Below are 56521 nucleotides of genomic sequence, written 5' to 3' on the forward strand. Positions count from 1 at the left end.
ACCACGTCAGGGCGCAGTTCCAGGCACGTGGCCACGGCCTCCGCGCCGTCCGAGGCCTCCCCCGCGACCTCGAAACCCGGTTCCGCGCGGAACAGGTTCGCGAGGGCGTCACGCATGAGCGGATGATCGTCCACCAAGAGAAGCCTGCACAAATCCATGGCCTGATCATAAACTGAGCGCATGACTGAGCACTCGTCCCCCGTGACCACCACCACTTCGACCCGCACACGCTGGGTGCGCACCGCCACCGCGGCCCTGCTAAGCGGAGCCCTCATCCTCAGCGCGGCGCCGGCGCACGCCGCGTCCCCCACGGTCCCGCGCGGCCCCACGAACGTGATCTGCCACTACTGGCCCGTTCTCTGCCCCAACCGGTGATCCCGGGGGGTACTGCTATCGGGGTGGACCCCGCCCCTCGATCCGGCGGTATGCCGAGCTGGCTGCGCGTCGTCGTGGTGCTCTTCGCCGCGGTGGCACTGCTCGACGACCTGCGGTCCATGCCGTGGTCGTTCATGCCCCCGGCACCCGCCGTGCTCTCGAGCAGTTTCCTGGTCCTGAGCTACGGGGCCGTGGCGCTGCTCGCATGGTCGCCCCTCGCGAGCGCCGTGGCCATCACGCTGTCGTACGTGTTGGCCACGGTCTTGCACGACTACGCCCTGGCCCTGTTGTGCGGGTGCGTCGTGATGGTCGCGGTGCTCGCGATGCTCTCCCGCGGGACCGCGCTGGCCCACCTCGCGGTCACCGCCACGTGGATAGTCGTGTCTGCGGGGGTGCTGCGCAATTCCGATTTCGTGTGGACCGTGGGCATCCCCCTGGGTGTGTCCGCGCTGATCGGTGCGGCCGTGCGGTTCTTCGTGACCCAGTACCGGCTCAACACCCGCCGCCTCGCGGTTCTGGAGGTCACCCACCAGCGGCTGCGGGAGCAGGAACGGCTCGCCCTGGCCCGGGACCTGCACGACGTGGTCGCGCACGAACTGACCCTCGTGACCATGCAGGCTGCGGGGTCCCACCGGCAGCAGGACCCCGGGGAACTGCACCGCACGATCGACATGATGGACTCCGCCGCCCGCTCCGGGCTGCATGAGCTGCGCACGCTGCTGCACATCCTGCGGGACTCCCCCGGCGCCCCGGACGAGCGGGACAGCAGTTCCGGGCTCACCACGGGGTCCCTGTACGGCGTGGCCCGGGCACTCGCGGCGAGCCTCGAACGCGCCGCACTCGTGCCGGAGCTCGAACTGGGTGACGGCCTGGACGAGATCCCCACGTCCATCCGCGGCACCGCGGCCCGGGTGCTGCAGGAGGCCTCGACCAACATGATCAAGTACGCGCCCACGGGTTCCCGGTGCGCCCTGCGGGTGTTCGTCCGGGACGGCGCCGTGCACGTCCACGCCGAGAACCAGATCCGCCGGGGTGCCGGCACCGACTCCGGGCGCAGGGAACTGACCTCCGCGTTCGGGCTGCGCGGCATCCAGGAACGGGTCGCCCTGCTCAACGGTCAGGTGGAGTACGGTCCGCGCAATGCCGTGTGGCACCTGGACGTGCGGATCCCGGTCGCGTGAGTGACACCCCGGACGCCCCGAGGACCGGGACGGACGCGGTCGAGGCCGTGCGCGGCGTCGTCGTCACGATCCCACCGGGCGCGGTGCTCAGCTACGGGGACGTGGCGGAACTCGCGTGGTTGAGCACCCCGCGGCTCGCGGCGCGGATCATGGCCATGGGCCTGGCCGGGACGGACGTCCCGTGGTGGCGTGTGGTGCGCGCGGACGGCACGCTGCCCGACCACCTGCAGATCACTGCGCGGGAACACTACGAACGCGAGGGCACGCCCCTGCGCGAGACCGACGCCCATTGGGTCCGCGTGGATATGCGCACCGGGCGCTGGGACGGCCGGTGAGCACCGGCGCGTGAGCGCGCCGAGGCATCAGTCTCGACGAAGTAGGACCCGCGCTGCCGCCGACCTAGCGCCGGGCAGGATCCGTACTCGGCCGGATCAGTACTCGGGCGGGCCGGCGACCTCGAAGAACGGGCCGCGGGCGTCAAACACCCGACCGGTGAGCCGCTCGTACGCCTCCACGTAGCGCTCGCGTGTCTTGGCCACGACCTCCTCGGGCAGCTCGGGCACGGGGCCCTGGCCGTCCCATCCGGAGGCGTCCGAGCGCAACCAGTCCCGCACGTACTGTTTGTCGAAGGACGGTTGCGGGCGGCCCGGCTTGTAGGTCTCCAGGTCCCAGAACCGTGAGGAGTCCGGGGTGAGCACCTCGTCCCCCAGGGTGATGGCCCCGCGGTAGGAGTCCAGGCCGAACTCCACCTTGGTGTCCGCCACGATGATCCCCCGCTCCCGGGCGATCCGCTCGGCGCTCGAGTAGATCTTCAGGGACAGCTCCCGCAACCGGTCCGCCACGGAATTGCCCACCACGTTCGCCATTTCCTGATATGTGATGGGCTCGTCGTGCTCCCCCAGTTCGGCCTTGCCCGTGGGGGTGAAGATGGGCTGCTCCAGCCGGTCGCCGTCCTCGAGGCCCTCCGGCAGCTCGATCCCGCACACCGACCCGGTGGCGCGGTAGTCCTTGAGCCCGGAGCCGGTGAGATACCCGCGCACGATGTTCTCCACGGGAAACATGGACAGGTTCTTGCACACGACCGCGCGACCGCGCACGGACTCGTGAACGTCCGTGGTCAGGATGTGGTTCGCGATTCCGTCCAACTGCTGGAACCACCACAGGGACAACTGGGTGAGGATGACGCCCTTGTCCGGGATGGTGGTGGGCAGCACCTGGTCGAACGCGGAGATCCGGTCGCTCGCGACCACGAGCACGGCACCGGCCCGGTACTCGGCGTCGTCGTGGATCGCCACACCCGTGGCGCTGAGGCGGGACTCGTCCGGGACGTAGAGTTCCCGAACCTTGCCGGAGTAGACGTGCTTCCAGCCCGGGATCTCGAGGGGTGTGCCGTGCTCGCTCATGCCTGCTCCTCTGCTGTGGTCGCGGTGGGCGCCCCGGTGCGACCCGGCGTCCCGCCCGGGGCGTCCGTGGTGCCGGGACCCGGTTGGCCCCCGGGGGCCGTGATCCGTCCCTCGGACGCGGCCAGTGCGATGTCGGTGCGGTAGTGCGATCCGGGAAGGGTGATGCGCTCCATCCCACGATAGCCACGCTCGCGCGCTTCCCGCAGGTCCGCCCCGCGGGAGACGACGGCGAGCACACGCCCGCCCGCCGAGACGATCTCCCCGGCGGCGTTGCGATCTGTGCCGGCATGGATGACCCACGTGTCCGGGTCCTGGGCAGCCTCGGCCAGCCCCGTGATCACGTCCCCCTTGCGCGGGGCGCCCGGGTAGTTGTGGGCCGCGAGCACGATGGTCACGGACGCGCCGGAGGCCCACTGGAGCTCCTCGCGCTCGGACAACCGGCCCTGCGCGGCGTCGCGCAGCAGTTCGCCCAGCGGGGTTTCGAGCACCGCCAGGACGGACTGGGTCTCGGGATCGCCGAAGCGCGCGTTGAACTCGATGACCTGGATGCCGCGCTCGGTCACGGCGAGACCGCAGTAGAGCACCCCCACGAAGGGGGTGCCGCGGCGTCGCAGTTCGTCGATCACGGGGCGGGCCACGCGGCGCACAACCTCGTCCGTGAACCCCTCGGGCAGCCACTCGAGCGGCGTGTAGGCGCCCATGCCACCCGTGTTGGGGCCCTGGTCACCGTCGCGGACGCGCTTGAAGTCCTGGGCGGGTTGCAGTGGGACCACGTTCTCGCCGTCGCTGAGCACGAACAGGGACACTTCCGGGCCGTCCAGGAACTCCTCGACGACCACGGCACCGCCCGCGTCCAGGCATTCGCGCGCGTGGGCCTCGGCACGGTCCCGGTCCGGCGTGACCACCACACCCTTGCCCGCGGCCAACCCGTCGTCCTTAACCACGTAGGGCGCACCGAAACGTTCGAAGGCCGCCCGCACGTCCGCGAGATCCGTCGTGGCCACCGATCGCGCGGTGGGGACACCCGCCGCCGCCATGATCTCCTTGGCGAACGCCTTGGAGCCCTCGATCCGCGCGGCCTGTGCGGACGGACCGAACACGGGGATGCCCGCACGGGTGAGGGCGTCCGCGACACCGGCGACGAGCGGTGCCTCCGGTCCCACGACCACGAGGTCCGCGTCCAACTCCCGAGCCAGCGCGACCACGGCCTCCGGGTCCTGCGCGTTGAGGGGATGTACCGGGACGTCCTGGGCGATCCCCTGGTTACCGGGTGCGCTGTGCACCTCGCTGACGTGCGGGTCCCGTAGCAGGGACGTGATCATCGCGTGTTCGCGGCCCCCTGGGCCCACCACCAAAACCTTCACGCGCTCAGCGTATCGGCCACAGCCCCCGCCCGGGCAACGATTGCGCGGGCCACGCTGCCATACTGGAAGGTATGCAGACCTTCAGCTCGGACCAGGCCGTGGAACTCGCCGTGGTGCAACGCAGCGGCTTCGTGGAGTCCCGGCACAGCGGATCCGCCGTGGTGCTGGCACCTGACGGATCCGTGGCGTTCTCCGTGGGCGCTCCGGACGAGGCGATCTTCCCGCGCTCGACCCTCAAGCCGTTCCAGGCGATCGCCGCGATGAAGGCCGGGGCCCCGCTGCGCGGCGAGCAGGTGGCGATCGCGGCGGCGTCGCACACCGCCACGTTCGACCACCTGGACGCGGTCAACTCGATCCTCAAGGCGGCCGAGCTGGGCCCCGAGGCGCTGCAGTGCCCGCCGGACTGGCCCCAGGACGAGGACACGCGCGCGTGGTTGATCCGCACCGAACGCGGCCGCAACCGCATGTGCATGAACTGTTCAGGCAAGCACGCGGCGTTCCTGCTCGCGTGCGTGACCAACGGGTGGCCCATCGACTCCTACCTGAATCCCGAGCACCCGCTGCAGCAGCTCGTGATCGAGACCATCGAGGAGTTCTCCGGCGAGCGCGCCCAGCACGTGGGCGTGGACGGCTGCGGTGCACCGCTCACGGCGATCACCCTCACCGGCCTCGCCCGCATGTACTCCACGCTGGGGCGCGCCGCACGCAACGTCCAGGCTGACGCCCGCGCCGCGACCGTGGCCACGTCCATGCTCGACTACCCCGAGTACGTCCAGGGCCCGGGGCGTTCGAACACCGTGATCATGGAGGAGCTGGACGTGATCACCAAGCTCGGCGCGGAGGGCGTGCTGGGGCTGGGCACCCGTTCCGGGTGGTCCGTGGCCATCAAGATGCTGGACGGTTCCTCGCGCGCCAACTCACTCGTGGGCCTCACGCTGCTCGCGCACGCGGGTGCTGTTTCCCGGGCCGACGCCGATCGCGTCCTCGAACGCGTCACGCACCCGATCACCGGGGCCGGGCGGCCCGTGGGTGCCATCGAGCTCGCCGAGCCGCTGCGGGAACTCCTGGGCTGACCGCCCCCCCGATCCTCAATCCGAGATCCACGATCCCAGAGGTGGGCCATGACAATCCGACGCAAGGTCGATCCGGCGGACGGCAGCCTCGCGCTCGCGCGCTGGCGCCAATCCCCTGACGAGGCCGACCGCCGCACCACGGCCACCGCGGTGCGCTACTGCCTCGAGGAACTCGCGAGTCGCGCGGAGGGCAATTCCGTGGAGGTGCGCGTGCCGCCCTTCGGCGTGACCCAGTGCGTCCCCGGTCCGCGCCACACGCGCGGCACCCCACCCAACGTGGTGGAGACCGACGCCACCACGTGGCTCGCGCTCGCGACCGGACGCGCACGGTGGACCGACAGCGTCCGCGAGGGCAGCGTCGCGGCGTCCGGGACGCGCACCGACCTCAGCGCGTGGCTCCCGCTGTTCAGCTGAGGCAGCACCCACGCCCCACCGACGACATCGCGTGGCCCGCGCACGCCCGGATGCGCGATAACCTGGAAACCATGAGTGCCGCCGATCCCGAGACGCCCGCGCCCGCCCCGCAGCCCGGTTCCGCCACCGAACGGATGACGGTGCGCCGCGCCCCCAACATGGTCGCGTTCCTCATCACGGGCGCGGCCGTCGGGGCCATCGCGGGACTGCTCGTGGGGGCGCTGGGCCCCGGATCGCTCGCCTACACCCGCGGGGCCATCATCGGGTTCTTCCTCATAACGTTCCTGATCGTGGGTGCGACCGTGGGTGCCGTGGTGGCACTCGTCCTGGACCGGATCTCCCTCAAACGCTCCCGGCACGTGAGCGCGGAGGTCCAGGATCTTCACGGGGCGGACGAGCGCCCCGGCACATGAGACACTGTCTGCGTGGTTCGAGCTGACGGAAAACTCTCTCATGACCTCTTGCCCGGAGAAAAAGGCCCCCAGGACGCGTGCGGCGTGTTCGGCGTGTGGGCCCCGGGCGAGGACGTCGCCAAATTGACGTACTACGGCCTGTACGCGCTGCAACACCGCGGGCAGGAGTCCGCGGGCATCGCGACGTCCGACGGGGAACGGATCTCGGTCTACAAGGACATGGGGCTCGTGTCCCAGGTCTTCGACGAGACCACGCTCAACACCCTCAAGGGGTACCTGGCCGTGGGACATGCGCGCTACTCCACCACGGGTGCGTCCCACTGGGCCAATGCCCAGCCCACCCTGGGTGCCACCCCGCACGGCACGCTCGCGCTCGCGCACAACGGCAACCTGACCAACTCCGCCGAGCTCTACGACCTGCTGCTCGACAAGTCCGGGTTCCCGTCCCGCGGTGAGATCGCCCGGGGCAACACCACGGACACCGCGTTGATCACCGCGCTGCTCGCGGAGCACCCCCTAAACTCGCTCGAAGAGGCGGCCATGATGCTGCTGCCCCGGCTCGTGGGGTCCTTCTGTCTCACGTTCATGGACGAGGCCACACTCTACGCCGCGCGCGATCCCCTGGGCGTGCGTCCCCTCGTGCTGGGCCGACTGGAACGCGGCTGGGTCGTGGCCTCCGAGACCGCTGCGCTGGACATCGTGGGCGCCTCCCTCGTGCGCGAGGTGGAACCCGGTGAGTTCATCGCAATCGACGAGAACGGCCTGCGTTCGCGCCGTTTCGCGGAGGCGAAGCCCGCGGGGTGCGTGTTCGAGTACGTGTACCTGGCCCGCCCCGACACCACGATCGCCGGGCGCTCCGTGTACGAGTCCCGCGTGGAGATGGGCCGACAACTCGCGCGCGAGCACGCCGTGAACGCGGACCTCGTGATGCCCACCCCCGAGTCCGGGACCCCCGCCGCGATCGGATACGCGGAGGCCTCGGGCATCCCGTTCGGACACGGACTCGTGAAGAACTCCTACGTGGGCCGCACGTTCATCGAGCCCTCGGACACCATCCGTCAGCTCGGGATCCGGCTCAAGCTCAACCCCCTGCGTTCGATCGTGGCGGGCAAGCGCCTGGTGGTCGTGGACGACTCGATCGTGCGCGGCAACACCCAGCGGGCCCTCGTGCGCATGCTGCGTGAAGCGGGGGCGGCGGAGATCCACGTGCGGATCTCCTCCCCGCCCATCAAGTGGCCGTGCTTCTACGGCATCGACTTCGCGTCCCCCGCGGAGCTGATCGCCAACGGGCTCGCCGTGGAGGACGTCCGCGCCTCCCTGGGCGCCGATTCCCTGGGGTACATCTCCGAGGAGGGGATGATCGAGGCCACCGCCCGCCCCCGTCCCACCCTGTGCACCGCGTGCTTCTCGGGTGATTACCCCACGGCCCTGCCCAAGGCGGACCGGCTCGGCAAGTCCGTGCTGGAATCCCCCGGGGCCCACGCGGAACCCTCCGAGGACCTCGTGGACCCAGCACCGCGCACCGACACCGCCCACGAGGAGACCACCGCATGAGCCAGTCCCGAGCCCACGGCACGGAAGCCGTCACCTACGCGAGCGCGGGGGTGGACGTCGAGGCCGGGGACCGCGCCGTCGAACTCATGAAGTCCGCCGTGAAGGCGACCCACACGTCCGGCGTGGTGGGCGGCGTGGGCGGCTTCGCCGGGCTCTTCGACGTCTCCGAGCTCACCGGCTACCGCAAGCCCTACCTGGCCACGTCCACGGACGGCGTGGGCACCAAGGTCGCGATCGCCCAGTCCCTGGACGTCCACGACACCATCGGGTGGGACCTCGTGGGCATGGTCGTGGACGACATCGTGGTCGTGGGCGCCAAGCCGCTGTTCATGACCGACTACATCGCGACCGGCAAGGTGGTCCCGGAACGCATCGCGGACATCGTGCGGGGCATCGCCGCGGCGTGCGAGGCCGCGGGCACCGCCCTCGTGGGCGGAGAGACCGCCGAGCACCCCGGGCTGCTAGGCGTGGACGAGTACGACGTCGCCGGTGCGGCCACCGGCGTGATCGAGGCGGACGAACTGCTCGGCCCGCAGCGCGTGCGTGACGGGGACGTCGTGATCGGCATGGCGTCCTCCGGGCTGCACTCCAACGGGTACTCCTTGGTGCGCCGGGTCATCAACGTGGCCGGTTGGCAGCTGGACCGCCAGGTCAGCGAACTGGGCCGGACCCTGGGCGAGGAACTGCTCGAACCCACGCGCGTCTACGCGGCGGACGTCCTGGACCTCGCGCGGGCGTTCCCCGTGAACGGTCCGGACGGCACCACGGGCCACGGCGTGCGCGGCTTCTCCCACGTGACCGGCGGTGGTCTCGCGGCCAACCTGGCGCGTGTTCTGCCCGCGGACCTGCAGGCCACGGTGGAGCGCTCCACGTGGTCCCTGCCGCCCGTGTTCCAGCTCGTGGCGCAGCTCGGTCAGGTGCCCCTGGCGGACCTCGAGCGCACGCTCAACCTGGGCGTGGGCATGGTCGCGATCGTGGACCCCGCCGTGGCCGACGCCGCCGTGGCCCACCTCACCGAATGCGGGCTGCCGTCCTGGATCATGGGCCGCGTGGGTCCCGTGGACCCGGATGCCTCCCGCCACGGCAGTGACTGGGTGCAAGGCGCCAAGGGCGTGGCCGGCGGCGGCGTGCTCATGACAGGTGACTACGCCCTCTGAGCGCGCACCGAGCGCCCGCGACGCGACGGGCACGCAACGAACCGCCCACACGCTCGTGTGGGCGGTTCCTTGCTCTGCTGGTCACGATGACGACGCCGCCGCGGTGGCGCGGCGAGCGGATCAGTCGTAGTCCGAGTACTTCTCCGCGTAGGTCGAGTAGTCGTCCTCATCCTCGGGACGTTCCTCGTGATCCATGGCTCGGGAGGACGGTTTGCTGCTGCGCAACTCCCGCTGCAACGCCGAATAGTCGGTCTGCGGGCTGAAGTACTTCATCTCCCGCGCCTGTCGTGTCGCCTTCGCCTTTTGACGGCCGCGCCCCATGGCGTGACCCCCTCTGCGTCTCGTGTCCGATCGGCGGTACCGTGTTGAGCACACAGTACGGCCCCGGAGTGTCTTGTCAGTTTTTCGTGTGTCCAGGGTACATGTTTTGTACGCTTCTCGCGCACCCGCACCCCGTGCGTCCACCCCGGGCGAATCCCGGGCCCTCACGGCGTCGTTCGAGGAAACTCGCGCGGCGAATTCGGCCGGTACAGTGAAACGGCCCCGGCGGCACAGTCCGCACATTCCCCGCACCAGAGCAGGTTCGCCATGAGCTCATCCCCGCGGAGGGTCCCGCCCTCCGAGAGTCCGTATCCCCATGACACCCACCCGGGCCTGGTCCCCGGGGTCTCGGTGGAGGAGCAGCGGGTGCGCTACCGCACGGACAAGATCACGTTCGGGGTCGCCGGAGCACTGATCGTGGGGTTCGTGGTGTGGGGTGCGGGCTCCACCGAATCGCTCACCACGGTGTCCAAGGGCGCACTGGACGCGGTGGTGACCTACGGCGGATGGGTCTTCACCCTGCTGGCCGCCGTGATGCTGTTGTTCCTGCTCTTCGTGGGGTTCTCACGCTACGGCCGGATCCCTCTGGGCAAGGACGGCGAGGAACCGGCCTACTCCATGGGGTCGTGGATCGCCATGCTCTTCGCGGCGGGGATGGGCGTGGGGCTCATCTTCTTCGGTGTCTACGAACCCGTCACGTACTACATGACCCCTCCCCCGGGACGCGCCGCGGCGGAGAGCTACCACGCGATGCATTCCGCACTCGCACAGACCATCTTCCACTGGGGACTGCAGGCGTGGGCCATCTACGCGCTCGTGGGGGCGGCCGTGGGCTACGCGGGCTATCGCCGTGGGCGGCCCCTGCTGATGTCCGCGATCTTCGGCCAGCGCGCGCACCTGAGCGTAGGCGGGCGGCTCATCGACATGTTCGCGATCGTGGGCATCCTCTTCGCGACCTCCGCCTCCCTGGGATTGGGCACGCTGCAGATCGGCCGCGGTCTGCAGATCATCACCGGTCTCGGTGAGGTGGGCAACGCGGTGCTGATCGCGATCATCGCGGTGCTCACGTGCGTGTTCCTGATCTCCGCGGTCTCCGGCGTGGCCAAGGGGATCCGCAGGCTCTCGAACTTCAACATGGTGCTCGCGGCCGTGGTCGCGTTCTTCCTGTTCGTGGCGGGCCCCACCGTGTTCCTGCTGAACTTCATCCCCTCGGTCGTGGGCACATACTTCGGTGAGATGTTCCAGATGCTGTCCCTCTCCGCGTCCTGGGGCACGGAGGCCGAGGAATTCATGCGCTCGTGGACCCTGTTCTACTGGGCATGGTGGGTTTCGTGGGCGCCGTTCGTGGGCGTGTTCGTGGCCCGCATCTCCCGCGGGCGCACCCTGCGCCAGTATGTGAGCGTGGTACTGCTGGCACCCACCGTGATCTGTGTGCTCGCGTTCTCGGTCTTCGGCGGCACTGCCATCTGGTTGCAGCGCGACGGCGTGGACATCGCGGGTGCCGCGTCCCCCGAGGACATGCTCTTCCGCGTCCTGGATGCCCTGCCGTTCGCGCAGATCACGCCCATTGCGATCATCGTGCTGCTGGCCGTCTTCTTCATTACGTCCGCGGACTCCGCGACGCTCGTGATGGCGTCCATGTCCCAGCAGGGCAAGCCCGAACCGGACCGGAAGATCATCATCTTCTGGGGTGTGGCCCTGGCCGGGGTGTCCTCCGTGATGCTCGCGGTGGGCGGGGCGAACGCCCTGCAGGGTCTGCAGGACCTCGTGACCGTGGCGGCCCTGCCGTTCGCGGTGATCCTGCTGGCCCTGATCCCGGCGTTCCTGCGGGACCTCTCCACCGATCCCATGAGTCTGCGCCACCACTACGCGCGCACGGCGCTCGACAACGCGGTACGCCAGGGCATGGACGAGCACGGGGACGATTTCGCCCTGGAGGTCCGCCACCAGGAGGGCCCCGCCGCGGCCGGTCACGACGTGGACTCCACGGGGGAGCGCATGAGTTCGTGGTACCAGCGCACCGACGAGAACGGTCAGCCCGTGGAGTACGACTACCGTCAGGACACCTACGTGGACGATCAGCCGGCCGCGGGCGAGAGGCCCACCGTGGATGAGCGGTCGCCCCGGAACGGACGACCGCCCGAGCAGCACTAGGCTCCTCGGGCGGTCGCGGTCACCGCGGACGCATCCGCGGTGGCCGGGGTGTCACTCGTCGATGATCTCCGCGTCCACGACGTCGTCGCCGCTGTCCCGCGCCGCGGCGTCGTGGGCGTGCGCGGCGTCGTCGTCCTGCGGGTCGTCGCCGTGCGAAGCGGTGACAGTCAGGCCGTCCTGGGCGACGTCCGGGTTGACGTCCACGAGCACGGTGTCCCCGTCCGTGATGGCGCCGGAGAGCAGACCGCGCGCCAAGCGGTCACCGATCTCGCGCTGCACGAGCCGACGCAGCGGGCGGGCACCGTAGGCGGGGTCGTAGCCCGTGATACCCAGCCACTCGCTAGCCCCGGGCGTGACCTCCAAGGACAGGCGCCGCTGCTCGAGACGGTGCGCGAGCTGGGCCACCTGGATGTCCACGATCTTGGCCAGGTCCTCGGTGCTCAGCGGGTCGAACATGATGATGTCGTCCAACCGGTTGAGGAACTCCGGCTTGAACGAGGCGTTGACCACGCCCATCACGGCGTTCTTCTTGGCCTCCTCGTCCATGGTGGGATCCACCAGGAACTGGCTGCCCATGTTCGAGGTCAGGATCAGGATCACGTTGCGGAAGTCCACCGTGCGGCCCTGCCCGTCGGTCAGGCGACCGTCGTCCAGGACCTGCAGCAGGATGTCGAAGACCTCGGGATGGGCCTTTTCGACCTCGTCGAGCAGCACCACCGAGTACGGACGACGCCGCACGGCCTCGGTCAGCTGCCCGCCCTCGTCGTAGCCCACGTACCCCGGAGGGGCACCGACCAGGCGTGAGACGGAGTGCTTCTCCGAGTACTCGGACATGTCGATGCGGATCAGGGCGCGCTCGTCGTCGAACTGGAAGTCCGCGAGGGACTTGGCCAGCTCGGTCTTGCCCACGCCCGTGGGACCCAGGAACAGGAACGAGCCGATGGGGCGGTCCGGGTCCGAGATCCCCGCGCGGGAACGCCGTACGGCGTCCGCGACCGCACTCACGGCCGGCTTCTGCCCGATCAGGCGCTTGCCCAGCAGCTGCTCCATGTGCAGCAGCTTGTCGGACTCGCCCTGCAGCATCTTGCCCGCGGGGATACCGGTCCACGCGGAGATCACCTCGGCGATGTCGTCCGCGGTAACCTCCTCCGAGACCATGGTGTCATGCCGCGCCCCGGCCTCCTCCTGCGCCTGTGCGGCGTCCAGGTCCTTCTGCAGAGCCGGGATCTCGCCGTACAGCAAGCGGGAGGCCTCCCCCAGGTCACCGTTGCGCTGGGCGCGTTCGGCCTGCGAGCGCAGGTCGTCGATCTGCGCCTTGAGGTCACCCACGCGGTTGAGTCCGGCCTTCTCGGCCTCCCACCGCGCGTTGAGGGCATCCAGCTCGGCCTCCTTGTCCGCCTTGTCCTGGCGCAGAGCGGCCAGACGTTCGACGGACGCGGGGTCTGTCTCCCCGTCCAGGGCCAGTTCCTCCATGGTCAAGCGGTCCACGGAGCGGCGCAGCTCGTCGATCTCCTCCGGGGCGGAATCGATCTCCATGCGCAACCGGGACGCGGCCTCGTCAATCAGGTCGATGGCCTTGTCCGGGAGCTGACGGCTGGGGATGTAACGCTGGGACAGTTGGGCGGCGGCAACGAGGGCCGAATCCGCGATCTGCACCTTGTGGTGCGCCTCGTAACGCTCCTTCAACCCGCGCAGGATCGCCACGGTGTCCTCGACCGAGGGCTCCCCCACGTAGACCTGCTGGAACCGACGCTCCAGGGCGGCGTCCTTCTCGATGTTCTCGCGGTACTCGTCCAGCGTGGTGGCACCAATCAGGCGCAGCTCACCGCGGGCCAGCATGGGCTTGAGCATGTTGCCCGCGTCCATGGACCCCTCGGACGCACCCGCGCCCACGACCGTGTGGATCTCGTCGATGAAGGTGACGATCTGACCCTCGGACTTCTTGATCTCGTCCAGGACGGCCTTGAGGCGTTCCTCGAACTCCCCGCGGTACTTGGCGCCGGCCACCATGGACCCCAGGTCCAGGGAGATCAGCGTCTTGCCGCGCAGCGACTCGGGTACGTCCCCTGCGACCATGCGCTGGGCGAGACCCTCGACCACGGCGGTCTTACCCACACCGGGCTCACCGATCAGCACGGGGTTGTTCTTGGTCCGGCGCGAGAGCACCTGGACCACGCGGCGGATCTCCGAGTCACGCCCGATCACGGGATCGAGCTTCCCCTCGCGGGCGATCGCCGTGAGGTCCGTGCCGAACTTCTCGAGGGATTGGAAGGTCCCCTCCGGGTCCGGGCTGGTGACCCGGCGGTCACCGCGCACCTGCGGGATGGCCTGTGCGAGCGCCTCCGTGGTCACGCCCGCAGCCTGCAGCGCCTCGGCGGTCTTGTCGCGTCCCGCGGCCAGACCGTAGAGCAGGTGCTCGGTGGAGACGTACTCGTCCTTGAGTTCACGCGCGTAGTTCTCCGCAGCCTGCAGTGCCTGCAGCGCGGTGCGGCTCAGCTGGGGCTGGGCCGTAGAGCTCCCGGATGCGCTGGGCATCTCGTGGATGATGTTGCTCGCCTTGATGGACACGGCGTCCGCGTTGGCACCGGTGGCCTGTAGGACGGCGACGGCCACGCCGTCGCGCTGGTCCATGAGCGCCTTGAGGACGTGGGCGGGCTCGATGTTGGGGTTGCCCGCGGTCGCGGCGTTCGACGCTGCAGCGCTCAGGGCTTCTTGGGACTTGGTCGTGAACTTGGTGTCCACGGCGGCTCCTTCCGACAGTAGTGATGACGTTGACTTCAGTTAACTTGAGTCTACTACGCTCAACCTGATATGGGAAGCCCGATATTCCGCTCAGCGCGAAATAATTTGTCAATTCATTTTCCACTCCGCATTTTCGGCCCACTCGGGTGGAAATAGATTATCGAATGCTCTATACTAATCCCCCGATAATATGTAGCCTTATTAAATCCACCACATGCTGTAGGAAAGGTGCCACTATGAGCAATAACAACGATCAGCGTCGAGCTGGCCAACAGACCCACTCCCAGGGTTCCACCGAGGTCCCGTCCAAGAAGGACGTCGCCGCGGAATCCGGTAAGGTCGAAGCGCAGCAGCTCAAGAACGAGGCGGCTGGATCCGGCCGCCGCGTGAAAGAGACCGCCAAGGAGCAGGCCGTCGCCGCTAAGGACGAGGCCATGGGCCAGGCTCACGACCTGTGGGGCCGCCTCAAGGAGGACCTACAGGGCTACGTGGGCCCGCAGCAGGAGCGCCTCGCATCGACCGTCCGCTTTGTGAGCGATGAGGTGGACGCCATCTCCCAGGGCAAGAAGCCGGAGACCGAGTACGTCAGTGGCCTGCTCGGCAACGCCTCGGGCACCGTGAACTCCCTCGCGTCCTCGCTGGAGAACAAGGACCCGCAGCAGCTGCTCGGTGACGTACGCCGTTTCGCCGCCCGCCGTCCCGGGACCTTCCTGGCCATCGCGGCCGGCATCGGTCTGCTCGCCGGGCGCGCCACGCGCAGCGCCAAGGACAGCGACGAGATCGGCAACGACCACCACGACACCGTCGCCCGCACCCAGGCACCCGCGTACGGCACCCCCAGCACGGGTGACACGTACGCGTACCGCAACGACACCCGTGGCGAGGGCACCCGCACCTACACCGACCGGGTTCCCGGCACGGTCTACCCGGATCAGCGCGACGCGCAGGTTCCCGGCACCACCTACCCCGGACAAGGCAGTGAGCGTCGATGAGTCACCCCATTCCCCCGTCGGAACCCGAAGAGCGGGCGGAGCACGAGTCGCTCGGTGAGATGTTCAAGTCTCTGAGCACCAACCTGACCACCCTGATCCAGCAGGAGATCGCGCTGGCCAAGGCCGAGGCGAACATGGCGATCCAGAAGGCCACGGACTCCGTAAAGGTCACAGGTAAGGGCGCGGGACTGTTGGGAGGCGCCGGTGTGGCCGGCCACTTCGTGCTCCTGTTCCTATCCCTGGCCCTCATGTGGGCCCTGGGCAACCTGGTGGGTCTTGGCTGGTCGGCCGTGATCGTGGCGGTCATCTGGGCGATCATCGCCGCGATCCTCGCCGCGGTGGGCAAGAAGAACCTGGACCGCGGCAAGCGCAAGATGGCCCAGGCCACCAAGGACCCGCTGCCCCGAACCCGCGAAACCGTCAGCGAAATTCCGGATACCGTGAAGCCTTCCAAGGAGACCCGATGAGCCAGCAGAACCCTGATCAGATCCGCGCCGATATCGAAGCCACCCGTGCACGCCTGAATGCGGACGTGGACGCCGTGGCGGAGAAGGTGACCCCGGAAAAGGTGGTCGACCGTCAGAAGAGCAAGGCCCGCCACAAGATCCAGGACGTCCGTGAGTCCATCATGGGCTCCGCAGAGGACGCCCGGGACACAGGCCGCGACCTTCGTGACGAGGCCTCCCACCGCATGGACCAGGCCGGCGATGCCATCAGCAACGCCCCGGCGGCCGCCCGGGCCAAGACCCGTGGCAACCCCATGGCCGCGGGCCTGATCGCCCTCGGTGCCGGTTGGTTGATCGGTTCCCTGCTGCCCTCGAGCCAGAAGGAGCAGGAGCTCGTGGCCGAGGCTGCCGACCGCGTCCAGCCGCACCTGCAGAGCGCCATGGATTCCACCAAGGAAGCCGCGCAGGAGATCGCGGACGACCTGAAAAAACCGGCCAAGGAGGCTGCGGAGTCGGTCAAGCAGACCGCGCAGTCCGGCGCCCAGGAGGTCAAGGAGCAGGGTCAGCAGGAAGCCGGCCAGCTCAAGGGCTCCGCGCAGGAGCACGCCAAAAACGTCAAGGACGACACGCAGCGGGCCTGATCCGCTCGTAATCGCACCCGAGGGCCCCTGACCGGGAACGGTCAGGGGCCCTCGGGCCTTTCTCACCCCTGCGTCGGGCATAATGGAGGTGGGACGCGCGTGCGCTCCCCAGAGTTCTCTCCCCACCCGCAGTCTCCAAAGGAACCCGCCGTGGACACCGATTCACCGTCCGATGAGACCACCCCGCGCAAGCCGAGTCGGCTGCAGCGTTTCAACAAGGTGGTGATGCGCTTCGTGGGACCGGCCAACCGCAGCTCCATGAACCTGCGGGGCAACACCGAGATGACCCCCGAGGCCCAGGACTGGTACCGCAACCTCCAGGACGACTACGAGATGGTCAGGGATTCCGACGGCCGCAGCTATCTGCGCCGTCGTGATCGCTAGCGCCCGCGGCACCCGGTCTCACGTCCAGACCCCGGAGGTCCCGCGGCGGTGACTGCCCACCAAATGGGTGTCCACCATCCCGATCGCTTCCATGAGCGCGTACATGGTCGTGGGACCCACGAACACGAACCCGCGCCGTTTCAGTTCGCGGGACAGGGCCCTGCTCTCATCCGAGGTGGTCGGGACGTCCGCGAAGCGATCGGGATGCGGGGTACTGCTCGGCATGAAGGACCACACGAGGTCCGCCAGACCGCCGTCCTCGCGCAGAGCCACGGTGGCTCGCGCGTTCGTCACGGTCGCCTCGATCTTGCGCCGGTTGCGGATGATCCGCGCGTCCCCCAGGAGCCGCTCGACGTCCCGTTCGTCCATGGCCGCCACGGCCTCCGGGTCGAAGCCGTGAAAGACCTCCCGGAACGCCGGCCGTTTCGCGAGCACCGTGCGCCATGACAGCCCGGATTGGAACGCCTCGAGCGTCACGCGCTCGAACAGCCCGGTCTCGTCCCGCACCGGCACGCCCCACTCGTGGTCGTAGTACTCCCTGAGCAGTGGGTCCGAGGCCGCCCATCTGGGCCGGGCGAGACCGTCCGCACCGATCACGAGATCGGGATCACTCATGCTGCCTCCCCTTCGTGCGCGGTGGGTGCCCGGAGCTCGAAGAGTGCGCACTCGGCGTCGTAGTACGCTCGGCTGAGACCGCGGTGGGTCATGCCCAGGCGACGACACACGGCCTGCGACGCCCGGTTGGCCGGGTGCGTCACGGCGACCACCCGGTCCTGACCGTGCTCGAAGGCGTGGGCCAGCACGGCACGGGCCGCCTCCGTGGCGTATCCGCGTCCCCACGCGCGCGGGTGCAGGTGCCACCCGACCTCCACGTCGGTCGCGGTGTTCGTGCCGGAATCGGGGATGGGCTTGAGCAGCAGGGTCCCCGCGAGGGCGTCGACCGGGTCGACGATGGCCCACACACCGAGCACCGGCTCGTGCGCGTAGCCCTGGTCCCAGCCCCGGATCTTCTCCCGGGCCTGCCCGTCCGAGCTCACGCGCTGCGTGCCGTCCCCGATGTAGCGCTGCACCTCGGCGCGCGCATACAGGTCACGCACGAACGCGGCGTCGTCCGCGCGGTAGGCACGCAGCATGAGTCGCGGCGTGCGCAGCGGCACCGTCACAGTCGTTCCCGGGACGACGACGTCGCGCTCGCCGGCGCGGGCCCGGCACCGGCGGCGTCAGAGGCAGCGTCGAGACCGCGAGGGTGCGCCTCAAGGCGGTCCAGGCGCTCGTCCTCCGTGAGGGGCTCACCGCGCAGCCGGCGCGCCGTGACGCGCAGATCCGTGAGCGCGAGCAGCACCAGGGCGACCGCGAGCGCCACGGACAGCACGCCAAAGATGTTGACAAACCCGTAACCCAACTCCACGTACTCAGCGCCGACCGCATGGGTGAACAGGGACTGCATACCGTGGGCGGTGGAATCCGGGAGGAAGAACCCGAAGCACAGCGTGATCACCCATGAGGCCACCGCGGTGAGCATGCCCCGCCGGCTCATGGCGTGGGACGGGTAGCTGAGTGCGTCCCGACGGAACAGCGCCGCCGCGATGACGTGTAACAGCAGGATGGGCAGCCCGATCGCCGCCGCGTAGACCGGGGTGAGGGAGCCGAGCAGACCCGCGACGCCCCGGCCGAAGCCGACCCACAGGGCCAACGCCGCGGCCACCGCGATCATAATTACCGGGAAGGCGCCGGACAGCGCGGATCCCGGTCTGTGATGGGCGGACGCGGGATCGGAAGCACTCATACGTCCATCGTAGGGCGCGGTCCGTGTCGGGGCGGGCACGTACCGTGGGGTCATGAGCACCCACGACTTCCCGCAGGCCGTCCTCTTCGACCATGACGGCACCCTGGTGGACACCGAACCGCTGTGGGAACTGGGCAAGCAGCGGATCGTGGCCGCGCACGGGGGTGAATGGACCGAGCGGGACACCCAGGACACCCTGGGCAGGCCGCTCGCGACCACCGTGGAGCGGTTGAGCGCGCTGGGCGTACCGGGGTCGCTGGACGAGGTCTACCGCGAGTTCTACGGGGTGCTGCAGGCGGTGTTGGAGGAGAACCCGCCCACGTTCATTCCCGGGGTCGTACCTCTCCTGGAGGACCTGGACCGTGCCGGGATCCCCGCGGCGATCGTCACGAACGCGACCTCCGAGGTGGCCCGCTACACCGCGTCCCTGGCCCCGGACAACCTGTTCCGGGTGATCATCGGGGACCAGGAGGTGGCCCAGGGTGTCAGGCCCAAACCGGATCCGGACGCGTACCTCGAGGCCGCCAGGCGTCTGGGCGTGGCGCCCGGGGCGTGCGTGGTCGTGGAGGATTCGCCCTCCGGCGCGGCGTCCGGCGTGGCCGCGGGGATCACCACGGTCGTGGTCCCGGGGGTGCAGCAGGTCCTGCCCGGACCCGGCATCGTGCACGTGGCCGATCACGCGGCGCTCACCCTGGACTTCCTGCGCGGTCTGGCCCCTGCATAGCGCGGCGGCATCCCGACGACGCCGCCTCCGGCCCCGGGGTTCGCCGGTAAACTGGGGTCCCATATCCCACCCCCGATGCTTCCGAAAGGTGGCCATGACCTACCCCCTGGCTGTGCTCTTCGATCACGACGGCACCCTCGTGGACACGGAGCCCCAATGGGCGGCCGCCAAGCGCAAGGTCGCGCAGCGGTACGACCAGAGCTGGACCGTGGAGGACGATCACGCGACCCTCGGGGGGACCGTGCCGGATGCGGCCCGCAAGTTCGTGGAACGCGGGGCCACCGATTCCGTCGAGGACATCACGCAGCAACTCGCCGAGCACGTGATCGACAGCATGGACGACCGTGTACCCTTCCTGCCCGGCATGCGCTCGCTGTTGAGCGAACTGAGCGAGGCCGGTATCCCGGCGGCGATCGTCACGAACGCGCTGAGCTCGGTCGCGGGGACCACCGCCGCTGGCGCCCCGGACGTGCTCACCCGGATCGTCTCCCAGGACGATGTGACCCGTCCCAAGCCGGATCCCGAACCGTACCTCACGGGTGCCAAACTGCTCGGAGTCGCCCCGCGGAATTGCGTGGCCATCGAGGACTCGGAACCGGGGGTGCGCAGTGCGGTTGCCGCGGGCATGACCGTGGTGGTCGTCCCGGGTGACAAGCCCGTCCCCGACGGCCCGCACCGGGTGTTCGTCAACGCGCACGAGGACGTCACCCTGGACTTCCTGCGCTCGCTCACTCCTCCGGAGTAGGCCCGCGGGCATGATGCCGGAACCGCCCCGACCCGAACCAGCAATAGAGAACTCCCGGTCCGATGACTCATCAGACCGGGAGTTCTCCACTGGGAAGCGCAGTTCCGCGAGCACCGTTCCACCCCGGGGTCGAGGTGGGACAGCGCTCGCGGCGACCCTCGCCGAGCGATCAGCGAGTGGGCTGACCCGCCCGGTTGTTCTCACGACGCCGCTGCGCCGCCGCCGTGGCGCGGTCCGGAACCCGGTCCGCCCCGTGGCCGCGCTGGGCGGAACCGCCGCGGGCGGAGCGGGACGCGCCGGGGCGTGCGCTACCGGAGGCCGCGCCATCGACGCTGCCACCGCGGCGTCGTTCACTGGAGCGAGCCTGCGAACGCCCGTTCGAGGGACCGCGCCCGGCACCGGCGTCGCCGGAACGAGCACCGTTGCCGCGTCCGGCGGCCTGAGCGGAACCGCGACCGCGGCCCCGGCCCGAACCGCCACGGCCACCGCGGCGGGACCCGGAGGCACCCCCGCCGGAACGGGAAGCGGAAGGCGAGCCACCGGTCGCGCCGGCCGGGGTGGCACCCGGCGCAACGCGCTCGGCGCGCTCGCCCACGAGGTCCTTCACGACCTCGGAACCGGGTGCGACCTGGTCCACCCGGGGCGTGACACCGGCCTTCTTCATGAGCTTGTTGACGTCCGAGCGCTCCTCGGTGGTCGCGATCGTGATCACGGACCCGGAGGCGCCGGCCCGCGCCGTGCGGCCGGAACGGTGCAGGTAGGACTTGTGCTCGGCGGGCGGGTCGATGTGTACGACGAGTTCGACGTCGTCCACGTGGACACCGCGCGCGGCCACGTCCGTGGCCACGAGGACTCGCACGTCACCCGCAGAGAACGCAGCGAGATTGCGGTCCCGCGCGCCCTGGGACAGGTTACCCTGCAGGTCCACCGCGGGGATCCCGGCCTGACTGAGCTTCTTGGCCATCTTCTTGGCGCGATACTTGGTGCGGGTGAACATCATCCGCCGACCGGTGCCCGACGCGAGGGTCTCGATCAGCGCTTGCTTGTGATCGCTGTCGGTGACCAGGACGTGGTGGTCCATGGTGGTCACCGCGGCCTGGGCGTTGTCCGCCGAGTGCAGCACCGGGTCCTTGAGGAACTTCTTGACCAGGATGTCCACGCCGTTGTCCAGGGTTGCGGAGAACAGCAACCGCTGGGAGCCCTTGGGGGTGCGGGACAGGATCCGGGTGACCACGGGCAGGAAGCCCATGTCGGCCATGTGGTCGGCCTCGTCCAGGACGGTCACGCGGACGTCGTCGAGCGTGAGCAGACCTTGCTTGATGAGGTCCTCGAGCCGGCCCGGGCAGGCCACGACGATGTCCACACCGCCCGCGAGCGCCTTCTCCTGGTGCTTCTGGGAGACACCGCCGAAGATCACGGTGGTGTTCAGCCCCGCGGCCTTGGCCAGGGGCGCCACCGTGCGATCGATCTGGGTCGCGAGCTCACGCGTGGGAGCCAGCACCAGGCCGGTGGGGCGGTTCGCCCGGCGGGCCACGCGGGACGAACCGGGGGCGAGTCCCGCGAGCCGGGACACGAGCGGCAGCGCGAACGCGACCGTCTTGCCCGAGCCGGTGCGGCCGCGGCCGAGCACGTCACGCCCGGACAGTGAATCGGGGAGAGTTTTCTCTTGGATGGGGAAAGCTTCCGTGATGCCCACGCGGGCGAGGTCAGCGGAAAGCGCCTCGGATACACCGAGGTCTTCAAAGGAATGAGACAAAGAACGTCTTTCAGGTTGGTCCGCGCGAAACGATTCCGCGCGCACGCGCCATGTTGGGGCGCGAACTGCGCGCCTCGGACCGGCGCGCCTCTACCCCGCAATGTGTACGGGGGAACCTGACCATTCTACACGCGTGCCGGAACACCCGTGACCCGCGGGTGTCGCCGCTACTCAGACCGCCGTGTACCCGCCATCCACCAGGAAGTAGCCCCCGGTGATGAAGGACGCGCCGTCCGAGAGCAGGAACGTGGTCAGCTGAGCCACTTCCTGCGAGGTGCCCAGCCGCCCCATGGGGTGCTTGTCGATCAGTTCCGACAGCGTCTGCGGGGGCAGGTTCTTGAGCAGCGGGGTGTCGATGTAGGCGGGACCCACCGCGTTCACGCGTACGCCGCGTCGGGCGTAGTCCACGCCCGTCTGCTTGGTGAGACCCACCAGACCGTGCTTGGCCGCGGTGTACGCGCTGTTGCCCACGGCAGTGGCCACGGTGGAATGGATGGAGCCGATGTTCACGATGGCCCCTCCCCCGTGCTGTTCGATCACGGGCAGCTGGGCGTGCATCCCGTAGGCCACGCCGGTGAGATCGATCGCGAGCGTGCGCTCCCACGCCTCGATATCGGTCTCCCCGAGGGCCTCCATCTGCCCGCCCACGCCGGCATTGTTCACGGCGTAGTGCAGTCCGCCGTAGGTCTGCACCGCGAAGTTGACGGCGGCCACGGCGTCCTCGCGCTTGGAGACGTCCTGACGGATCCCGGCGGCGTCCCCACCGTCCGCCATGATGGCCTGGACCACGTCGTCGATCCCGGTGGAATCGATGTCCGTGACCACCACCTTGGCGCCCTGCCGGGCCAGGTGTTTGGCAATGGCCTCACCGATACCGGAGGCGGCGCCGGTGACCAGCGCGACACGGGACGTGAACTCTGGCATGACAACTCCTGGCGTCGAATCCATGGGGACCGCTTCCAGTCTCACCCGTGTCGCCGCCGACCACCAGGGCGTGCGGCAATGAGTCAGGACGCCGTCACTCGTCGTCCTCCGCGGCCTTCTCCGCGTCCCGCTCCGCACGCAGCTTCTGGGCGGCCTCTTCCTCCTCCGCCTTCTGTTCGCGCACGACCTCGGTGAGCAGCTTGGTCATCTCCTTGGCCACACCCGCGGCGGACTGGGGGTTCTGCCCCGTGACGAGGCGCTCGTCCACCTGGACGTTCTCCTCCCAGTTGTCGGCGAGCTTGACCGTGGCGCCCTGTTCCTCGAGCTTGTCCTGGAGCAGGTACGGCACCACGTCCTGCTTGCCCACGGCTTTCTCCTCCGCATTGGTGAATGCGGCCACCTTGCGCCCGGACAGCAACGCCACGCCCGTGCCGAGCTCCACGTCCACGAGGCCGGCGGGGCCGTGGCACACCGCGCCCACCACGCCACCGGAGTCGTAGACGGACGCGATGAGCTTCTGCAGGTCCGCGTCCCCGGTGAAGTCCCACATGGTGCCGTGCCCGCCCACGAGGTAGACGGCGTCGTACTGGGAGGGGTCCACCACGGAGACCCGCGGCGTGTTGTAGAGGGACGCCTTGACGGTCTCATCCTGCGTGAACTCCACTTGGACGGGGTCGTCCTCCTGGACCTCGTCACGCGGGGGCTGACCCCCGGCGATCGAGGCGAAGTCCACGAAATAGCCGGCGTCCCGGAAGACCTTCCACGGGTGGGACGCCTCGGCCACGTTGTAACCGGTGGCCTCCCCCGTGTCTCCCAGGGTGTCCTGGCTGGTCAGCACCAGGAGGATCTTCTTCATGGTCTCGATGTCCATGGTTCTCCTTTCCGAGGGCGCGCTGTGCGCGCGACGTGGCACCACAGTAGACATCGCACCGTGGGCGGCGTCCGTGCGTTCACTGTCGGCATGTTGCACCCACCCCGCCGTCGCGAAAAGGCCCGCTGTTAGGATGAACAGCGATCCCCGGTGGGTACCCAGGGCCCTGCTCCGCCCCCACCGCACTTCCCGACGAAAGGCTCAGTCATGCGCATTTCCAACGCCATCCTGCGCGGTGTCCCCGGCGCGTTCCTGCTCCAGTCCGGCTACGGCAAGCTCGGCATGGACTCCGAGTCCGCCGAGGGCCTCAAGCAGTTCGCCTCCACCGGTGTCCCCCAGTTCGCGGACTGGGACTCCCAGACCTTCACCAAGTTCATCGCCGGCACCGAACTGGCCCTGGGCACCGCCCTGCTGACCCCGTTCGTGTCCAAGCGCCTGGCCGGCGCGGGCCTGCTCGCCTTCAGCGCCGGGCTGCTGAGCATGTACTTCCGCAACTCGGACATGACCCAGGAGGACGGCATCCGCCCGTCCGAGCAGGGCCTGACGCTCTCTAAGGACGCGTTCCTGGCCGCCATCGGAGCGGCCCTCGTGCTGCAGAAGTAACGCAAGCACCACGCTTTCCCGACGACGCCGCAGTGGTCCGCCACTGCGGCGTCGTCGTCTTCCCTGCCGGGACCGCGCCCCCGGGACGCGCGCCGAGCTGCTACGTTAGTCAGCAATTCGCACCGTTGCTCACGGAAAGCTCCGTACCCCCATGGAAACCCTCCAACGCAATCTGGACTTCGTTCGTGACCTGATCTGGGGACCGTGGCTCCTGATCCCCCTGCTGCTGGGAACGGGGATCTTCCTGACGTTCCGCTTGCGCGGCATCCAGTTCCGACTCTTCACCAAGGCCATGAGCCTGGGATTCGGGCGCCGTTCCCGGGCCACCGGGGAGAAGGGCGACATCTCCTCCTTCGCAGCGATGTCCACGGCGCTGGCCGCCACGGTGGGGACGGGCAACATCGTGGGTGTGGCAGCGGCCATGTCCATCGGCGGCCCCGGCGCCCTGTTCTGGATGTGGATCACCGCGCTGTTCGGCATGGCGTCCAAGTACGCGGAGTGCTTCCTGGGCGTGCGCTTCCGCACCCGGGACACCGCCGGTCAGCTCACCGGCGGACCGCAGGTGTACCTGGCCCGCGGCATCCCCAATAAGTTCGGCCGCTTCCTGTCCGTGATGTTCGCGGTGTGCTGCGTGGTGGCCACGTTCGGGATCGGCAACATGACCCAGGGCAACGCGATCGCGTCCAACCTGGAACACACCTTCAACGTCTCCCCCGTGATCACGGCCGTGGTCCTGGCCGTGGGCACCGGGCTCGCCCTGCTGGGCGGGATCCAGTCGATCGCCAAGGTCACTACATACATGGTCCCGCTCATGATCGTGCTCTACATCGGTTCGGGGCTGTACATCATCGGCGTGAACTTCCAGGGGATCCCCGAGGCGCTGCGCCTCATCTTCACCGGCGCGTTCACCCCCATGGGTGCCGCCGGCGGTTTCGTGGGCTCCACGGTGCTCATGGCCATCCAGATGGGTGCCGCCCGCTCCCTGTTCTCCAACGAGTCCGGCATGGGCACCGCCTCGATCGCCGCGTCCGTGGCGCAGACGAGCCACCCCGTGCGTCAGGGTCTCGTGTCCATGACCCAGACCTTCGTGGACACCCTGGTGGTCATCTCCATCACCGGTTTCGTGATCCTCACGACCGGGGTGTGGAACGGCGCGGACACCGCGACCATGACCTCCGTGGCGTTCTCCACGGGCCTGCCCGGTTCGTGGGGCGGGATCGTGGTCACCATCTGCCTGGTGCTGCTGGGTTACTCCACCGTCCTGGGGTGGGCGTATTACGGCGAGCGCAACGTGGAACGCCTCGCGGGGGCCCGAGCGGCCATCGTGTACCGCGTGATCTTCTCCCTCGCGGCCGGTCTGGGCGCCCTCGCCCCGCTCACGCTCGTGTGGTCCTTCTCGGACATCATGAACGGGCTCATGGCCATCCCCAACTTGATCGGGCTGATCATCCTCTCCGGCCTGGTGGTCCGGGAGACCAACCTGTATCTGAAGAACGATCCCAAGTTCAACGCCACGACCGATCAGATCGACGCGTTCATGGGCACCCACCCCGGTGCCCTGGACGCCCAGATCCACCACACGGTGGACCTCTCCTCGGCCAACCCGGCGCTGTCGGAGACGGGTACGCTGCCCGTGGTCCCGCCCGCCGAGTCCCCGCGCGCCGGGGCCGCTACCGGTGCGGCACCGGGGGACGACGCCGCGGCGTCGTCCGCCGAGCGCGACTGACGGTCCCGCACCCCGGGGCTTTCGCCCCGGGGCATTCCCACACCGGGGCGTTCCCCGCGGGGTGCGGGCCGGGCCGAGCGGCGGTCTCCCCGGCTCTCTCGCCGGGCGCCAGCGACGTCGCGTGGCGAGAGCGCGCTCAGGTGTCGTGGGCGACGGGCGCCTGCTCAGGCGTCGTGGGCGGCGGGATCCTGCGCCGTGAGCTCCTGCACCTCGATGCTCTGCACGAGGGTGTGTGACTCGCCGGCGGCGAGCCGGACCGGGGAGCCCATCACGTTGCCCGCTTCCACGCACAGCATCTGCTGCCACTCGTCGTCCGCGAAGTCCGCCATGGCCACGGACTTGTCCGCCCAGGGGTTCCACACCACGGTGCTGTCCGAGCCCTCCTTGGTGATCACGAGGGTGCGACCGAGCTCGGGGTCGGAAACCCGCACCTCGCCGCGATGGGCGAACACGGCGTCGGTCTCGCCCGTGATCGTGAGTTCCCCGCTCTGGCGCCGCTGCTCCTTGGCCACCTTGTCGTAGTAGGAGACACCGTCGAGGCCGGTCACACTCACGCGCCGGGGATCGCCCACGTGGAGGTAGCTGTGCAGCGCCTCCTCGAAGTCGAAGGTCCCGGTGCCGGTATTCGTCACGGTGAGCGCCATACGCAAGCGGGCGCCCACGGTGACCCGGAACCGGGCCTCGAACTCGTGGGGGAACGTCTCGCGCAGGTGCTCGGCCACGTCCGCGGGCGTGAGGGTGAACTCGGCGTAGGCGTGACCCTCGGTGTCCTCCCCCTGCTCGGCGAGCTGCCACTCGGTGATCCGCGCGAACCCGTGCGCGGGGTCCATGTCCCCCGTGCGCCCGGGGCCAAACCACGGGAAGCAGATGGGGACACCGCCGCGGACCGCTCTGCCCGTCTCGTTGTAGGAGCGGGAGGAGACCCACAGCACGGGCTCGTGATCCTCCGGTGCCCACGACACCACGTGCGCGCCGTAGCTCAGGACGGATCCCGAGCCGTCGGCGCAGGACAGGGACAGGGGTTCCGGCAGTCGAGTCATGTCCCCAGCTTAAGCATGGGGTGCGTGCTGAACAGGGGCCAGGCGTGTTCTATCGGGACGGGTGTTCGTGCTCCACGGGGCGGGCCATCTCCTGCTTGAACCACTCGAAGGTCTGCCGGTGGGACTCCGTGCGGCGTACGAAGGCCCACGAGATTCCCAGCACCACGAGCCACGCGGCCACCGCTACCAGCCCCGTGGCGGTCTGGGGATCCGTGCTCAGCGCCCACGCCACGAACACGAAGAACGCGAGCACCACAGCGCACATCACCACGCCGCCGGGCATCTTGTACTCGGAGGTGGCGTGGCGCTCGGGGAACTTCATGCGGTAGCGGATGTAGGAGATCAGGATCATGGACCACACGAACACGAACAAGAGGGATGTCACGGACGTGATCAGCGTGAACGCCTCGATGATCGAGTCCCCCGCGTAGAGCACGGGGATGGTCAGCAGCAGGATGCCCGCCGTGAGGTACAGGGCCCGCACGGGTACGCCCACGCGGTTGAGCCCCTTGAAGATCCCGGGTGCGCTGCCCTCCGCGGAGAGACCGAACATCATCCGGGACGTGGAGAACACCCCGGAGTTGGACGAGGACATCGCGGAGGTCAGCACCACGAAGTTCACCACGGACGCGGCGCCCGCGAGCCCGGCCAGCGCGAACATGGCCACGAACGGGGACTGCTCGGGGTTGATCGAGCGCCACGGGGTGACCACCAGGATGGCCAGGAGGGATCCCACGTAGAAGATGAGGATGCGCACCGGGACGGAGTTGATCGCCCGGGGAAGGGTCGTGCGGGGATCACGGGCCTCGGCCGCGGTGGTGCCCACGAGCTCGATGCCCACGAACGCGAAGACCGCGATCTGGAACCCCGCGACCACGCCCATGGCGCCGTTCGGGAACCACCCGCCGTCGTTCCACAGGTTCGCGAGCTGGGCGGTGTACCCGTCCGGGGATGCGAAGTGGGTCAGCGCCATGATCGCACCCACCACGATCAGGGCCAGGATGGCCACGATCTTGATGAGCGCAAACCAGAACTCCATCTCCCCGAAGTTCTTCACGCTCACGGCGTTGAGCAGGAACACGATGAGGACCACGAGGACGGTGGGCAGCCACAGCGGGACGGCCGCCCACCAGAACTGGACGTAGCCCGTGATGGCCACGAGCTCGGCGATCGCCGTGACGATCCAGCAGAACCAGTAGGACCAACCCACGAAGAACCCCGCCCACGGGCCGATCAGATCGGCGGCGAAGTCCGCGAAGGTCTTATAGCGCAGATTGGACAACAACAGCTCGCCCATGGCGCGCATCATGAAGAAGAGGAAGAAACCGATCACCACGTAGATGAACACCACGGCCGGGCCCGCCAGGGAGATGGTGCGCCCCGATCCCATGAACAACCCGGTGCCGATCGCACCGCCGATCGCGATCAGTTGGATGTGTCGATTGCTCAGGCCCCTGCTGGGCTCGGAGTGCGTGCGCGGCGGCGACACCGCGGTGGAGCTGTTCGTCATGGAGTCAGAGGGTACTCCCGGTCGGGCGCCCAACTGTAGCGGGGCCTACGCCCGGGTGTCGGGAACAGCTGAGGCCCGAAACGGCAGGTGATCCGCGGATCACCTGCCGTTTCGGGCCCTCGCTGTTCAGCGCCGTCGGGACCGAGGGCCCCGACAAGCTCGGCGAGCGGGCGGAGCGGCGGTCAGCGCACGCGCTGCGCCCGGTCCGGGCCTCCGGAGTCGGTGGAGACGTAGCTGTCGATGGCCCCGGGGCGGCCCTCCATGAACCCGTCGATCTGCAGCTTGTCCGCGCGCAACTGCGGGTCGTTGCGCAGGTAGTGCTTGGTCTCGCGGGCGATCAGCCCGGAGAGGATGAGCAGACCCAGCAGGTTGGGCAGCGCCATGAGCCCGTTCATGAGGTCCGCGAAGGACCACACGATGGCCAACGGCACGCTGCAGCCCACGAACACGATCAGCGAGAAGAATACGCGGTACGGCATCACGGACCTGCGGCCGAACAGGCGCTCCATGCAGCGCTCGCCGTAGTAGGCCCAGCCCAGGATCGTGGAGTACGCGAAGAGGATCAGGCCCAGGGTCACGATCAGGTGGCCCCACCCGCCGGGCAGCCCATGGCTGAAGGCGTCCCCGGTCATGGTGGCCGCGAAGTCCTTGCCCTGGTCCCACACGCCGGTGGTCACGATCACGAGGCCCGTGCAGGTCACCACGATGATGGTGTCGATGAACGTCTGGGTCATGGACACCAGGCCCTGACGGACGGGGTGAGTGGTCTGCGCGGCCGCTGCGGCGATGGCCGCGGACCCCATGCCGGACTCGTTGGAGAAGATGCCGCGGGCCACACCCATCTGCACCACCAGGATGATCGCGGATCCGGCGAAGCCGCCCACCGCGGAGTGCCCCGTGAAGGCCGTGCTGAAGATGCTCCCGAACGCCGCGGGAACGGACTCGATGTTGACTGCCAGGATGTAGAGCGCGCCCAGGACGTAGAAGACAATCATGATAGGCACGAGCGCGGCGGTGACCTTGCCGATGGACTTGATCCCGCCCACGAGCACAAGCAGCGTCAGCGCCGCGAGCACGAGGCCCGTGACCCACACGGGCACACCGAAGGAGGACTCCACGTTCGCGGAGATGGAGTTGCCCTGGGTCATGTTGCCGATCCCGAAGGACGCGAGCACCGCGGCGATCGCGAAGAACAGGGAGAGGAACTTGCCGAAACCGTTGGGGATCCCGCGGAACAGGTAGTACTGCGGACCGCCGGAGATCTCGCCCTTGGCGTCTCGGGTGCGGAACCGCACGCCCAGGAATGCCTCCGAGTACTTGGACGCCATGCCCAGCACGCCCGTGACCCACATCCAGAACAGGGCGCCGGGGCCGCCGATCGAGATGGCCGTGGCCACGCCCACGATGTTGCCGGTACCCACGGTCGCGGCGAGCGCCGTGGTCAATGCCTGGAACTGGGAGACGTCACCGCCGGGGGCGTCCTTGTCCTTGCGTTCGAACAACGCGAGGCGCAGTGCGGGGATCAACTTGGTGATCTGCAGTCCGGACAGCCGGATGGTCAGGTAGATGCCCGTTCCGAGCAGCAGCGGGATCAGGAGGAACGGCCCCCACACGAACCCGCCGATCGTGTCGAGAATGGATTGGAGCGAATCGAGCATGAAGGTGTCCCTCGTTCAACTGGGGCAGGATGCCACGGACGGTGTGTGAACAATGTCACTGTCCCGAACAGTGAACCACATCCCGCGCGGTTCCGGGCCCGTCGGTGTGCGGAGCGGGGGCCATGTCGCACAGCTCGCGGGACGACGCCGCCGGGTCCGGGCATTCACCCGACGGGCGACACCGCCGGGTCGGGACATTCACCCGCCGGACGACGCGGCCGGGACGTCCGCCCGACGAACGACGTCGAAGCGCCTGGTGGTTCACCCGACGGGCGTCCCCTGCCGGCGCGCCGTGAGGACCAACCCCACGGAGATCATGGCGCACGCCGCCATGCTCAGCGCCATGGGCACCGCGGTGTACTCCCCGCCGAGGCCCGTGAGGGGCGTGACGAGCCCGGCCAGGATGAACTGGGCCATGCCCACCACGGCAGAACCTGTGCCGGAGAGGTGCAGCCGTTGGGCCTGGCGCTGGGCCATGGCCACGGCGTTGCCCAGGACGAGTCCCATGCAGGACTGGGCCAGGAACAACAGCACCAGGGTGATCGTTCCGATCACGCCCAGCACCACCAGGACCATGTTGAGCACGGAGAAGGTTGCGAGTCCCGTGACCCCCACGAGCAACAGGGAGGAGGGGTCCCGACTGCCCACGAGCTTGGTGTTGACCACTCCCATGGTGATCGAACCGCACGCGTTGATCGCGAAGATCACGGAGTAGACCAGGGCGCTGAAGCCCAGCACGTTCTGGATCACGAACGAGGACGCGGAGATGTAGGAGAACAGCGCACCGAACGCGAAGGCGAAGCTCAGGGCGTAGAGCGTGAAGTGCCGATCACTGATCATCTGCCGGGCGTTGCGCAGGATGCGCCCCAGCCCGCCCCGCGAGCGTTGCCCCGGCGGGAGGGTCTCCGGCACGATGAACACCGAGCACGCGAGCATCACGGCCCCGAAGATCGCGAGCACCCAGAACACCACGCGCCAGTCGGCCACGGTCGCGATCACACCACCCGCGAGCGGTGCGACCACGGGTGCCAGGGACGTGATGAGTGCGAGCACCGAGTACAGCTGGGCCGCGGGGTGGCCGTGGGCGATGTCCGAGACCACGGCCCGGGCGATCACCACGCCCGCCGCCCCGGCGAGACCCTGCACGAACCGCAGGGCGAGCACCCAGTGGATGTCCGGGGCCACGATGATCCCCACGGACGCGAGCAGGAAGATCAGGTTCCCCGTGACCATGAGTCTGTGCCGCCCCAGCACGTCCGAGAGCGGGCCCAGCAGGAATTGCCCCAGCGCCATGCCCACCATGTACGCGGTGAGGGTCAGCTGGATCATGCTGGCCGGGGAGCCGAACCACTCGCCCATCTCCGGCATGGACGCGAGGTACATGTCCGTGGCCAGCGGGCTCACGGCGGAGAGGATGCCCAGGGCGCCCACGAGCACGATCCAGTCCAGGCGCGGGCTCAATCCCAGCCTGCTGCGACCGGGCTCGGGGAACGCGGGGTTCTGGGTCATGCGGGCTCTCCTGGCACGCGCCTGGGCGCTGAGGGGTGGGCGGGTTGTTCAAATAGTAGGTGCCGCGGGTCACCCGATCCCCTCCTGTAACGCCCCCCGCGCCTAGGATGATCCACGATGGAATCCAGCGATCGCACCCCTGACACGTCCGCGCACGACGCGGCCCTCCCGGACTCCCCGGGCAGCGCCCCGGAGGCGTCCCCGGCCCCCGAACACCGCACCGAACAGCCCGCCGAGGCCCGTGCGGCCGGTGCCGCGCCGTCGTCATCCGAGCACACCGATGCCGATGCCACCCCGACGAACGACGGCGCACCGACTGACGCCGGCGCTCCGACGGGTCCCGCCGCGGCGACCGGCGGTGCCCCCGCGGGCGTGGCGTTCCCGCGGCAGCCGTACTCGTTTGTGCGCCGCGGTGACCGGTTGTCCCCCAAGCGCCAAAAGGCGTGGGACGAGCATGCGGACGAGTGGGTCCTGGACATCCCCCGCGTCATGACCGACACCTCCGTGGATCCGGCCTACCGACTGGACAGGGAGGCCGTGTTCGGCCGTGTGGCACCGGTCGTCGTGGAGGTGGGCTCGGGCCTGGGCGAGGCCATCGTGGCCCATGCGGCGGCCCACCCGGAGCTGGACCACCTGGCCGTGGAGGTCTACAAGCCCGGTGTGGCGGATCTACTCATGAAGGCCGCCCAGGCCGGCGTGACCAATGTGCGCGTGGCGCAGGCCAACGCCCCCGAGGTGCTCGAGCACATGCTGGAACCCGGTTCCGTGCACGAACTGTGGGTCTTCTTCCCGGACCCGTGGCACAAGACCCGCCACCACAAGCGGCGCCTGGTCTCCCCCGGTTTCGCCGAACTGGCCGCCCGCGTCCTGGAACCGGGTGGACTGTGGCGGTTAGCCACGGACTGGCAGGAGTACGCGGTGGTGATGCGCGAGGTCCTGGACGGCGCGGACGCGGACTTCGAGAACGTGCATCCGGGTCCGCTCGCGGACGACGAGCACCCGGACGCCGGGTGGGCCCCGCGCTGGGAGGGCCGGATCCTCACGAGTTTCGAACGCAAAGCCACGGGAGCCGGGCGGATCCCGCGGGACCTGACCTACCGCCGTCGTTAGCCGGACCCGGGGCGAACCGGTCCGGGGGCCTACTGTGGGAAGGTCCCTGACCGACCGACCCGCAGGAGTCCCGGTGTCCTCCAGTACACGACCATCCCACCCGTCGGACGCGGAGCCCGAGCCCTCGCCACGCGGGGGCGCCCGCAAACCGGCGAACCGCAAGGACGCCACGCGCTCGTTCCTCGACGAGATCAACTACCCCCACAACATCCACCCGGCCGTGGTGCCGGGCGTGTCCGTGGAGGACCAGAAGGTGCGCTACGGAATCGACAAGATCGTGGTGGGCGTGGCCGGCGGGTTGATCGTCGCGTTCATCGGGTGGGGTGTCGTGGACACCGCGTCACTCACGGCCGTGTCCGGTGCGGCGCTGAACTGGACGATGCTCAACATGGGGTGGGCGTTCAACGTCCTGGCGATCGGGCTGTTGCTCTACCTGCTGTACATCGCGGTGTCCCGCTACGGGCGGATCCCGCTGGGCCTGGACGGGGACCGGCCCGAGTACTCCACGGCGTCGTGGGCGGCCATGCTGTTCGCGGCGGGGATCGGGATCGGGATCATCTTCTTCGGCCCTTTCGAGCCCATGACCTACTTCCTGTCCCCGCGCCCGGGTTCCGCGGACCCCGGCACGGTGGACGCCATGAAGAAGGCCTCCGCGCAGGCCGCGCTGCACTGGGGGCTCAACGCGTGGGCCATCTACGGTCTCGTGGGCGTGGCGGTGGCCTACACGTCCTACCGGCGCGGACGCGTTCCACTCATGAGTTCCGTGTTCGCACCGTTCTTCCACAACGGCAACACCGACAACCTGGCCGGCCGGATCATCGACATCCTGGCGATCCTGGCCACCCTGTTTGGCACCGCGGCGTCCCTGGGCATCGGTGCCCTGCAGATCGGGCGCGGTGTGGAGATCTTCACGGGTCTGGGCCCCTCGGGCAACGCCGCGGCGGTCGTCATCATCGCGGTGCTCACCGCGGGGTTCATCGCCTCGGCGGTCTCGGGCGTGGCCCGCGGGATCCGGTGGTTGTCCAACATCAACATGGTCCTCGCCGTGGGTCTGGCACTGTTCTTCTTCGTCCTGGGACCCACCACGTTCCTGCTCAACTTCGTGCCCTCCGTGATCGTCACGTACTTCGCCGAGCTGCCCACCATGCTGTCCGCGTCCATGTCGGACGGCCCCGAGATGCAGGCGTTCCTGTCCTCGTGGACCACGTTCTACTGGGCCTGGTGGGTCTCCTGGGCACCCTTCGTGGGGGTCTTCGTGGCCAAGATCTCCCGGGGCCGCACCATCCGCCAGTTCATCCTGGGGGTGCTGTTCATCCCCTCGTCCATCGTGGTGATGGCCTTCACGGTGCTCGGCGGGACCGCCATCCACCAGCAGATGCAGGACCACGCGATCGCCCCGGACAGCACCGCGCAGACCCTGCCGGCCCCGGAAGAGATCTTCTTCACCGTCCTGGACGGCATGCCCGCGGCCGGCATCATGGCGGGAATCGTGGTGCTCATGCTGGCCATCTTCTTCATCACCACCGCGGACTCCGCCTCCGTGGTGACGTCCCAGATGTCCCAGCGGGGCAACCCGAACCCCAAGCGGCGGATCACCGTGTTCTGGGGACTGTGCATGGCCGGGATCGCCGTGGTGATGTTGTTGATCGGCGGACAGAACGCGCTCACGGGTCTGCAGAACCTGATCACCGTCACGGCCCTGCCATTCACGCTGATCATGTTCGTCATGGCCGTGGCCTTCCACAAGGACCTGCGCCGGGACCCCATGGTCATCCGCGAGCAGTACTCGCGCTGGGCCGTGGACAAGTCCGTACGCCACGGCATCGACGAGTACGGGGACGACTTCACGTTCTCGGTGGAACGCGCCCCGGACAGCAAGTGGGCGGCGGGCGCGGACTTCGACTCGAGCGCCCCGGAGGTCACCGAGTGGTACCGGCGCACGGACGAGGACGGCAACCCCGTGGCCTACGACTACGAGACGGGCGAGTTCACCGATTCGCACGACGTCGTACACCCCGGCGAGCGCGCGGCAGCGCCTAGGGTGGAACCCGACGCAGCCTCCACGGACCCCGAGAGAAAGTAGCCCTGCATGTTGTTCCTGGCCCGCATGGACGTGGTCTTCCCGGAATCGATGACCGACGAGACCAAGGCTGATTACCAGCACCGCGAGAAGGCCTACTCCGGTGAACTCCAGCGCACGGGTGTCTTGAAGGGCATCTGGCGCGTGGTGGGCGAGTACGCCAACTACTCGATCTACGACGTCGAGGACAACGACGAGCTGCAGACCGTCCTGTCCGGGTTCCCCATGTTCGCGTACATGAACGTCAAGGTGACCCCGCTGGCCAAGCACCCCAACGCCACCACGGACGACTTCTTCGACGGCAACACGATCCAGGAGTAGTCCTTCGCGGTACTCCCGGATGACGAGATCCCTGCGGCCCTTCCCGAGAGGAGCCGCGGGGATCTCGCCGTTCGCGGGTCGTCTACTTCTGCGAGCCGCGCAGCTTCGTGGTCGACGACGACGTCGCATCCCGCCGCGCGGACGCCGCGTCCCGGCCCGGGGCCGTATCCCGGCCCAGTATGGCGTCCCGGCCGGTGGCCGCAGCCTCGGGCTTGGCCGGGCGGTAGAGCATGAGCGCCTGGGACACCTTGCGGGGTGAGCGCCGGGTGCCACGGGCCATGCGCACCACATCCCCGGCGGAACCGGCGGTGAAAATCATGTCCCGCTCCTGCCGCGCCCGGCGCTCCCGTTCGAGTTCCTCGGACAGTTCCGTGACCCGGGTCTGCAGCGCCTGCACCTGGTTCTCGAGCTGGATGATGCGCTTGATCCCTTCGAGGGACACGCCCTCCTGGGAGAACTCCTGGATCTGACGCAGTTTCTGCACGTCCAGCTGGGAGTACCGGCGGGCCCGCCCGGAGGCCCGGGACGGGGTCACGAGACCCATGCGGTCGTACTGGCGCAGGGTCTGGGGGTGCATGTCCGCGAGCTCCGCGGCCACCGAGATCACGAACACTGGCTGGGTGAAGTCGATGGCCATGTCAGAGCGCCGCCTCCTCGCTCAGGTTCGCCCGGGGGTCGAAGTCCTCGGTGGCCCGCGCGAACTCCTGCAGTGCTTCCCGTGCGGCATCGTCCAGGTCTGCCGGGAACTGGATCTGCACCGTTACGATCATGTTGCCCGTGGTGGACCCGGACGTGAAGCCCTTGCCCTTGACACGCATCCGGTGCCCGGACGACGTCCCCGCGGGGACCCGCACGGTCACATGGCCCTCGTCCAGCGTGGGCACCTGCACGGTGGTCCCGAGTCCGGCCTCCGCAGCGGTCACCGGGATGTCCACGTGCACGTCCTGGCCCTCGCGGGTGAAGAACGGGTGCTCCTTGACCTTGACGGTCACGAAGAGGTCCCCGTTGCCGCCCGGGCCGGTGTGGCCCTTGCCCGCGATCTTCAGCCGCTGACCGTCCTTGACACCCTTGGGCACGCGCACCGTGGTGGTCTGACCGTTGCCTCGGCGCAGCTTCACCGTGGTGCCGTTGTACGCCGAGCGCAGCGGGATGGTGGTGGTCGTGTGGATGTCCTCGCCCTTGGCGGGCGGGGCCTGGTAGCCGCTGAAGCCACCCTGAGCGCCGAACCCGGACTGGCCGCCGAAGCCGCCGCCCTGGCCCCCGCCGAACTGGGCGAAGATGTCCTCGAAACCGCGGCCACCGCCGCTGGAGGTGGTGTAGCGCCGTCGGCCGCCACCGCCGTTGAAGATGTCTCCGAAGATGTCCTCGAAGCCCGCTCCGCCGGCGCCGCCGGCACCCCCCGGACCGCCAGCCGTGAAGCGCGCGCCGGAGCCCATGGCCCGGATCGCGTCGTACTGCTCACGCTCCTCGGGGTCCGAGAGCACCGAGTTCGCCTCGGTGATGTCCTTGAACCGTTTCTCCGCAGCCGCATCCCCGGGGTTCTGGTCCGGGTGGTACTTGCGGGCCAGCTTGCGGTACGCCTTCTTGACGTCGGCTTGGGATGCGTCCTTGGAGACGCCCAGGACGCTGTAGAAGTCCTTGTCAATCCAGTCCTGACTGGCCATGACGCCTCCTTTCTCTTCGATGTGCTGTGATACGGCTCGGGGCGGGTCCCGTCATGTGGACCCGCCCCGAGTTCATGGTGTCGCTACGGCTGCGTCGCCACGGCCACCTGGGCCGCTCGGACGACCTTGTTGCCCACTTTGAAGCCCGAGCGCAGCACCATGGACACATGATCCGGTGCCACGTCCTGCGTGGGCTGCTGCAGAACGGCCTCGTGGATGTTCGGGTCGAAGACCTCACCCACCTCGCCGATCCGCGTGAGCCCCTTCTTGGTGAGGGCCTCCTCGAGCTTCGCGGCGATCGCCGCGAACGGGCCCTCCTCGAGGTCCCCCGCCTTGCGGGCGGCGTCGACGTCGTCCAGGACCGGCAGCAGCGCGGTGATCATCTCGCCGGAGACGAAGTCCCGCAGCTGATCCTTCTCCCGCGCGGTGCGGTTCTTGAAGTTCACGAACTCCGCCTGCAGCCGACGCAGGTCCTCGAGGCGCTCGTCCGCGAGCTTCTGCGCGGCGGACTCGCCCGCCGGGGCGGCGTCGTCCTGCGACGACGCCGCGTCCGCGGCCTGCGTGTCCCCGGCCTGGGCGTCCTGGGACTGAGGGGTGTCCAGGATGTCGTCCACGGTCAGCCCCTCACCGCCCTCGGAACGCTCGGTGCCGGTGGAGTCCTGAGCTGAATGATCCGGGTCCTCCGGCACGGACTCGCCGTGACCCTTGGTGTTCTCGGAATCGCTCATGCTCACTTCCTCCCGTTCTTACCGTCTTCGTCGTCCACGACCTCGGCGTCGACGATGTCGTCGTCGTCCTTGGCCTGCGCACCCTGAGCGCCCTCGGCACCCGGCTGGGCACCGGCGGCACCCTCGCTCTGGGCCTGGGCGTACAGCGCCTCACCGATCTTGGTCTGAGAGGCCTGCAACTTCTCGAACGCGGTCTTCACGGCGTCGTCGTCGTCACCCTCGAGGGCGGACTTCACGGCGTCGACGTCGGCCTGGACCTCGGTCTTGACGTCCTCGGGGATCTTGCCCTCGTCGTCGTTGAGCAGCTTCTCCACGGAGTACGCCTGCTGTTCCGCGTTGTTGCGACGGTCGGCGGCCTCACGGCGCTGCTTGTCCGCATCGGCGTTCGCCTCGGCGTCCTTGACCATGCGGTCGATGTCCTCCTTGGACAGCGAGGTACCGCCCGTGATGGTCATGGACTGTTCCTTGCCCGTGCCCTTGTCCTTGGCGGACACGTGCACGATGCCGTTCGCGTCGATGTCGAACGTGACCTCGATCTGCGGCATGCCGCGCGGGGCCGGGGCGATGCCCGTGAGCTCGAACGTGCCCAGGTTCTTGTTGTCCCGGGTGAACTCGCGCTCGCCCTGGAAGACCTGGATGGACACGGACGGCTGGTTGTCCTCCGCGGTGGTGAAGGTCTCGGACCGTTTGGTGGGGATGGCCGTGTTGCGCTCGATGAGCTTGGTCATCACGCCGCCCTTGGTCTCGATGCCCAGCGACAGCGGGGTCACGTCGATCAGCAGCACGTCCTTGCGGTCGCCCTTGAGCACACCGGCCTGGATCGCGGCGCCGATGGCCACGACCTCGTCCGGGTTCACGCCCTTGTTGGGGGCCTTACCCGCGAGCTCGGTGACCTTCTCGACCACGGCGGGCATACGGGTGGAACCACCCACGAGCACCACGTGATCGATGTCGGAGACGTTGATCCCGGCCTCGGAGATGACGTCCTTGAACGGCTTCTCGGTGCGGGCCAGCAGGTCCTTGGTGAGGTCCTCGAACTTGGCACGGGAGAGCTTCTCGTCCAGGTGCACGGGGCCCTCGGGGGTCACGGACAGGTACTGCAGGGAGATGGTCGTGGACGTCGCGGAGGACAGTTCCTTCTTGGCCTGCTCGGCCGCCTCCTTCAAGCGCTGCAGGGCGATCTTGTCCTTGGACAGGTCCGCACCGGTCTTGGACTTCACCTGCTCCAGCAGCCAGTCCACGATGCGCTGGTCCCAGTCGTCGCCACCGAGGCGGTTGTCACCGGCGGTGGCGCGGACCTGGATGGTGGAGAAGTCGTCCTCGTCCTTGCCGACCTCCAGCAGGGAGACGTCGAACGTGCCGCCACCGAGGTCGAAGACCAGGATGAGCTCGTCCTCCTTGCCCTTCTCCAGACCGTATGCCAGAGCCGCGGCGGTGGGCTCGTTGACGATGCGCAGCACGTTCATGCCGGCGATCTCACCGGCCTCCTTGGTGGCCTGGCGCTCGGCGTCGTTGAAGTACGCGGGAACAGTGATCACGGCATCCGTGACCGTGTCGCCCAGGTAGGACTCGGCGTCCGCCTTGAGCTTCATGAGCGTACGGGCGGAGATCTCCTGCGGGGTGTACTTCTTGCCGTCGATCTCGGTGGTCCAGTCCGTGCCCATGTGGCGCTTCACGGAGGCCACGGTGCGGTCCACGTTGGTTACGGCCTGGCGCTTGGCCACGTCGCCCACGAGGGTCTCGCCGTCCTTGGAGAAGGCGACAACGGACGGGGTGGTGCGGTTGCCCTCGGCGTTCGCAATGACGACGGGCTCACCGCCTTCCAGTACGGATACCACGGAGTTAGTGGTACCGAGGTCGATTCCTACTGCACGAGACATGTTCTATCCCTTCGTTGTTCCGATGCGGTCCGGGAGGGGCACCGACGCGGCCCGTCCGTGAACCTTCAAGACTTGAGCTTTCGAGACTCAAGTTTACACCTTGAGCTACCCTTGTCAACCTAAGTTGAGTCGCAACGGCTCAAGTATCTGCACACCGCGTCTCGCCCGAGCTGCCGGGAATTCCACAGCAATTCGGGGGTGGACACTTAGCCGCGTTACACTGATGGGTTTGTACGCCCAGGGCGAAACGTGCCGGGCCCGCACTGCCCCCGACCCCTCCAGGAGCGCCACCGCACCACATGAGCTCACCGATCACACACCGCCGCAGTCAGGAGAACTGTCTTGAGCACGCCACCGCATTTCACGGACCGAGAACCATCGACCACCCCGCCCCACGACCACGCCACCCAGGGATCGACCGCCCGCAGCCGCCCCCGGAAGATCATCGACGAGCTCACCTACCCCCACGGCATCCACCCGGCACTGGTGCCGGGCGTCGGCGTGGAGGACCGCGAGGTCAAGTTCGGCACCGACAAGGTGGTCTTCGCCGTCACCGCGGTCCTCGTGGTGGGCTTCATCGCATGGGGTGTCCTCAGCACGGACAGCCTCTCCACGGTCTCCGCCACTGCGCTCGCGTGGGTCACGGACAACACCGGCTGGTTCTTCATCCTGCTCTCCACAGCGGCCGTGGTCTTCATGATCTTCATCGGCTTCACCCGCACCGGAAGAATCAAGCTGGGCCGCGACGACGAGGAGCCCGAGTACTCCTTCTTCTCCTGGCTCGCGATGCTCTTCGCTGCGGGCATGGGCATCGGCCTGGTCTTCTACGGCGCATTCGAGCCGATGACCTACTACGAGGGCGGGATCCCCGGCTTCGCGCACGTGGCCGAGGCCGGCAGCGACTCCATGATCGTCTACGCCCTCGTGCAGTCCGCCTTCCACTGGGCCCTGAACCCGTGGGCCATCTACGCCGTCGTCGGCGTCTCCGTGGCCTACGGCGCCTACCGCCGCGGCCGCGCGCCGCTGATCTCGCGTGTGTTCACCGCGCTGCTCGGCCACAAGCGCGTGGACGGCACCATGGGCAAGCTGATCGACGTCTTCGCGATCTTCGCAACCCTCTTCGGCACCGCTGCGTCCCTGGGCGTGGGAGCCATGCAGATAGGCTCCGGCATCTCGATCGTGGGCGGCATCGACAAGCTCAGCAACAACGCGCTGATCGTGATCATCGTGCTGCTGTCCGTGGGCTTCATCATCTCCGCCGTGTCGGGCGTCTCGCGCGGCATCCGCTACCTGTCGAACATCAACCTCTCACTCGCCTTCGTGCTGGCGCTGTTCGTGTTCCTCGTGGGGCCCACTGTCTTCCTGTTGACGCTGATCCCCTCCACGTTCTCCACCTACATCTCCGAGTACCTCTTCATGACCGGCCAGTCGGCCGCGTGGGGCCCGCAGAGCGCCGAGTTCTCCAACACGTGGACCGTGTACTACTGGGCCTGGTGGCTCTCGTGGTCCCCGTTCGTGGGCATGTTCATCGCCAAGATCTCCCGTGGCCGCACCATCCGCCAGTTCGTGACCGTCGTGCTCGTGGTCCCGGCCTCGGTGTGCATCCTGTGGTTCATCGTCTTCGGCGGCTCCGCCATGTTCTTCGCGAAGAACGGGGCGGACCTCTCCGTGGAAAACGGCGCCGAGTCCATGCTCTTCGGACTCTTCGACCAGCTCCCGCTCACGGCCGTCACCTCGGTGCTGGCCATGGTCGTCATCGGCATCTTCTTCGTGACGAGTGCGGACTCCGCCTCCGTGGTCATGGGCACCATGACCCAGCGCGGACGCCCGGACCCCAGCAAGTGGATCGTCATCTTCTGGGGCGCGTGCCTCGCCGGCATCGCGATCGTCATGCTCCTGGTGGCGGGCAACGACGCCCTGGCCGGCATGCAGCGCTTGGTGATCGTCTCGGCGCTGCCGTTCGCGGTGGTCGTGGCCATGATGATGGTCGCCCTGTACCGGGACCTGCGCAACGATCCGGCCAGCCTGCGCACCCGCTTCGCGGTGTCCGCCGTGGAGAAGGCCGTGTCCGCGGGTCTCGCCGAGCACGGCGACAACTTCGCCCTGCAGGTGGAGCACGCCGAGGGTCACCGCGCCGCGGGCAACACATTCGACTCCCACGATCCGGCGATCACCGAGTGGTACCGCCAGACGGATGAGAACGGGGACGAGACCGACTTCGCGTACAAGTCGGCGTGGGTCTCCTCGGCCGTCGACGACATCGCGGACGGCACCCCCGAGGGCGAGGCCCCGTGGGAACAGACCACGCCCAAGCACCGCAACGACCAGTGACACCGATGGCCCGCTGAACCGGGCCCCCCTCCCGAACGCGGGGTGCACGTCATGGGACGCGCACCCCGCGTTCGCGTACCGGGACACCGTTTGGTCCCGCACGGCCACGCTGCGTACGTTGGTGCGCATGAACGACGGCCCACCACGATCCCCCGATCCGGATCCCGATTCCCGGCCCCGGCCCATGAGCCCATCGGGAGACGGGCCCGACGACGCCGCGCGCGAGCACGCGCCCGGCGCCCCCGGCACGGGCGGGGCGAGCGGGAAGGGGACCCAGCAGCGTCGTGCGTCGCTGTCCCTGGAGACGATCGTGGACACCTCGATCGCGGTACTGGACCGCGAGGGGTCGCGGCGCCTGACCCTGCGCGGGCTCGCGACCGAGCTCAACAGCGGCGTGGCGAGTCTCTACTGGTACACCACCGGCAAGAACGACCTCATGGCCCTGGTCACGAGCGAGGTTCTTGGCCGCGCGCTGGGCCAGTTCCACGCGCTGTGCGGGGACGGCGAGCCGGGGCCGGAGGAGTTCGAGGCCTTCCCGGCACCCAGGGCGGATCCCCGTACGAGCGCGGCCACGGCGCAGGCCCTCGAGGAACTGCGGTGCCTGTGCCTGTGCTTGTTCTCCCAGATGCGCGAGCACCCGTGGCTCGCCGGGCAGCTGCTCAGCACCGCCCGCAGCGAGGAGAACGCATTGCGCACGTGGGAGTGCGCGGGACAGTTGCTGCAGCGCATGGAGCTCGACGCCGAACAGCGGTTCTACGCATCCCTCGCCGTGGCCAACTACGCGTTCGGAACGGGCGCGGGAATCGCCCACCGTCACAACCGGCCCGCCGCGGAGGAATCCGCCCGGCAGGTGCACGAAAAGCTGGAACGGGCGGGCCATTCGAGGCCGGGGATGCTCCCTGTGGTGCGTGCCATGCTGGGCTCGTTCGGTGACCACGACGACCGCTCGGAATACATCGCGGGCCTGGAACTGCTGCTCGCGGGCATCGAACGTCAGACGTGGGGTGGCTCCTCGACACCTTGAGGCCACTCACGGGGAACGGATTTTTCGTACAGTGGAGGTCATGTTCTCCATCGTCACGGTTTGCACGGGCAACATCTGCCGCTCGCCCATGGCCGAGGCCCTGCTGCGATCCGAGCTCACCGACGCCGGTCTCGCGCAGCGCGTCCGCGTCAGCTCGGCGGGCGTGAGTGACGAGGAACACGGCAACCCCGTGGATCCCCGCGCCCGCACCGTCCTGAACAGGAACCACCTGGAACTGCCCGAGCATCAGGCACACAAGATCACGGACGCCGAGCTCGCGGACGCGGACGTGATCCTCGCCATGACCCGGTCCCACAGGGACCAGCTGCAGCGCCGACTGCCCACGGACGACGCCCGGAAGGTCCGGCTCATGCGCAGCTTCGACCCGGCCGTGGCCGAGTCACAGGCGGACCTCGACATCGCCGACCCGTGGTACGGCGGTTCGGACGACTTCGACACCGCGTGGGAACAGATTACGTCCGCCGTCCCGGGCGTGGTCTCGTGGGTCGAGGATCGGATCGACGCGCGGTGATCTCCCCGGACGAGGGTTTCCAGGACGACGAGATCGCTCAGTACCCGGAAGGCGTCAACCTCGCACGATTGCTGCCCCCACCCACGCGCAAGCCGTTCATCGTGGGCATCGACGGCCGTTCCGGAGCGGGCAAGACCACGCTGACCGAGCAACTCTCGCGGGTGCTGGATCGCTCGCACGATGTCGTGAGCTTCCACCTCGAGGACATCTACCCTGGGTGGAACGGACTGCTCGAGGGCATGGAACGGTATCGCGGTGAGATCCTCGAACCGCTGCGCCGCGAGGAGGACGCCCACTGGACCGCGTGGGACTGGCTGACCAACGAGCCCGGCACCCCGCGTCTGACCCGCACCGCTCAGATCGTGCTCGTGGAGGGCGTCGGGGCGTGCCACCGCGAGGCCCGGGCGTTGTTGGACGTCTCGGTGTGGGTCGAACTTCCCGCCTCACAGCGCAAACAGCGCGCCCTGGACCGGGACGGCGCCACGTACGAAAAGTACTGGGACGTGTGGGCGGAGCAGGAGGAGCAGTACCTCGGTGAGGACCCCGTGTGGGAGTCCGCCGAGATCCTCCACCCCGGACCCTCACCCCAGGAACCGGGCACGGAACAGCGGGACACCCCGTGATTTCGCCCGGTGCCGGGACGCCCGCTCCGTCCCCCGCAGCACCCGGACCCGCCGCGGCCGTGCTGATCTCCCCGATCGGTGCCCCGCCGCGGCTCGTGGACCCGCATGAGGCCCACGTGAGCCTCGAGGACCAGGGGCTCACCCGCGGGGACGGCGTCTTCGAGACCCTCCACGTCCTGGACGGCACCGCGTACAAGCTCGACGCCCACCTGGTCAGGCTGGGGCATTCCGCGGGGACCGCCCAATTGCCCGCACCGTCCGCGGATGCGTGGCGCGAGGCCCTGACGACGGCACTCGCGGCGGCCGGCCCCGGCGCCCGCGACCCCTCGGCCGATCTCGGGGCGGAGCACACGGTCAAGTTGAGCATCAGCCGCGGTGTCCCCGGTGATCAGCCGTGGGCATGGCTCACGGTCGCGCCCGTCCCCAAGCGGACGTTCGCCGCCCGGCGCACGGGGGTGTCCGTGGTATTGCTCGAGCGCGGCCACGACCCCGCGGAGGACACCGGGTTGCCGTGGCTGCTCCCGGGGGTCAAGACCCTGTCCTACGCGGTCAACATGGCCGCGGTGCGCTACGCCCACGCCCACGGCGCGCAGGACGCCGTGTTCATGACCTCCACGGACCACAGGATCCTGGAGGGCGCCACGTCCTCGGTGGTGTGCGCACGGCACGACGACGGCGCTGCGCCCACCCTGCTCACGCCCGAACCGTCCCGCGGGGTCCTGCAGGGGACCTCGCAAGCCCGGATCTTCGACGCCGCCCGCGAGCGCGGCTGGGCCGTGGACTACGGACCGCTGTACCCCGAGGACCTCTTCGCAGCGAGCGCCGTGTGGCTCACGTCCTCGGTGCGGCTCGCGGTCCCAGTGACGAGCGTGGACGGGCGGCCCGTGGCCTCGGACCCCCAACTCACCCGCACCCTCACGGATTTCCTGCTGGGCCGCCCGGGGCGCTGAGCGCGTCACGGGTGGTCGCGCCCGCACCGCCCGTCCCATCTCGACATGCCCGGGCGCGAGTGCTCCCCCGTCACCTTGGGCGCATCACTGCCAGATGAAGCGGTGCGCCCCCGTGAGCAGGGACAGCGTCACTGCGGCGACCGCGATGAGCACGGTGGCACACCCCACGACCACGTCCACGCGGCCGAAACGGGGCACGCGCGCCCATGTGCGCGGACCCGCCCCGAAACCGCGCGCCTCCATGGTCATGGCCAGGCGCGTGGCCCGGCGCAAGGACTGCACGAGCAATGTGAACGCGAGACCGGCGAACTCGGTGAGAGCGGCCCACGGGCCCCGCGTTCCCCCCGCACCGCGGGCGCGCCGGGCCGCCGCGAGCACACCCCACTCGGTGACCATGACCTCCACGAGCCGCAGGGCTGCGAGCGCCGCGAGCACGAAGCGTGCCGGCAGCTTGAGGGTTTGGGCGAGACCGTCCGCGAGGTCCGTGGGGTCGGTCGTGAGCAGCACGGTGATCCCGGGCAGCGCGATCGCGAGACCACGCAGGGCGATCGCCCCACCGGCCGCGAGCGACCCCGTGGTGATCGTGATCCACCCCAGGTGTAGCAGGACGGGACCGCCCTCCGGGGAGAGCACCGCGGTCCCCCACCCGCTGATCAGGGCGGCCACCACGATCGGCCATAGGGTTGTGAGCAGCCGCCACGGACCGATCCCGGCGGCAGCGAGCAGGAGCAGTTGGCCCCCGAGCGCCACGCCGCTCGTCACGGGGTCCGCGCTGACCACGAGCACCGCCGTGATCACGAGAGCCCCGAGCAGTTTCACCACGGCATTCGTCCGGGCGAGCAATCCCGCGCGGGCCACGGCGGGCAGCACGCTCGCGACCGTGCTCATGAGCCGAGCCTCAGCTCGTGCGCACCCAGGGCCGCGACCAGATCCCGGTCGTGGGTCACGACCACCACGGCCGTGCCCCCGTCCAGCTCCTCGACCAACAGGTCCACGAGCTCCTTCCAGGTCCGGGCGTCCTGACCGAACGTGGGTTCGTCCAGGATCAGCACGCGCGGGGACGCCGCCAGGACGGTGCCCACGGACAGCCGCCGCTTCTGCCCGCCGGACAGGGTGAACGGGTTGGCCTCGGCGAGCTCCTCGAGGCGCAGCCGTCGCAGCAGCTCGGCCACCCGGGCGTCGTCCGCGTCCGCCATCGCGTCGGTGACGCGCGCATCGCGACGGCCCACGCGGCGTCGTCGTTGCCGGGGACCGAACTCGAGTTCCTCGCGCACGGTGGGGCGCAGGAACTGGTGTTCGGGATGCTGGAACACGGTGCCCACGCGGGAGACCAGTTCCGCGCCGTCCCACAGGGAGGGATCAGCGGGCGCGTCGGTCGCGAGGGCGTCCGTGGCCCACACGGTGCCGCGCACGGGCAGCAGCAGTCCGGCGAGGGTCAGCGCGAGGGTGGACTTCCCGGCGCCGTTGACGCCTGTGACGGCCAGCGCGTGCCCCGCGCGGACGTCCACGGTGATGTTCTCGGCCGCCGGCGCCGCCCCCGTGCGCACGTCCGGCTCCGGGTACGCTTCCCCGCGCCGCCACGCGGCGAGCGCCCGACGACGCCGCCGCGCGAGCGCCCGCCGTCCCGGTTGGCTCCGGGACACGGCGAGATCGCGTGCGCTCAACAAGGTGGTGCCCGGTGCGACGGCGGCGGGCACGGTGGTGAAACCACCCGTATCCTGCGCAGACTGCGCGACATCCGAAGCCCTCATGGGCGACGCGGCCGGCGCATTCTCCGTAGGCACAGCGGGCGGCGTGATGCCGTGTGGCCCCGCGGAGGCAGCCGTCTGCCGTACCGCGGGATCCATGCCATTCGAGGCATGCACGGGAGTGCGAGTGCGCGGCACCCAGCCGGGGACCCACGTACCCTGGTGCTGCAGCAGGTCCCGGGCGTCCTGCAGGGTCTGCTGCGCGGGGCCGTCGAAGGCCACCCGACCGTCGTCGGCCAGCACGATCACACGGTCCACGACCGGTTCCCACAGGGCCACCCTGTGCTCCACGACCACAAGGGTGGTCCCGTCCTCGCGCACCGCATCGGCCACGGCGCGGCACAGCTGCTGCGCCCCCTCGTGGTCCACGCTCGCCGTGGGTTCGTCCAGCAACAGCAGCCGCGGGCACATGGCCAGGGTCCCGGCGAGCGCGAGACGTTGTTTCTGCCCCCCGGACAGCGCCGTGGTGGGGTGGTCGAGCGGGAGATCCAGACCCGTGCGCGCGAGCGCTTCCCGCACACGCGGCCAGATCCGCTCGCGGGGGACGGCGAGGTTCTCGAGGCCGAACGCGACGTCGTCCCCCACGCGCGACAGGACCACCTGCGTCTCGGGGTCCTGGTGCATGAAGCCCACCGCGCCGCGGGCGTCGCGCGGGTCGACACCCCCGACGCTCAACCCGCCCGATGCGGAGCGGCCGTCAGGGTCCTGGTCCACACCGGCGAGCGCCTGCAGGAGCGTGGACTTGCCCGCCCCGGACGGGCCCAGGAGCAGGACACGTTCGCCGGGCTCGATGATCAGGTCCAGGTCCACCAGACTGGGCGTCTCGCGGCCGGGGTGATGCCATCCGAACCCCTCCAGGACCACCCGCGCGCCCGTGAGTTGCACGGTCGGTTCCGCGGTCATCGGCGCACGGCGCCGGAGGCCAGTGCTCCGAGGACACCCGTGGCCTGCAGGGCCCTCATCACGGCCCACATGAGCAACCCTGCGATCACGGCCCCGGAGAGCGTGGTCAGCGCCGCGTAGACGACCTGCTGATCCAGAGCCCACTCGAAGTTGTACATGATGTTCTCGCTCACGCCCAGGAACAGCCCGGATACCGCCCCACCGATCGCCGCGGTCACGGGACCGAACCGGCGGTAACGGGTCAGGAGGAACACGACCTCCACACCGAGGCCCTGCACCAGACCGGAGAGCACCACGAGCCACCCGAAATGCGTTCCCAGGAAGCCCTCGATCACGGCCGCGAGCAACTCGCAGAACAGAGCCGCGCCCGGTTTGCGGATGATCAGGGCGCCCAGGGTACCCGCCACGAGCCAGCCCCCCGCGATGAGCCCCGCGGACGGCGGGTAGGCCACCGTGCCCGCCGAGACCGCCGGGTACAGGAGGTTGGACCACATCCAGAAGATCACGGCGCACACCGCGGCCAATACGGCGGTGACCACGATGTCCACGACCCGCCACGACGAGCTGCGGTAGCCGCTTGCGCGCGGTGTACGGGTGGGGGTGTTACCGACCTGCGTCATGCTGAATCCTCCTGAAGATCCCAGGAGGGGAAGAACACCACCCGCCGTTGCGAGCGGGTCCTTGAGATACTCGACTCCCTAGCGCCGGTACGAGCCGGATCAGGTTCGAGGGTCTGCGCTCACGCGCACTCTCAGCGCCGCGGTGGCGCTCCCCTGTCGTTGAGACGCCAGTCTAGACCACGACGGCGGGTGGCCGGGCATCTCTCGTGCCCGGCCACCCGCCGTCGTACGTGCGTCCTACGCGGCCCCGGCCCACCCGTACAGGGGGGCGCGGGACCCGCCGGCTCAGATCTCGCTCTGGGAGCTGCGGGAGGGATCGGAGTCCTTGGACTCGAACTTGGCCACCTGGCGGGAGATCCCCACCTTGATGACGGTGCCCACAACACCGGTGATCACGGCCCAGATGATGATGTCGGTCCAGGCCTCGTCCGGGTCCGGGTTCTTGGCGGGGGGCTCGTTGCCGGTGACCTGCTTCCACACCGCGGACAGACCCTTGTTGGCCAGGGCCACACCACCCAGGGACGCCACCGTGCCGAAAATGTCCATTACCTTGTTCATGAGGTTCTCCTTGTCTTGTGGGTGCCGGCGGCACCGGGCGGCCGACGACGTCGTGCTCGTTGCCCAGCATACGAAGCGCCGGGCGCGACGGGGCGGAAGGAACCCGGTCCCACCGAGAATTACGTCCTCAGCGAGATTCTTCCTCGCCGGCGCGAGCGACGACCTCGCGCAGCTCGTCCTCCACGAGGTTCTTCTGGTTCAGGTGCTTGGAGCGGTAGGCGGCGCGGCCCACCATGTGCGCGGACACGGGCACCGTGAGCAGCTGGAACAGCCACGCGAGGATCATCAGCGGGATCATGCCGGGATTGCCGCTCTCGATCGCCACGGCCGTGAGCAGCAGGAGCAACCCCAGGACCTGGGGTTTGGTGCCGGCGTGCATGCGCGAGAGCAGATCGGGGAAGCGCACCAAACCCACCGCCGCGGCCAGGGACATGAGGGACCCCCCCACGAGGCACAGCAGCGCGATGACGTCCAGGACGGTGTGCCAGTTCATGAGCGCTCCAACCCCACATTGCGCGCGACCGTCACAGACCCCAGGAAGCCCACCAGGGAGATGATCACGAGCAGGATGATGTTGCTGGAGTGGTGGTTGTACACCATCTCGATGGCGAGACCCGCACCCACGATCGCGAGCAACACGTCCGTGGCGATCACCCGGTCCAACAGGGACGGGCCCTTGGCCAGCCGGTAGATCGTGCCCGCGGCCGCCACGGTGAGAATCGCACCGCACACCCACACGGCGACGTCAAACATGGTCATGGCCGCTCCTCCCCACGGCCGTCCAGGGCCTTGTTCATCTTGGTGGTCGGCGACGCGACGGCGCCGGAGGCGTCCGCGCCGCCCGCGCCACCCGAGGCCTCCAGTGTCGCGAGGTCCTCCTTGGAGCCCATGATCTTGATCCACGCCGCCTCGATATTAAGCGCGGACTCCCGGAACGACTCCGCTTCCTCCGGCGTGGAGACGTCCAGCACGTGGAAGTACAGGATCCCGTTGCCGCGATCCACCTCCACCACGAGCGAGCCCGGGATCAGCGCCATGGTGTGACCCACGGCCGTCATGAGCAGGTCGTTGTTCTGCCGCAGCTTCACCCGCAGCACCGCGTTGTGCACCTTGGGGCCCTGCATGAGCGCGACACCGAACACGTGGATGCTGGCCCGGGCCACCTGCCAGATGAACGTGACCACGAACAGCGCGAAATGCAGGACGTTGAACCGCCCGGACAACCGCACCGGGGGCAGCGTGAGCGTGCGGGTCACGAACACCGCGAGGATCAACCCGAAGACCAGGTTGCCCACGCTCCAGTCACCCCACAGGGCCCCCCACACGACCACGAGCCACAGGATCAGGGGCAGCTCGGCCCGCAAGGAGTTCCGGGAGCGTCGCTGCATCGGGGACGTACTCATCGGCCCTCCTCGCTCACACCACCGGGACCCACGGGGGCCAGCACGGCATTGACGTATCGATCCGGATTGATCAGGTTCTCGGACGCGTTGTCCGCGAGATCGAACAGCGGCCCGGCGAAGACCGTGAGTGCCACACCCACCGCCACGAGCGCGGTGGTCGCGCCCACCATGGTCCCGGGCAGCAGCACCACGGGGGACCGGCCGGAGAAGCGGCTGCCGGACTTGCCCGCCACCGCGCGGGACGTGCGGGGGCGGCGGCCCTCCGCGGTGGTGGCGCGCAGCACGGGGTCCGGGTACTCGGCGTCGTCCACGTTGCGCAGGAACACGCGGTTCCACACGCGGATCAGGGCCATGAGCGTGAGCAGCGAGACGAACACGGACACGCCCACGAGTAGGTAGCTCAGCCACGTCCCGGCCTCGACACCGGCCTCCAGGAGGGCCACCTTGCCCAGGAAGCCCGAGAACGGCGGGATGCCGCCCAGGTTCAGGGCCGGGATCATGTACAGCACCCCCAGCAGCGGGGAGATCCTGAGCATCCCGGCGAGGCGGTCCACGTTGGTGGAGCCACCGCGGCGCTCGATCAGCCCGGCGACCAGGAACAGGCTGGTCTGGATCACGATGTGGTGCGCGATGTAGTAGACCACCGCCGCCAGGGCGGCCTGCGTGCCCAGTGCGATGCCGAAGATCATGTAGCCGATGTGACTGATCAGCGTGAACGAGAGCATACGTTTGATGTCGATCTGGGCGAGCGCGCCCAGGATGCCCACGATCATGGTCAGCAACGCGACCCACATCAGCAGATCTTTGATCTGCGTCCCGGGGAACAACAGGGTCTCGGTGCGGATGATCGAGTAGACGCCCACCTTGGTCAACAGGCCCGCGAACACCGCGGTCACCGGTGCGGACGCGGTCGGGTAGGAGTCGGGCAGCCAGAAGGACAGCGGGAAGATCGCGGCCTTGACACCGAACGCGATCAGCAGCATCAGATGCAACTGCATCTGGGTGCCCTGCGGCAGGTCCGCGAGCTTCACGGACAGGTCCGCCATGTTCACGGTGGCGGTGGCGCCGTAGATCATCCCCAGGGAGATCAGGAACAGGATCGAGGAGATCACCGAGACGACCACGTAGGTCACGCCCGCGCGGATCCGCTGCGCCGTGCCACCCATGGTGAGCAGGACGTAGGAGGCGGTCAACAGGATCTCGAAGCCCACGTAGAGGTTGAAGAGGTCACCCGCGAGGAACGCGTGGGACACACCCGCGACCAGCAACAGGAACGTGGGGTAGAAGATGGAGATGGGGCCCTCGTCGTCCCCGCTGGCCACACCCTCGCTGACCGCATAGATCAACACTGCGAGGGACACCACCACGGAGACCACGAGCATGAGCGCGGACAACTGGTCCACGACCATCACGATGCCGTACGGGGCGGCCCAGTCCCCCAGGTGCACGACCTGCGGACCCTGGTTCCATACGTTCGCGAGCATGAACGCGTTCAGGATCAGCGTGAGCACCATGGCGCCCACGGTCACCCCGCGCTGCAGCCGGTTGCGGTGGACGATGATGAAGTTCAGGGCGGCGCCGAGGAACGGGATCAGGACCGCGAGCGGCGCGAACTGTGCCGGATCAGTGGTCATGCGGGCTCCTCCCTCGCGCCTCGGAGAACTTCTCGGCCCTGTAGTGACCAGGCGATTCGGCGGCCTCTTCCTCGTTGTGACGCGACGGTGCGAACCGGGCGTCCGCGTGGTTGAACTCGGAGGTGTCCTGCGGCAGGGCGTCGTCGTCCTCGGCGTCGTACGAGGACTGCTGCGCCACGCGGCGGTCCTGGAGGTCGTCCTGGATCTCGTCCCGGCGGGCCAGGATCCACGAACGCCAGATCATGCTGAGGATGAAGGCGGTCGTGGCGAGCGAGATCACGATCGAGGTGAGCACGAGCGCCTGCGGCAGCGGGTCCGAGTACTCCGAGGGGTCGCGGGCGGCGTCGTACAACGGCGCGATGCCGGGCGTGCCGCTCGTGTGCAGGATCAGCAGGTTGGCCCCGTTGGTGAGCAGCATGATGCCCAGCAGTACGCGGGTGAGCGAGCGTTCCAGCAGGAGGTAGACCCCCACGGAGAACAGCACACCCATGATTACCAGGAGTGTGAGATTCACGGTCATCGCTGTGCCTCCTGAGGCTCGTCCCCGGAGACCAAGGAGCCCTCGGGAGCGTCGGGGTCGTCCACCCTGTGCGCGGTGACCTCGGGGCCGTTACGGGTCAGGCGGATCCGGGCGCCGCGGCCCGCGCGCTTCTTCCGGGACTCCACGGCGGAACGCTCGATCCGTTCATCGATCCGCCCGCCCAGGGAGCGCAGGATGTCCAGCACCAGGCCCACCACGATCAGGTAGACACCGATGTCGAAGATCACGGCGGTGACGAACTTGACGTGACCGAAGACGAGCATGTCCCACTCGAACGTGTAGCTCTCCATCACGGCCCCGCCGAAGAACACGGGGACGATCGCGTACAGGGAGGCGATCGCCAGGCCCGCGCCGAGCATCCAGCCCGCGTTGACCGGGGTCGCGCGTTCGAGCTCGTAGCGTCCGCCCGCGAGGTAGCGCAGGGTCAGGGCGAGGGAGGCCATCAGGCCGCCGGCGAAGCCACCACCGGGGATGTTGTGCCCCGCGATGAGCAGGTAGAAGGACACGAGCATGAAGGTGTGGAACAGCAGCCGGGCCACGACCTCGAAGATGATCGAGCGCCGCTCCGGGGCGAGCGTGCGCCCCGCGAGCAGGAACGGGTCCGCGTCCGGGCGGGAGGTGAACCGGCGGGCGACCTCGAGCTGGCGGGTGTTCGCGTGCGGGAAGTGCGCTGCGGAGTCCGCGCCACGCACGATCTTCAGCTGCTGGGTGTCCAACTCGTGACGGTCGCTGCGCAAGCGGTCCCCGCGTCCCTTGACGAAGATCAGGGACGCGATGCCCGTGGCGGCCACCGCGAGCACGGTGATCTCGCCCATGGTGTCCCACGCGCGGATGTCCACGAGCAGGACGTTGACCACGTTGGCGCCGTCGCCCATCTCGTAGGCCATCCGCGGCAGTTCCAGGGAGATCCGTTCCGCCGACCGCGAGGACATGGAAAACACCGCGAGCGCCATCATGAACAGTCCGAACACCACGGCGAAGACCGCGCGGAACACGCGGTGCCCGGTGGGCCGGCGGTTCCACAGCGGGCCGGGCAGGGAACGCAGGGCCAGGACGAACGCCACGAGGGAGATCGTCTCCACGAGCGTCTGGGTCAGGGCGAGGTCCGGCGCGCCGTAGAGCGCGAAGGTCAGGGCCAGGCCGTAGCCCGTGACCGAGACCAGCAGGACGGCCAGGAACCGCTTGCCCGCGGTGAGCACGAGCAGGGCCGCCACGATCATGGCGATCCCGGTGACCAGCTGGGCCGGGGAATCCGCGTAGCGGAACCCGGCGAGCGGCGGGGTCTCGTTCCAGAACAGGGCCACGAGCGGCACCACGATCGCGGTCACGAGGATCACGGACAGGTAGAACATCAGCGAACCACGCTGGGTCCGGCCGGTGAGCCACACCGCGACCATGTCCAGCACGTTGATGATCTTGCGGTAGACGAAGTCACCGGTGGGCAGTTCCGGCAACCGGTCCTGAAACGAGCCCACGGGCCGGCGCGCGACGTACAACAGAGCGCCCACACCGATGATCAGCGCGGAGAGTCCCAGTGCCGGGGTCAACCCGTGCCACAGCACCAGGTGCACGTGGGATTCGGCGACGTCCGGGAACTGTTCCTGGTAGCCCACGATCCCGGCCTCCACGGGAGCGGGCCACAGGCCGAACACCACCGTGAGCAGGGCCAGCACCGCGGGCGCCACGAGGAAGGCCCACGGCACCGGGGTGAACTCGCCGATGACCGACTGACCGTCCTCGGCGGCGTCGAGATCGGAGAACTGCGCGGGCTTGCGCGCAAAGCCGCCCCACAGGAACCGCGCGCTGTACGCAAAGGTGAGGATGGAGCCGAGCACCACGCACACGAGCGCGATCATGGCGAGCGGGTCCGAGGCGTGGTCCACGAACGCAGTGAGGACGGCTTCCTTGGTCACGAAGCCGAGCAGCGGCGGGATCCCGGCCATGGACGCCGCACCGATCATGGCCACCACGAACAGCATGGGTGCCGTCCGACCCACACCGGAGAGCCTGCGGATGTCACGGGTCCCGGCCTGGTGGTCGATGATGCCCACGCTCAGGAACAGGGTGGCCTTGAACAGACCGTGCGCGATGACCATGCCCATGCCGGCCATCGCGGTGTCCGCGGTGCCGAACGCCACGACCGCGGTGATGAAGCCCAACTGGCTCACCGTGCCGTACGCGAGGATCAGCTTGAGGTCGAACTGGCGCAGCGCGACCCAGCCGCCGAAGATCATGGTGCCCAGGCCCAGGGTCAGGGTGACGGGCAGCCACCACTGGGTGTCCACGAACCCGGGAGCGAGCCGCGCCACGAGGTAGATCCCGGCCTTGACCATGGCCGCGGCGTGCAGGTAGGCGGAGACCGGGGTGGGCGCCGCCATGGCGGCGGGCAGCCAGAAGTGGGTGGGGAACAGCGCGGACTTGGAGACTGCGCCAGCCAGGATCAGCACGAGCGCCACGTCCACCGTGGTGGAGCCCAGGAGCTCGGGGGCCGCCTCCAGGACCTCGGAGATCCGGAAAGTCCCGGCGGCGTTGCCGAGCATCACCAGGCCCACGAGCATCGCCAGACCGCCCGCGGTGGTGATGATGAGCGCCTGCAGGGCCGCTCGACGCGCGGCGAGCTTGGTGCGCGAATAGGAGATCAACAGGAAGGAGAGCACCGAGGTGATCTCCCAGAACACGAACAGCACCATGAGGTCGTCCGCGGTGACCAGACCGAACATGGCGCCCGCGAAGGCCACGAGCTGGGCGGCGAACGGGCCGATGCCCTGGGCGTCCGACTTGAAGTAGCGCGCACAGTACGCGAGGACGAGTGCTCCCACGCCCAGCACCAGCAGGCACATCATGTACGCGAGGGAATCCATCCGGAAGGACAGCGAGATCCCCAGCTGGGGGATCCATTCCACGGTGGTGGTCCACCCGTCCACGTCCGCGTGGGCGCGGGATGTCTGGGTGAAAAGCCAGATCAGACTCGCGAGTGGGACGAGGGCCACGAGGTAGAAGCCGGAGCGTCCGGTGCGCTTGAGGATCGCGGGTGCACACAGGGCCGCGAGCCCGTGGACAAGCAGCACCGCGATCATAGGACCTTACCTCTCGAGCCACGGATTACCCACGAGTACCTGTAAATGGGCCCACGGGGATCCGGGCGGAAATGGGGTGTCAGTTTCGAGGTCCCCAGCATAACAAAGCAGGGTGACTGTCCGTTTCGCCGCACGTCACGGGCCCCTCACTCGGCGCCCCCACTGCCCAGGGGCGCCGGACCCTGGGCGGGAGGGCACAGGGCCCGTAGGGTGAGCCCATGACCGGTCAGCACCCGTCCACGGCGGCCCCTGGACGTCCCCCGCGCGCCCCACGCCCCGGCGAGGGCAGTTCGCGCGCCCGCGTGCTCATGTGGTGCCTGTGGGACACCGGCACGTCCGCGTACAACGCCGTGATGCTCACGTTCGTGTTCACCGTGTACCTCACGAGCCCGGCGTTCGGGTCGAGCGAGTACACGTCCACGGTGCTGAGCGTTGCCATGACCGTCGCGGGTTTCGCGATCGCGTTGACGGCGCCGCTGATCGGCCAGCGCAGCGATTCCCCGCGGTCCCGCGCCACGTTCCTCACCGGCAACACCGTGGTGCTCGTCCTGTGCACGGGTCTCGCGTTCCTCGCCCGACCCGATCCCGCCTTCCTGTTCCTGGGCGTGGGGCTCGTGGCCGTGGGCAGCGTGGCCCAGGAGTTCGCCACGGTCAGTTACAACGCCATGCTCCCCGCGCTGGCCGGTCCCCAGCGCATGGGTAAGGTCTCCGGGTGGGGCTGGGGCGCGGGGTACGTGGGCGGGATCTTCGCCCTCGCTTTCGTCCTGTTCGGTTTCGTCACACCCGGGTTCCTGGGCATCCCCACCGACGACGCCCTCAACTACCGCGCCGTGGCACTGTTCAGCGCGGCATGGATCCTCGTGTTCTGCCTGCCCCTCCTGCTCAAGGCGCGAAGTATGCCGTTCCGAGCATCCATCAACGACGCCGCTGCGGTCCCCGCACAGCCCCGCCACCGCGGCATCCTGGGCGCTTACGCCGAGCTCTTCCGCACCATCGCGGCCCTGTGGCGGGTCTCGCGTGCCACGGTGGTCTTCCTGCTCAGTTCCGCGGTCTACCGGGACGGACTGGCCGGGGTCTTCACATTCGGCGGGGTCCTGGCCGCGGGTAGCTTCGGGTTCTCGCCCACCGAGGTCGTCATGTTCGCGGTTGCGGCCAATCTCATCGCGGCGCTGGGTGCGTTTGTGGGCGGCGCCCTCGACGACGCCGTGGGCCCGCGCGCGGTGATCACCGCGTCCCTCGTGGGTGTGCTCGTGGCGGGAACGGCCCTGCTGTTTTGGCACGGCAAGATCGCGTTCTGGGTGTGCGGGCTGGCACTGTGCCTGTTCGTG

55 protein-coding genes and 1 riboswitch (2 of these 56 cut by a window edge) are annotated in these 56521 nt (G+C 68.9%); of the genes, 26 read left to right on the forward strand and 29 right to left on the reverse strand.

Annotated features, from left to right (window positions below; translation table 11 throughout):
• Nucleotides 1-134: the 5' end (the start) of a response regulator gene (locus RF646_RS02380; protein ID WP_368835093.1), read on the reverse strand. 589 nt of this gene lie to the left of the window's left edge; only the first 134 of its 723 coding nucleotides appear in the window; its start codon is at nt 132-134; its stop codon lies beyond the left edge, outside the window.
• A gap of 46 nt (nt 135-180) precedes the next feature.
• On the opposite strand from RF646_RS02380, the gene RF646_RS02385 reads away from it, so the two are divergent.
• The 3 genes from RF646_RS02385 to RF646_RS02395 are packed head-to-tail and all read left to right on the forward strand — an operon-like array spanning nt 181 to nt 1891.
• Complete coding sequence (locus RF646_RS02385; RefSeq protein WP_064846363.1) at nt 181-375, forward strand: hypothetical protein; 195 nt, start codon at nt 181-183, stop codon at nt 373-375.
• 50 nt (nt 376-425) lie between these two features.
• Nucleotides 426-1556, forward strand: a complete 1131-nt coding sequence (locus RF646_RS02390; protein ID WP_144931717.1) for a sensor histidine kinase — start codon at nt 426-428, stop codon at nt 1554-1556.
• Nucleotides 1553-1891, forward strand: coding sequence for an MGMT family protein (locus RF646_RS02395; protein ID WP_260849355.1), 339 nt, complete (start codon nt 1553-1555; stop codon nt 1889-1891). The genes RF646_RS02390 and RF646_RS02395 overlap by 4 nt, the downstream gene beginning before the upstream one ends.
• Before the next feature lie 96 nt (nt 1892-1987).
• Here the strand turns inward: RF646_RS02395 and RF646_RS02400 are convergent, their stop codons facing one another.
• Nucleotides 1988-2959 carry a phosphoribosylaminoimidazolesuccinocarboxamide synthase gene (locus RF646_RS02400; RefSeq protein ID WP_085106185.1) on the reverse strand — a complete coding sequence of 324 codons (972 nt, stop codon included), beginning with the start codon at nt 2957-2959 and terminating at the stop codon, nt 1988-1990.
• Nucleotides 2956-4323, reverse strand: a complete 1368-nt coding sequence (gene purD, locus RF646_RS02405; RefSeq protein WP_368835094.1) for a phosphoribosylamine--glycine ligase — start codon at nt 4321-4323, stop codon at nt 2956-2958. The genes RF646_RS02400 and purD overlap by 4 nt, the downstream gene beginning before the upstream one ends.
• A gap of 71 nt (nt 4324-4394) precedes the next feature.
• On the opposite strand from purD, the gene RF646_RS02410 reads away from it, so the two are divergent.
• The 5 genes from RF646_RS02410 (at nt 4395) to purM (ending at nt 8934) form a co-directional block, all read left to right on the forward strand.
• On the forward strand, nt 4395-5396 hold the full coding sequence (locus RF646_RS02410) for an asparaginase (protein ID WP_368835095.1): 1002 nt from the start codon (nt 4395-4397) through the stop codon (nt 5394-5396).
• Between the two features lie 48 nt (nt 5397-5444).
• A complete protein-coding gene (locus tag RF646_RS02415; protein ID WP_368835096.1) occupies nt 5445-5810 on the forward strand; it encodes a sterol carrier family protein in 366 nt (121 codons plus the stop codon).
• 71 nt (nt 5811-5881) lie between these two features.
• On the forward strand, nt 5882-6223 hold the full coding sequence (locus RF646_RS02420; protein ID WP_368835097.1) for a hypothetical protein: 342 nt from the start codon (nt 5882-5884) through the stop codon (nt 6221-6223).
• 12 nt (nt 6224-6235) lie between these two features.
• A complete protein-coding gene (gene purF, locus RF646_RS02425) occupies nt 6236-7777 on the forward strand; it encodes an amidophosphoribosyltransferase (protein WP_206398634.1) in 1542 nt (513 codons plus the stop codon).
• Complete coding sequence (purM, locus tag RF646_RS02430) at nt 7774-8934, forward strand: phosphoribosylformylglycinamidine cyclo-ligase (RefSeq protein WP_368835098.1); 1161 nt, start codon at nt 7774-7776, stop codon at nt 8932-8934. Before purF ends, purM begins: the two co-directional genes overlap by 4 nt.
• Before the next feature lie 120 nt (nt 8935-9054).
• On the opposite strand, the gene RF646_RS02435 is transcribed toward purM, so the two are convergent.
• The gene (locus RF646_RS02435; RefSeq protein WP_064846353.1) at nt 9055-9255 is read right to left on the reverse strand and encodes a DUF3073 domain-containing protein; all 201 of its coding nucleotides are present in this window, start codon (nt 9253-9255) and stop codon (nt 9055-9057) included.
• 267 nt (nt 9256-9522) lie between these two features.
• Between RF646_RS02435 and RF646_RS02440 the strand changes: the two genes are divergently transcribed.
• Entirely contained in the window at nt 9523-11409 is a 1887-nt protein-coding gene (locus tag RF646_RS02440) for a BCCT family transporter (protein ID WP_368835099.1), read from the forward strand.
• A 51-nt stretch (nt 11410-11460) separates the two neighbouring features.
• Here the strand turns inward: RF646_RS02440 and clpB are convergent, their stop codons facing one another.
• Nucleotides 11461-14151, reverse strand: coding sequence for an ATP-dependent chaperone ClpB (gene clpB / locus RF646_RS02445; protein ID WP_162228484.1), 2691 nt, complete (start codon nt 14149-14151; stop codon nt 11461-11463).
• Nucleotides 14152-14387: 236 nt separating this feature from the next.
• On the opposite strand from clpB, the gene RF646_RS02450 reads away from it, so the two are divergent.
• The 4 genes from RF646_RS02450 (at nt 14388) to RF646_RS02465 (ending at nt 16614) form a co-directional block, all read left to right on the forward strand.
• A complete protein-coding gene (locus RF646_RS02450; RefSeq protein WP_368835100.1) occupies nt 14388-15143 on the forward strand; it encodes a hypothetical protein in 756 nt (251 codons plus the stop codon).
• Nucleotides 15140-15610, forward strand: coding sequence for a phage holin family protein (locus RF646_RS02455; protein ID WP_064846349.1), 471 nt, complete (start codon nt 15140-15142; stop codon nt 15608-15610). The genes RF646_RS02450 and RF646_RS02455 overlap by 4 nt, the downstream gene beginning before the upstream one ends.
• Nucleotides 15607-16230: a DUF3618 domain-containing protein gene (locus RF646_RS02460; protein ID WP_085106177.1), complete on the forward strand. Its 624-nt coding sequence runs from the start codon at nt 15607-15609 to the stop codon at nt 16228-16230. Before RF646_RS02455 ends, RF646_RS02460 begins: the two co-directional genes overlap by 4 nt.
• Before the next feature lie 150 nt (nt 16231-16380).
• Nucleotides 16381-16614, forward strand: coding sequence for a hypothetical protein (locus RF646_RS02465; protein WP_064846347.1), 234 nt, complete (start codon nt 16381-16383; stop codon nt 16612-16614).
• A gap of 18 nt (nt 16615-16632) precedes the next feature.
• Here RF646_RS02465 and RF646_RS02470 read toward each other — a convergent pair whose 3' ends face one another.
• From RF646_RS02470 to RF646_RS02480, 3 genes are read right to left on the reverse strand one after another with little or no spacing between them, the layout of a single operon-like run.
• Nucleotides 16633-17229, reverse strand: coding sequence for a DNA-3-methyladenine glycosylase I (locus RF646_RS02470; RefSeq protein WP_064846346.1), 597 nt, complete (start codon nt 17227-17229; stop codon nt 16633-16635).
• A complete protein-coding gene (locus tag RF646_RS02475; protein WP_368835101.1) occupies nt 17226-17777 on the reverse strand; it encodes a GNAT family N-acetyltransferase in 552 nt (183 codons plus the stop codon). Before RF646_RS02475 ends, RF646_RS02470 begins: the two co-directional genes overlap by 4 nt.
• Complete coding sequence (locus RF646_RS02480) at nt 17774-18400, reverse strand: hypothetical protein (RefSeq protein WP_241246967.1); 627 nt, start codon at nt 18398-18400, stop codon at nt 17774-17776. The genes RF646_RS02475 and RF646_RS02480 overlap by 4 nt, the downstream gene beginning before the upstream one ends.
• A gap of 52 nt (nt 18401-18452) precedes the next feature.
• Between RF646_RS02480 and RF646_RS02485 the strand changes: the two genes are divergently transcribed.
• Nucleotides 18453-19124 carry an HAD family phosphatase gene (locus RF646_RS02485; RefSeq protein WP_144997273.1) on the forward strand — a complete coding sequence of 224 codons (672 nt, stop codon included), beginning with the start codon at nt 18453-18455 and terminating at the stop codon, nt 19122-19124.
• A gap of 94 nt (nt 19125-19218) precedes the next feature.
• Nucleotides 19219-19869 carry an HAD family hydrolase gene (locus RF646_RS02490; protein ID WP_368835102.1) on the forward strand — a complete coding sequence of 217 codons (651 nt, stop codon included), beginning with the start codon at nt 19219-19221 and terminating at the stop codon, nt 19867-19869.
• Nucleotides 19870-20038: 169 nt separating this feature from the next.
• On the opposite strand, the gene RF646_RS02495 is transcribed toward RF646_RS02490, so the two are convergent.
• The 3 genes from RF646_RS02495 to RF646_RS02505 form a co-directional block, all read right to left on the reverse strand.
• Nucleotides 20039-21625 (reverse strand): DEAD/DEAH box helicase, encoded by a 1587-nt coding sequence (locus tag RF646_RS02495; protein WP_064846342.1) that lies wholly within the window; start codon nt 21623-21625, stop codon nt 20039-20041.
• Between the two features lie 171 nt (nt 21626-21796).
• Nucleotides 21797-22549: an SDR family NAD(P)-dependent oxidoreductase gene (locus tag RF646_RS02500; RefSeq protein ID WP_368835103.1), complete on the reverse strand. Its 753-nt coding sequence runs from the start codon at nt 22547-22549 to the stop codon at nt 21797-21799.
• Between the two features lie 94 nt (nt 22550-22643).
• On the reverse strand, nt 22644-23420 hold the full coding sequence (locus RF646_RS02505) for a type 1 glutamine amidotransferase domain-containing protein (protein ID WP_098053724.1): 777 nt from the start codon (nt 23418-23420) through the stop codon (nt 22644-22646).
• A 207-nt stretch (nt 23421-23627) separates the two neighbouring features.
• Here RF646_RS02505 and RF646_RS02510 point away from each other — a divergent pair, with 207 nt between their 5' ends.
• The gene (locus RF646_RS02510) at nt 23628-24023 is read left to right on the forward strand and encodes a hypothetical protein (RefSeq protein ID WP_368835104.1); all 396 of its coding nucleotides are present in this window, start codon (nt 23628-23630) and stop codon (nt 24021-24023) included.
• A 151-nt stretch (nt 24024-24174) separates the two neighbouring features.
• The gene (locus RF646_RS02515) at nt 24175-25749 is read left to right on the forward strand and encodes an alanine/glycine:cation symporter family protein (protein ID WP_368835105.1); all 1575 of its coding nucleotides are present in this window, start codon (nt 24175-24177) and stop codon (nt 25747-25749) included.
• 164 nt (nt 25750-25913) lie between these two features.
• Here the strand turns inward: RF646_RS02515 and RF646_RS02520 are convergent, their stop codons facing one another.
• The 4 genes from RF646_RS02520 to RF646_RS02535 all read right to left on the reverse strand — a co-directional run bounded on the left by RF646_RS02520 (nt 25914) and on the right by RF646_RS02535 (nt 31466).
• Nucleotides 25914-26789 carry a D-hexose-6-phosphate mutarotase gene (locus RF646_RS02520; RefSeq protein WP_368835106.1) on the reverse strand — a complete coding sequence of 292 codons (876 nt, stop codon included), beginning with the start codon at nt 26787-26789 and terminating at the stop codon, nt 25914-25916.
• Between the two features lie 49 nt (nt 26790-26838).
• Entirely contained in the window at nt 26839-28299 is a 1461-nt protein-coding gene (locus RF646_RS02525; protein ID WP_368835107.1) for an amino acid permease, read from the reverse strand.
• 182 nt (nt 28300-28481) lie between these two features.
• On the reverse strand, nt 28482-29957 hold the full coding sequence (locus RF646_RS02530) for an alanine/glycine:cation symporter family protein (RefSeq protein WP_368835108.1): 1476 nt from the start codon (nt 29955-29957) through the stop codon (nt 28482-28484).
• Between the two features lie 261 nt (nt 29958-30218).
• A complete protein-coding gene (locus RF646_RS02535) occupies nt 30219-31466 on the reverse strand; it encodes a multidrug effflux MFS transporter (protein ID WP_368835109.1) in 1248 nt (415 codons plus the stop codon).
• Nucleotides 31467-31583: 117 nt separating this feature from the next.
• Between RF646_RS02535 and trmB the strand changes: the two genes are divergently transcribed.
• The 3 genes from trmB (at nt 31584) to catC (ending at nt 34977) form a co-directional block, all read left to right on the forward strand.
• A complete protein-coding gene (gene trmB, locus RF646_RS02540) occupies nt 31584-32576 on the forward strand; it encodes a tRNA (guanosine(46)-N7)-methyltransferase TrmB (protein ID WP_368835110.1) in 993 nt (330 codons plus the stop codon).
• 223 nt (nt 32577-32799) lie between these two features.
• Complete coding sequence (locus RF646_RS02545) at nt 32800-34659, forward strand: BCCT family transporter (RefSeq protein ID WP_368835179.1); 1860 nt, start codon at nt 32800-32802, stop codon at nt 34657-34659.
• 6 nt (nt 34660-34665) lie between these two features.
• Nucleotides 34666-34977, forward strand: a complete 312-nt coding sequence (catC, locus tag RF646_RS02550) for a muconolactone Delta-isomerase (RefSeq protein WP_035964097.1) — start codon at nt 34666-34668, stop codon at nt 34975-34977.
• An 82-nt stretch (nt 34978-35059) separates the two neighbouring features.
• Here catC and RF646_RS02555 read toward each other — a convergent pair whose 3' ends face one another.
• From RF646_RS02555 to dnaK, 4 genes are all read right to left on the reverse strand, one after another.
• Nucleotides 35060-35614 (reverse strand): heat shock protein transcriptional repressor HspR, encoded by a 555-nt coding sequence (locus tag RF646_RS02555; protein ID WP_368835111.1) that lies wholly within the window; start codon nt 35612-35614, stop codon nt 35060-35062.
• A gap of 1 nt (nt 35615) precedes the next feature.
• Nucleotides 35616-36641 (reverse strand): DnaJ C-terminal domain-containing protein, encoded by a 1026-nt coding sequence (locus RF646_RS02560; protein WP_368835112.1) that lies wholly within the window; start codon nt 36639-36641, stop codon nt 35616-35618.
• Nucleotides 36642-36724: 83 nt separating this feature from the next.
• Nucleotides 36725-37375, reverse strand: a complete 651-nt coding sequence (locus tag RF646_RS02565; protein WP_368835113.1) for a nucleotide exchange factor GrpE — start codon at nt 37373-37375, stop codon at nt 36725-36727.
• Nucleotides 37372-39249, reverse strand: a complete 1878-nt coding sequence (dnaK, locus tag RF646_RS02570) for a molecular chaperone DnaK (protein ID WP_085106162.1) — start codon at nt 39247-39249, stop codon at nt 37372-37374. The genes RF646_RS02565 and dnaK overlap by 4 nt, the downstream gene beginning before the upstream one ends.
• Nucleotides 39250-39591: 342 nt before the next feature.
• Here dnaK and RF646_RS02575 point away from each other — a divergent pair, with 342 nt between their 5' ends.
• The 5 genes from RF646_RS02575 to RF646_RS02595 all read left to right on the forward strand — a co-directional run bounded on the left by RF646_RS02575 (nt 39592) and on the right by RF646_RS02595 (nt 44709).
• On the forward strand, nt 39592-41580 hold the full coding sequence (locus RF646_RS02575) for a BCCT family transporter (RefSeq protein WP_368835114.1): 1989 nt from the start codon (nt 39592-39594) through the stop codon (nt 41578-41580).
• Between the two features lie 184 nt (nt 41581-41764).
• Entirely contained in the window at nt 41765-42604 is an 840-nt protein-coding gene (locus RF646_RS02580) for a TetR/AcrR family transcriptional regulator (protein ID WP_368835115.1), read from the forward strand.
• 40 nt (nt 42605-42644) lie between these two features.
• Nucleotides 42645-43136: a low molecular weight protein-tyrosine-phosphatase gene (locus tag RF646_RS02585; protein WP_368835116.1), complete on the forward strand. Its 492-nt coding sequence runs from the start codon at nt 42645-42647 to the stop codon at nt 43134-43136.
• Nucleotides 43133-43759 carry a hypothetical protein gene (locus tag RF646_RS02590; RefSeq protein ID WP_368835117.1) on the forward strand — a complete coding sequence of 209 codons (627 nt, stop codon included), beginning with the start codon at nt 43133-43135 and terminating at the stop codon, nt 43757-43759. The genes RF646_RS02585 and RF646_RS02590 overlap by 4 nt, the downstream gene beginning before the upstream one ends.
• Complete coding sequence (locus RF646_RS02595) at nt 43756-44709, forward strand: aminotransferase class IV (protein WP_368835118.1); 954 nt, start codon at nt 43756-43758, stop codon at nt 44707-44709. Before RF646_RS02590 ends, RF646_RS02595 begins: the two co-directional genes overlap by 4 nt.
• Before the next feature lie 84 nt (nt 44710-44793).
• Here the strand turns inward: RF646_RS02595 and RF646_RS02600 are convergent, their stop codons facing one another.
• The 10 genes from RF646_RS02600 to RF646_RS02645 form a co-directional block, all read right to left on the reverse strand.
• The gene (locus RF646_RS02600) at nt 44794-45597 is read right to left on the reverse strand and encodes an energy-coupling factor transporter transmembrane protein EcfT (protein WP_368835119.1); all 804 of its coding nucleotides are present in this window, start codon (nt 45595-45597) and stop codon (nt 44794-44796) included.
• Nucleotides 45594-47360 carry an ABC transporter ATP-binding protein gene (locus RF646_RS02605; RefSeq protein ID WP_368835120.1) on the reverse strand — a complete coding sequence of 589 codons (1767 nt, stop codon included), beginning with the start codon at nt 47358-47360 and terminating at the stop codon, nt 45594-45596. The genes RF646_RS02600 and RF646_RS02605 overlap by 4 nt, the downstream gene beginning before the upstream one ends.
• Nucleotides 47357-47980 (reverse strand): ECF transporter S component, encoded by a 624-nt coding sequence (locus RF646_RS02610; RefSeq protein WP_368835121.1) that lies wholly within the window; start codon nt 47978-47980, stop codon nt 47357-47359. The genes RF646_RS02605 and RF646_RS02610 overlap by 4 nt, the downstream gene beginning before the upstream one ends.
• Before the next feature lie 58 nt (nt 47981-48038).
• Nucleotides 48039-48145, reverse strand: a riboswitch (TPP riboswitch).
• Nucleotides 48146-48265: 120 nt separating this feature from the next.
• Nucleotides 48266-48538, reverse strand: a complete 273-nt coding sequence (locus RF646_RS02615; protein WP_098053697.1) for a DUF4235 domain-containing protein — start codon at nt 48536-48538, stop codon at nt 48266-48268.
• Nucleotides 48539-48665: 127 nt separating this feature from the next.
• Entirely contained in the window at nt 48666-49031 is a 366-nt protein-coding gene (gene mnhG, locus RF646_RS02620) for a monovalent cation/H(+) antiporter subunit G (protein ID WP_085106153.1), read from the reverse strand.
• Nucleotides 49028-49297, reverse strand: a complete 270-nt coding sequence (locus RF646_RS02625; RefSeq protein WP_145003442.1) for a monovalent cation/H+ antiporter complex subunit F — start codon at nt 49295-49297, stop codon at nt 49028-49030. The genes mnhG and RF646_RS02625 overlap by 4 nt, the downstream gene beginning before the upstream one ends.
• On the reverse strand, nt 49294-49941 hold the full coding sequence (locus tag RF646_RS02630; RefSeq protein WP_098053695.1) for a Na+/H+ antiporter subunit E: 648 nt from the start codon (nt 49939-49941) through the stop codon (nt 49294-49296). Before RF646_RS02630 ends, RF646_RS02625 begins: the two co-directional genes overlap by 4 nt.
• Nucleotides 49938-51575 carry a Na+/H+ antiporter subunit D gene (locus RF646_RS02635; RefSeq protein ID WP_368835122.1) on the reverse strand — a complete coding sequence of 546 codons (1638 nt, stop codon included), beginning with the start codon at nt 51573-51575 and terminating at the stop codon, nt 49938-49940. The genes RF646_RS02630 and RF646_RS02635 overlap by 4 nt, the downstream gene beginning before the upstream one ends.
• Nucleotides 51565-52095 (reverse strand): Na(+)/H(+) antiporter subunit C, encoded by a 531-nt coding sequence (locus tag RF646_RS02640; protein WP_085106150.1) that lies wholly within the window; start codon nt 52093-52095, stop codon nt 51565-51567. Before RF646_RS02640 ends, RF646_RS02635 begins: the two co-directional genes overlap by 11 nt.
• Entirely contained in the window at nt 52092-55193 is a 3102-nt protein-coding gene (locus RF646_RS02645; protein WP_085106149.1) for a Na+/H+ antiporter subunit A, read from the reverse strand. Before RF646_RS02645 ends, RF646_RS02640 begins: the two co-directional genes overlap by 4 nt.
• Before the next feature lie 218 nt (nt 55194-55411).
• On the opposite strand from RF646_RS02645, the gene RF646_RS02650 reads away from it, so the two are divergent.
• Nucleotides 55412-56521, forward strand: partial view of an MFS transporter gene (locus tag RF646_RS02650; protein WP_368835123.1) — the 5' portion only. The gene runs 258 nt beyond the window's last position; only the first 1110 of its 1368 coding nucleotides appear in the window; its start codon is at nt 55412-55414; its stop codon lies off the right edge, out of view.

This window comes from Kocuria sp. CPCC 205261, from assembly GCF_040981025.1.
Lineage (GTDB): Bacteria > Actinomycetota > Actinomycetes > Actinomycetales > Micrococcaceae > Kocuria > Kocuria marina.

Coding starts and splice junctions, on each gene's coding strand:
- RF646_RS02635 (WP_368835122.1), bottom strand. CDS start 51,575: ATGACCACTGATCCGGCACAGTTCGCGCCGCTCGCGGTCCTGATCCCG.
- RF646_RS02440 (WP_368835099.1), top strand. CDS start 9,523: ATGAGCTCATCCCCGCGGAGGGTCCCGCCCTCCGAGAGTCCGTATCCC.
- catC (WP_035964097.1), top strand. CDS start 34,666: ATGTTGTTCCTGGCCCGCATGGACGTGGTCTTCCCGGAATCGATGACC.
- RF646_RS02535 (WP_368835109.1), bottom strand. CDS start 31,466: ATGACCCAGAACCCCGCGTTCCCCGAGCCCGGTCGCAGCAGGCTGGGA.
- RF646_RS02505 (WP_098053724.1), bottom strand. CDS start 23,420: ATGGACATCGAGACCATGAAGAAGATCCTCCTGGTGCTGACCAGCCAG.
- RF646_RS02610 (WP_368835121.1), bottom strand. CDS start 47,980: ATGACGCAGGTCGGTAACACCCCCACCCGTACACCGCGCGCAAGCGGC.
- RF646_RS02585 (WP_368835116.1), top strand. CDS start 42,645: ATGTTCTCCATCGTCACGGTTTGCACGGGCAACATCTGCCGCTCGCCC.
- RF646_RS02385 (WP_064846363.1), top strand. CDS start 181: ATGACTGAGCACTCGTCCCCCGTGACCACCACCACTTCGACCCGCACA.
- trmB (WP_368835110.1), top strand. CDS start 31,584: ATGGAATCCAGCGATCGCACCCCTGACACGTCCGCGCACGACGCGGCC.
- RF646_RS02490 (WP_368835102.1), top strand. CDS start 19,219: ATGACCTACCCCCTGGCTGTGCTCTTCGATCACGACGGCACCCTCGTG.
- RF646_RS02625 (WP_145003442.1), bottom strand. CDS start 49,297: ATGACCATGTTTGACGTCGCCGTGTGGGTGTGCGGTGCGATTCTCACC.
- RF646_RS02500 (WP_368835103.1), bottom strand. CDS start 22,549: ATGCCAGAGTTCACGTCCCGTGTCGCGCTGGTCACCGGCGCCGCCTCC.
- RF646_RS02510 (WP_368835104.1), top strand. CDS start 23,628: ATGCGCATTTCCAACGCCATCCTGCGCGGTGTCCCCGGCGCGTTCCTG.
- dnaK (WP_085106162.1), bottom strand. CDS start 39,249: ATGTCTCGTGCAGTAGGAATCGACCTCGGTACCACTAACTCCGTGGTA.
- RF646_RS02640 (WP_085106150.1), bottom strand. CDS start 52,095: ATGACCGTGAATCTCACACTCCTGGTAATCATGGGTGTGCTGTTCTCC.
- RF646_RS02435 (WP_064846353.1), bottom strand. CDS start 9,255: ATGGGGCGCGGCCGTCAAAAGGCGAAGGCGACACGACAGGCGCGGGAG.
- purM (WP_368835098.1), top strand. CDS start 7,774: ATGAGCCAGTCCCGAGCCCACGGCACGGAAGCCGTCACCTACGCGAGC.
- RF646_RS02530 (WP_368835108.1), bottom strand. CDS start 29,957: ATGCTCGATTCGCTCCAATCCATTCTCGACACGATCGGCGGGTTCGTG.
- RF646_RS02645 (WP_085106149.1), bottom strand. CDS start 55,193: ATGATCGCGGTGCTGCTTGTCCACGGGCTCGCGGCCCTGTGTGCACCC.
- RF646_RS02515 (WP_368835105.1), top strand. CDS start 24,175: ATGGAAACCCTCCAACGCAATCTGGACTTCGTTCGTGACCTGATCTGG.
- RF646_RS02580 (WP_368835115.1), top strand. CDS start 41,765: ATGAGCCCATCGGGAGACGGGCCCGACGACGCCGCGCGCGAGCACGCG.
- RF646_RS02480 (WP_241246967.1), bottom strand. CDS start 18,400: ATGAGTGCTTCCGATCCCGCGTCCGCCCATCACAGACCGGGATCCGCG.
- RF646_RS02455 (WP_064846349.1), top strand. CDS start 15,140: ATGAGTCACCCCATTCCCCCGTCGGAACCCGAAGAGCGGGCGGAGCAC.
- RF646_RS02520 (WP_368835106.1), bottom strand. CDS start 26,789: ATGACTCGACTGCCGGAACCCCTGTCCCTGTCCTGCGCCGACGGCTCG.
- RF646_RS02600 (WP_368835119.1), bottom strand. CDS start 45,597: ATGAGCACGGTCGCGAGCGTGCTGCCCGCCGTGGCCCGCGCGGGATTG.
- RF646_RS02400 (WP_085106185.1), bottom strand. CDS start 2,959: ATGAGCGAGCACGGCACACCCCTCGAGATCCCGGGCTGGAAGCACGTC.
- RF646_RS02460 (WP_085106177.1), top strand. CDS start 15,607: ATGAGCCAGCAGAACCCTGATCAGATCCGCGCCGATATCGAAGCCACC.
- RF646_RS02560 (WP_368835112.1), bottom strand. CDS start 36,641: ATGGCCAGTCAGGACTGGATTGACAAGGACTTCTACAGCGTCCTGGGC.
- RF646_RS02485 (WP_144997273.1), top strand. CDS start 18,453: ATGAGCACCCACGACTTCCCGCAGGCCGTCCTCTTCGACCATGACGGC.
- RF646_RS02470 (WP_064846346.1), bottom strand. CDS start 17,229: ATGAGTGATCCCGATCTCGTGATCGGTGCGGACGGTCTCGCCCGGCCC.
- RF646_RS02420 (WP_368835097.1), top strand. CDS start 5,882: ATGAGTGCCGCCGATCCCGAGACGCCCGCGCCCGCCCCGCAGCCCGGT.
- RF646_RS02410 (WP_368835095.1), top strand. CDS start 4,395: ATGCAGACCTTCAGCTCGGACCAGGCCGTGGAACTCGCCGTGGTGCAA.
- RF646_RS02390 (WP_144931717.1), top strand. CDS start 426: ATGCCGAGCTGGCTGCGCGTCGTCGTGGTGCTCTTCGCCGCGGTGGCA.
- RF646_RS02605 (WP_368835120.1), bottom strand. CDS start 47,360: ATGACCGCGGAACCGACCGTGCAACTCACGGGCGCGCGGGTGGTCCTG.
- RF646_RS02615 (WP_098053697.1), bottom strand. CDS start 48,538: ATGAACAAGGTAATGGACATTTTCGGCACGGTGGCGTCCCTGGGTGGT.
- RF646_RS02415 (WP_368835096.1), top strand. CDS start 5,445: ATGACAATCCGACGCAAGGTCGATCCGGCGGACGGCAGCCTCGCGCTC.
- RF646_RS02555 (WP_368835111.1), bottom strand. CDS start 35,614: ATGGCCATCGACTTCACCCAGCCAGTGTTCGTGATCTCGGTGGCCGCG.
- RF646_RS02525 (WP_368835107.1), bottom strand. CDS start 28,299: ATGACGAACAGCTCCACCGCGGTGTCGCCGCCGCGCACGCACTCCGAG.
- RF646_RS02630 (WP_098053695.1), bottom strand. CDS start 49,941: ATGAGTACGTCCCCGATGCAGCGACGCTCCCGGAACTCCTTGCGGGCC.
- RF646_RS02450 (WP_368835100.1), top strand. CDS start 14,388: ATGAGCAATAACAACGATCAGCGTCGAGCTGGCCAACAGACCCACTCC.
- mnhG (WP_085106153.1), bottom strand. CDS start 49,031: ATGAACTGGCACACCGTCCTGGACGTCATCGCGCTGCTGTGCCTCGTG.